A 54,883-nucleotide genomic window follows, 5' to 3' on the forward strand; every position below is an offset into this window, starting at 1 on the left:
GTAGGTGCCGCCGAAGAACGGCTCGCGGTCCGGCGTGAGCCACACGCTCATCGGCCAGCCGCCGGAGCCGGTGAGGAGCTGGACCGCGGTCATGTAGATCGCGTCCACGTCCGGCCGCTCCTCGCGGTCGACCTTGATGGCGACGTAGCGCTCGTTCAGGACGCGCGCGATCTCCTCGTCCTCGAAGGACTCGCGCTCCATCACGTGGCACCAGTGGCAGGTGGAGTAGCCGACCGACAGGAACACCGGGCGGCCGGTCCGCCGCGCCTCCTCGAACGCCTCGTCGCCCCAGGCCCACCAGCTCACCGGGTTGTGCGCGTGCTGGAGCAGGTACGGGCTCCGCTCCAGCGCCAGCCGGTTGGTGAAGCGCGGCGCGGCGCCGCCGTGGCCGGCCGCGGCGCCCGCGCGGACCGCGTCGGCGAGCCGGCGCGCGAGGTCGTCGGGGAACGGGGCGGCGCCGGGGAGGGGTTCGAGCATGCCCGGGGCTTAACCGGCGCGGGGGTGCGATTCACGCGCGCGGGCGCGCTCCGCCGTCAGGGCCAGGCCCGGCCCTTGCCGGCGATCGGCCCGCGCTGCGGGTTGACCACGCAGAAGCGCTGTCCGGTCGGCGCCTCCATCACCCACCAGCGATGCACGAACCCGATGCGCTTCGCGCCGAGCGCCTCGAGCCGCCTCACCTCGGCCTCGAGGTCGTCCGATTCGATGTCGAGGTGCACGCGGCTCGGGTGATCCACGCGCTGGACGAGCACGACCGGCTCGCCGCCGGCGTCCTCCAGCTCGCGGTAGCTCGGGCTGTCGGGGTCGGGCGGCCGGAGCGGCCGTCCCAGGGCGGCGCTCCAGAACGCCGCCGCGCGGTCCACGTCCCCGTCCTGGCAATCGATGACGATGCCCACCAACCGGCTCCGGTGCATTCGGGCGTCCCTCCGGCGGAGGGGTCTACGCGGGGAGCACGCTCCGCGAAAGGCGCCGCTCGGGGCTGCGCACCCTCAGAACAGCTCGTCCAGGGCCCGCGCGATGCGCTCCTCGATCTCGCGGCGCATCTGGCGCGCGGCCTGGACGGTCTCCTCGATGGCCGCCTGGAGGTCGCCCGCCGGGCCGCCCGGGATGACCCGCAGCGCCTCGCGGGACAGCCGCGGCGGGCCGTCCGGCTCCGCGCCGGCGCGCCCGCCCCGCAGCAGCTCGAGCCTCGGACGTGGTTGCCGGGGCGGATCGCCCGCGTCGCCCATGCTCCCAAGCTAGGCACGCGCGGCGGCCCGGCGAAGCGGGTCCGCCCGACGGTCCTCAGCCCTTGACCACCGCGAGCGGGTCGAGCCGCGCCACCAGCCGGGAGATGCCCGCCCCGTCCATCACGGCCACCACCTGGGCCACGTCCTTGTACGCCTCGCTCATCTCCTCGCCGAGGGTCTTGCGCCCCCGCGCGAGGACCTCGATGCCGCGATCGGCCAGCTCCCGCGCGATGGAGCGCCCCCGGGCGCGTCGCAGCGCCTCGCCGCGCGAGAGGAGGCGCCCCGCGCCGTGGCACGAGCTGCCGAACGTGTCGCGCATGGCCTTCTCGGTCCCGGCGAGGACGTAGGAGTACCGGCCCATGTCCCCGGGGATGAGCACCGGCTGGCCGACGTCGCGGTACGGCGCCGGGACGCGCGGATCGCCGGGGCCGAACGCGCGGGTGGCGCCCTTGCGGTGGACGAGCACCCGCCGCACGCCGCCGTCCACCAGGTGGTCCTCGAGCTTGGCCACGTTGTGGCAGACGTCGTACAGGAGCCGCGCGCCCAGCTCGCGGTCGGAGACGCCGAGCGTCTCGAGCAGCGCCCGCACCGCCAGGCCGGTCATCACCTGGCGGTTGGCCCAGGCGAAGTTCGCCGCCGCCTGCATGGCCGCGAGGTAGCGGCGCCCCTCCGGACTGCCGACGGGGGCGCAGGCGAGCTGCCGGTCGGGCAGGGCGGCGTAGTCCGGGCCGTAGGACGCCAGCCGCGGCGCCAGCTCCGCGAGCGCCTCGTCGCACACCTGGTAGCCGAGGCCGCGCGAGCCGGAGTGGATCTGGACGACGAGCTGCCCGGGGAACAGCCCGAACGCCTCGGCGGCGGCGTCGTCGTGGATCCGGGCGACCCGGTCCAGCTCGAGAAAGTGATTGCCGCTGCCGAGCGTGCCGAGCTGGTCGCTGCCGCGCTCGCGGGCCCGCGCGCTGACCGCGGCGGGATCCGCGCCGGCGAGCCGCCCGCCCTCCTCGCAGCGATCGGCGTCGTCCGCCGCGGCGCGGAAGCCGCGCGCCACCGCCCAGCGCGCCCCCTCCGCCAGCACCTCGTCCAGCTCCCGCGAGGTCAGCCTCGGGATCGCGGCGCTCGCGCCCACGCCGGTGGGGACGTCGCGGTAGATCCGGGCGGCGAGCGCGTGGAGCCGCGGCCGGAGCGCCTCCGCGTCGAGCCTGGTGGTGACCACGCGCACGCCGCAGTTGATGTCGTAGCCCACCCCGCCCGGCGACACGGCGCCGTGCTCCGCGTCCACCGCCGCCACGCCGCCGAGGGGGAACCCGTATCCCCAGTGGACGTCGGGCATGGCCAGCGACCAGCGCAGGATCCCCGGCAGGTGGGCCACGTTCGCCACCTGCTGCAGGGCCGGATCGTCCGGGGCCGGCGGCCCCGGGGAGTAGACGCGCCCGGGCACCTTCATCCCGCCGTGCCGCGGGATCTCCCAGAGGTCGCCCTCGATCCGCCGCAGCGGCACGTGCTCGCCCTGGCGCGCCGTCGTCATCGCGTCCCCCGCCCCATCCGTCAGATGTCCAGCACCGCCTGCGCCACCCAGCCGCCGCCCTCCGGCTCGAGCCGCGCCGCGTGCCAGGTGACCGCCTTCACGTCCGCGCCCTCGGCGTGCAGCGCCGGGTCCCAGCGCGCCCAGCCGACCACCGCCTCGGCGGCGTCCTCGGTGCAGGCCGTGACCTCGATCGCGGCCGGGATGCGCCGGGCCGTGGCGAAGCGCCAGAGCAGCTCGCGCAGCAGCGCCACCGCGGTCCCGGCCAGCCCGGGCCCGCCGCGCACCGCGAGCCGCTCCTCCGCGCCCTCGACCGGCGCCGGGCCGCCCCCCGCGAGCAGCGCGCCCAGCGCGAGCGCCAGCCGCGCGAGCGCCTCCTCCGCGGTGGCGCCGCGCGCCCGCACGCCCACGTCGGCGACGTGGCCGAGGTCCTCGTAGGGCTGGGGCAGCGCGAGCCGCATCGCCCCGCAGGATAGCAACGCGCGCCGGCCGGGGCGGGCGGGACGCCGGGGCGCCGCTACGCGGCGGCGCGCTCGGCGAGCGGCACGATGCCGCGCGCGGAGACCCGCAGGAACCTGCCGAGGAGCGCGATCGCGACCGCGGTGAGGCCGAAGCAGAAGCCGCCCCACAGCCCGACCACCCCGTGACCGAGGGTGAAGCCGAGCAGCAGCGTCGCGGGCAGCCCGATCAGCCAGTGGCCGGCGAGGTTCGCGGCGAACGTGAAGCGGGTCTCGCCCGCGCCGCGCAGCACGCCGGCCCCGACCGCCTGGAGCCCGTCGGAGAGCTGGAAGATCGCGGCCACGCGCAGCAGCGGGACCGCCAGCGCGAGCACGCCCGGATCGTCGGTCATGAGCCGGCCGATGACGCCGGGCGCGAAGGTGAAGGCGAGCGCGGGGACGAGCATGATCGACGCCCCGCCCGCGAACGCGCACAGCCCGGCGCGGCGGGCGCCGGCGCGATCGTGCGCGCCCACCGCGAGCCCCACCCGCACGCTGCCCGCGTCGCCGAGGCCCACCGCCATGGTGAACGTGAGGCTCGCCACCGACAGCGCGATCTGGTGCGCCCCGAGCGCCTCGGCGCCGAGCCGGCCGGCGAGGAAGCTCACCAGCGAGAAGAAGCCCACCTCGGCGAACATGTGCAGCCCGACCGGCCCGCCCACCCGCACCGCGGTCCCGAGCGCGGCGCGGTCCGGCCGCGCCAGCCCCGCCGGCCGCGGACCCGCGAGCGGCACGGCGCGCGTGGCGCGCACGAGGACCAGGGCCTGGAGCGCGATGCACAGGCTGGTGGCGATGGCGGCGCCGGCCGCGCCCAGCGCCGGCACCAGCCGGAGCGGCCCGGTCCACGCCGGCAGCGACGCGCCGCCGAACACGAGCAGCAGGTCGGCGGGCACGTTCAGGAGGTTCGCGCCCACCGTCGCCACGACCATGGGCCGGCCCAGGCCGTGCGCCTGCAGGTAGGCGCGCGCGCCGAAGTAATAGAGGAAGAAGAACAGGCCGGGGAGCCGCCACCAGATGTACGGCGCCGCCTGCGCCGCGACGTCGGGCGAGATGCCGAGCGGCACCAGCACCGCCGGGAGGAGCGCGATGGGGATGGTGAACGCGGCGGCGAGGAACGCCGCCAGCCACGCCGCCTGCCACAGCATGCGCCGGGCGCGCCGCTCGTCGCCCGCGCCGATGGCCTGCGAGATGAGCGGGTCGAGCCCGTGCATGATCCCCATGCCGAGCACCGCCACCGCGAAGAACAGCGAGGCGCCGAGGCCGGTGCCGGCGAGCGGCACCGCGCCCGCGCGTCCCACGATGGCGGCGTCCACCACGCCCATCAGCGCCTGGCCGCCGTGCGCGAGCGAGAGCGGCAGGGCGAGCCGGAGGAGCGCGCGGAGCTCCGTGCGAAGGACGTGCGGCGGCGGGGACATGGGGGCGCGCAACATACCCGAGGTGCGGGAGGGCTGCACGGGCGCCGCCGCCGGCCCGCCGTGCCGGTCTCCGGGCGCACGGCCGCGGCTCCGCGAGGTGCCCCGTTCGGGCGGGCCAGTCTGGGGCTGGTCGAATTCCAGCCTCCGTCTGCAGGGTTCGCCCTGCGAGCGGGTTTGGGGCTCGACGGCCGGGTTCCAATCTGCTTACTTCGCGCCCTCCTTTCCTCCGGATGTCCCAGATCCCCTCACCCAACGACCCCGCGTCAACCGGCGCCGCGCCCTCCTCCGCCGCCGTTCCGGCCGGCCCCAGCGCCACGCCCGCCCCGTCGCCCACCGCCGGCTTCTCGCTGCCCGGGCACCGCCCGCCCCCCAGCGGGAAGGCGCTCGCGGCGCTCGCGGTCGGCGCGCTCGGGGTCGTCTACGGGGACATCGGGACGAGCCCGCTCTACTCGCTGAAGGAGTGCTTCGGGGGGCCGCACGGGGTCCGGCCCACCGACGCGAACGTGCTCGGCGTCCTGTCGCTCGTGTTCTGGGCGATGACGTTCGTGGTGACGTTCAAGTACATGTCGTTCGTCATGCGCGCGGACAACCGCGGGGAGGGCGGGATCCTCGCGCTCATGGCGCTGGTGGGGAAGACCGAGACCACGCGCCTCGGCCGGCGCATGCTGCTCATGCTGGGCCTGTTCGGCGCCGCGCTGCTGTACGGCGACGGCATCATCACGCCCGCCATCTCGGTGCTGGGCGCGGTGGAGGGCGTCGCCGTCGCGGCGCCGGCCATGGAGCGGGCGGTGGTGCCGGCCACCGTGGTGATCCTGGTGTTCCTGTTCCTGTTCCAGAAGCAGGGCACCGCCAAGGTCGGCGCGGTGTTCGGCCCGGTCATGCTGGTCTGGTTCGCGACCATCGCGGTGCTGGGCGTGCGCGGCATCCTCCACGACCCCACCATCCTGCGCGCGCTCCTGCCCACCCACGGGCTCTCCTTCTTCGCGCGGAACGGCTGGCACGGCTTCCTGGTGCTGGGCGGCGTGGTGCTGGTCATCACCGGCGGCGAGGCGCTGTACGCGGACATGGGCCACTTCGGGAAGCGCCCCATCCGCGTGGCGTGGCTGGGCCTCGCCATGCCGGCGCTGCTCCTCAACTACCTGGGGCAGGGGGCGCTGCTGCTCCACGACCCCGGCGCCGCCCGCAACCCGTTCTACCTGCTCGCGCCGGAGTGGGCGCTCTACCCCACCATCGCCATCGCCACCGCCGCGGCCATCGTGGCGTCGCAGGCCCTCATCTCCGGCGCGTACTCGCTCACCCAGCAGGCCATCCAGCTCGGCTACTCGCCGCGCGTCACCATCCGCCACACCTCGCAGCGCGAGATCGGGCAGATCTACCTGCCCGAGGTGAACTGGATGCTCGGCACCGCCTGCCTGGCGCTGGTGCTCGGGTTCCAGACCTCCTCGCGCCTCGCCTCTGCGTACGGCATCGCCGTCACCGGGACGATGATCGTCACCACGCTCCTGTTCCACCGGGTGATGCGCGACCGGTGGGGCTGGGCGCGCTGGAAGGCCTGGCCGCTCACGGTCCTGTTCCTCACCGTGGACGCGGCGTTCTTCCTCGCGAACGTGGTCAAGTTCCGCGACGGCGGCTGGTTCCCCATCGCGGCGGCGGCGCTGGTGTTCACGCTCATGTCCACCTGGAAGCGCGGCCGCGACGCGCTCGCGCTCATGCTGAAGGACGCCGGGCTCCCGCTCGACCTGTTCATGGCCGACGTGGCGCGGCGCAAGGTCCAGCGCGTGGCCGGGACGGCGGTGTTCATGACCTCCAACCCCGGCGGCGTCCCGCCGGTGCTGCTCCACCACCTGAAGCACAACAAGGTGCTGCACGAGCGCGTGGTCCTGGTCTCCATCCTGGCGCACGAGATCCCGTTCGTGAACGAGCCGGAGCGGGTGAACGCGCGCGAGCTGGGCAGCGGCTTCTTCCAGGTGATCGCGCACTACGGCTTCATGGAGACGCCGGACGTGCCGGCGCTGCTCGACTCGCTCCCCCGCCGCGAGCTGGCCGGGCCGCGCCTCACCATCGTCCCCATGGAGACGACGTACTTCCTCGGGCGCGAGACGCTGCTCGCGAACGGCCCGTCGACCATCCCGACCTGGCGCAAGCGGCTGTTCATCGTGATGGCCCGCAACGCGCAGACCGCGAGCGCGTTCTTCGGCCTGCCACCCAACCGCGTGGTGGAGATGGGCGCGCAGATCCAGCTGTAGCGCTCGAGCCGCGATGCGCTGGCCGAACGCCCTCCGCTCGCTCCGCCAGCGCGACCTGCGGCTGTTCTTCGCCGGCCAGACCGTGTCGCTGGCCGGCAACTGGATGCAGTCCGTCGCCCAGGCGTGGCTGGTGTGGCGGCTCACCCGCTCGTCCCAGATGCTCGGCCTGGTCAACTTCCTCGGCCAGGTGCCGGTGTTCCTGTTCAGCGTCTGGGCGGGCTCGCTCGCCGACCGCTACCCGCGCCGGCGCATGGTGCTGCTCACCCAGAGCAACGCCATCGTGCAGTCGGTGCTGCTCGCGGCGCTCACGCTCGCCGGGGCGGTGCAGCCCTGGCACGTGATGGTGCTCGCCGCCATGCTGGGCCTCACCTACGCGTTCGAGATCCCGGCCCGCCAGGCGCTGCTCGCCGACATCGCCGGCAGGGACATGCCCAACGCGATCGCGCTCAACTCGTCGATCGTGAACGCCGCGCGCGCGGTGGGCCCGGCGCTGGCCGGCGTGCTGGTGGCGGCGCTCGGCGAGGGCGTGTGCTTCGGCCTGAACGCGCTCTCGTTCCTGGGGACCTACGCCGCGCTCTGGGTGATGCGGCCGCCGCCGCAGCCGCCGCCCGCGCTCGGGCACCGCGCCCACCTGCTCGAGGGGATCGCCTACGCCGGCCGGACCGCGCACGTGCGCGCGCTGCTCGCGCTGCTCGCGGTCTCGAGCTTCTTCGCCATGCCGTACCAGACGCTGCTGCCCGCCCTCGCCGCCGACGTGCTGCACGGCGGCGCCTCGCTGTACGGCGCGCTCCTCGCGGCCGCCGGCATCGGCGCGCTGGCGGGCGCGGTCCGGCTGCTGGTGCGCCGCAGCCTGCGCGGCCTCGGCCGGATCGTGGCGCTCGGCGCGACGCTGCTCGGCCTGGGCGTGCTGGGGCTGTCGCTGTCGCGCCACCCGGCGCTCAGCGCCATCGCGCTGCTCGTCACCGGCTTCGGCTTCGTCACCCAGACCGCCGGCACCATGACGCTGCTCCAGGGGCTCGCGCCGCCGGAGATGCGCGGGCGGGTCATGGGCGTGTTCTCGATGCTGTTCATCGGCGTGACGCCGTTCGGCGCGCTCGCGGCCGGGTTCGTGGCCCACCGGGCCGGCGTGCCGCGGACGCTCGGCGTCTCCGCCGTGGTCGTGCTCGCCGCCAGCGTCGCGTTCCACCTCGCGCTACCGCGGCTGCGCAAGGTGGTGCTCGCCGAGCACCCGACGATGTTCCCGCCCGCCGCGAGCTGAGCCGGGCGGTCGCGCGACCCGCGCGCCGGGCGCTGGACGCCGGTTCAGGCTGTGCTACGGTGCCCGCGTGATCGTGCTCGGCATCGACCCCGGCTCCCGCCGCTGCGGCTACGGGGTCGTCGCGCGGGAGGGGGCCAGGCTGACGGTGGTCGAGTCCGGGGTGCTCGTCCCGGGCGACCTGCCCATGGCCCAGCGGCTGGGGCGCATCCTCGACGGCCTCGACGCGCTCATCGCCCGGGCCCGCCCGCTGGAGGCGTCGGTCGAGTCGGTCTTCTCCGGCGCCTCGCCGCGCTCGGCGCTGGTGCTCGGGCAGGCGCGCGGCGTCGCGCTCGCCGCCGCCGCGCGCGCCGGGCTCCCCGTCTTCGAGTACGCGCCGTCCGAGGTGAAGCTCGCCTTCACCGGCAACGGGCGCGCCGGCAAGGACCAGATGCTCCGCACCGCCCGCATGCTCCTCGGCGCGGCGCCCGGCCTCTCCGACGAGGCCGACGCGCTCGCCATCGCCGTGTGCCACCTCGCCCGGCGCGCCTTCGCGGTGCCGGCGGCCGGCGCCGGCCGCGCCGCCGCGGCGCGCGCGGCCGCGGCCCGGCTCCGCCCCTCGCGCCGCGACCACCGGGGGACCCCGTGATCGCGCGCCTGGCCGGGCGGATCGCCGAGAAGCGCGACGACCACGCCATCGTGGACGTGGGCGGGGTCGGCTACCTCGTGCACCTCTCGCAGCTCTCGCTGGCCTCGCTCCCGCCGCCGGGCGAGCCCGCCGCGCTCCGCGTCTACACCCACGTCCGCGAGGACGCGCTCGACCTGTACGGCTTCGCGACCGAGGACGAGGAGGCGGTGTTCCGCGCCCTCATCGACGTGAAGGGGGTGGGGCCGCGCGCGGCGCAGAACATCCTCTCCGGCATCGAGGCGCGCGAGCTGGCGCAGGCGGTGGCGCAGGGCGACGTCGCCCGGCTCACCAAGGTCCAGGGCATCGGGAAGAAGACCGCCGAGCGGCTGGTGCTGGAGCTGAAGGAGAAGCTGGTCGCGCTGGCGCGCGCTGCCGGGCCCGCCCGCGCCGGCGCGGAGGCGGACGTGCTCGAGCAGCTCCGGACCGCGCTGCTCAACCTCGGCTACCGGCCGCCGCAGGCGGAGGGCGTGGCGGAGGCGCTGCGCGACTCGGCCGAGGGCCGGCCGCTCGACGAGCTGCTGCGCGAGGCGCTGAAGCTGCTGCGCGGGTAGGGAGCGACCATGACCGTGAAGCCGCTCCGCGACGTGACCCCGAAGCCGCTCGAGGGCGAGGAGCGCCTGGAGCAGTCGCTCCGCCCGGCCACCTTCGACGACTACGTCGGCCAGGTGAAGATCGTCGACAACGTGAAGGTGTACGCCGCCGCCGCCCGCCAGCGCGGCGAGTCGCTCGACCACGTGCTGCTCTCCGGCCCGCCCGGCCTGGGCAAGACCTCGCTCGCCCACATCCTGGCGCGCGAGCTGGGCGTCACCCTGCACGTGACGAGCGGCCCGGCGCTGGTGAAGAAGGGCGACCTGGCCGGCCTGCTCACCGCGCTCGCCCCGCGCGACATCCTCTTCATCGACGAGATCCACCGGCTCTCGCCGGCCGTGGAGGAGGCGCTCTACCCGGCCATGGAGGACTACCGCTTCGACGTGGTGCTCGGCGCAGGCCTCGGCGCCCAGACCATGGAGATGAAGCTGGAGCGATTCACGCTGGTCGGGGCCACCACCCGCACCGGCCTGCTCGCGAGCCCGCTCCGCGACCGCTTCCCCATCCAGGAGCGGCTCGAGTACTACGGCCCGGCCGAGCTGAAGGAGATCGCGGTGCGGGCCGCGCGCAAGCTGGGGCTGCCGGTGGACGAGGACGGCGCCGAGGAGCTGGCGCGCCGCGCCCGCGGCACCCCGCGCATCGCCATCCGCCTGCTGCAGCGCGCCCGCGACTTCGCGCAGGTGGAGGGGGATGGGCGGCTCACGCGCGAGGTGGTGGACCGCACGCTGCGCCGCCTGGAGGTGGACGCCCGCGGCCTCGACGCGATGGACCGCCGCATTCTGGCGGCGGTCATCGACACGTTCGGCGGCGGGCCGGTGGGCATCGACGCGGTGGCCGCCGCGGTGGGCGAGGAGTCGGGCACGCTCGAGGACGTGTACGAGCCGTTCCTGGTGCGCGAGGGGTACCTGGCGCGCACGCCGCGCGGGCGGGTGGCGCTGCCCGCCGCGTACGCGCACCTCGGGCGCGACCGCCCCGGTGGCAAGCAGGGCTCGCTGGTCTGATCGCGGCCCCCGCGGCTACCAGCTCACCCGGCGCGCGCGCCAGGTCGGGCGCCGCCCCATGAGCCGCACCAGCAGCCATCCCGCCACGAACCCGCCCACGTGCGCGAACAGCGCCACGCCGGTGTTGCCGCCGAAGAAGATGGAGAGGACCTGCAGCAGGAACCACAGGCCGATGAAGAACGCGGCCGGCACCGGGATGATCCGGATGAAGATCACGATGATGACGAGCGTGGTCACCCGGGCCCGGGGGAACAGCACCATGTAGGCGGCCAGCACGCCGGCGATGGCGCCGCTCGCGCCCACCATCGGGACCTCGAGATCGCCGGTGGCCGCCGAGGCGACCACCTGGACCACCGCGGCCACCACGCCGCACGCCAGGTAGAACAGCACGAAGCGCCCGCGTCCCAGCGCGTCCTCCACGTTGTTCCCGAAGATCCACAGGAACAGCATGTTGGAGCCGACGTGGACCAGCCCCCCGTGCAGGAACATGGCGGTGAGGACGGTGAGCGGCGGCGGCACGAGATCGCGCGGGTAGACGTCGGAGAACGTCAGGATCTCGAACGGCACCACCCCGCCGCGGAGCGCGGTGTCGCCCAGGCGCGCGCCCACGTACTCCATGAGGCGGCCGGAGGCGAGCGCGTCGGGCAGGGCGAGCACGTCCACCTGCCACAGGAACGCGAGCACGTTCGCCGCGATGAAGAGCAGGGTGACCGCCGGTGTGCGTTCGGTGGGGACGTCGTCGCTGAGCGGGATCACGTGGGCTCGCCTCGGCCGGCAATGCTATAAGGCCGCCCGCCCACCCGGTGACCCGATCGTCCGCTCTGACATCCGTGTCGTGGCGGTGTCGCCCGGAGGACGGGGTTCCGACACCCTCGCGGAGCGGACTGACCCGGCCGCGGGAGGGTGGGGCGAAAAGGCTCGGTAGGAACGAGGGGTTAGCGGCAGTGCCGCGGACCCATGAAGTGCCCGGAAATCGGGTTGATTGGCACGTCGATTGCTCGGAAGGGGGCCGCCCGGGCGACGCGCCCAGAACGGACTTGGACATGGCTTCCTGGAATCAGCGAACGGTCGCGAAGCGGGTCTCCTGCACGGGGGTGGGCCTCCACTCCGGCCGGCCCGCGACCCTGACGCTCGCGCCCGCCCCGGCCGACGCCGGCATCACGTTCGTCCGCATGGACCTCGGCGTCGAGATCCCCGCGCGCAACGAGCACGTGGTCGACACGATGCTCTCGACCTCGCTCGGCCGCGGCAGCGCCCGCGTGGCCACGGTCGAGCACGTCATGGCCGCGCTGCACGGCATGGGCATCGACAACTGCCGCGTCGAGGTGGACGGCCCGGAGATCCCGATCCTGGACGGCTCCGCCGCGCCGTTCACCTGCCTCGTGCAGGAGGCCGGCGTGAAGGTGCAGCCCGCCGGCAAGCGCTACCTGGTCGTCGACCAGGCCGTCGAGATCCGCGACGGCGACAAGCTGGCGCGCCTCGAGCCCGCGGAGGGCTTCTCGGTCTCCTTCACCGCGGACTTCGGCCACCCGCTCATCACCGACCAGTCGTTCCAGGTGAAGCTGGGCGAGCGCGCCTTCGAGCGCGAGGTGGCCCGCGCGCGCACGTTCTGCTTCCGGCGCGACATCGAGAAGATGCAGGCGATGGGGCTGGCCAGGGGCGGCAGCCTCGAGAACGCCATCGTGGTGGACGAGTTCTCGATCCTGAACCCCGAGGGGCTGCGCTTCCCGGACGAGTTCGCGCGGCACAAGGTGCTCGACGCGATCGGCGACCTGGCGCTGTTCGGGCTCCCGGTGGTGGGCGCGCTCGTCGCGGTGAAGAGCGGCCACGCCATGAACCAGGCGCTGGTGAAGAAGGTCCTGGCCGACCCCGCCTCGCATCGCGTGGTCCGGGTGACCGGCGAGGCCGACGCGCCGGCGCTCCGCGCGAAGGTGCCGGCCCTCGCGATCCACGAGGGCTCCGCGGCCTAGCGGCTGCGCCGCCCCGGCGCGCGCACGCGTTGGGGCGCGTCCGCCCGGGCCGCCCCGGCGCGCCGCGCCCGGCGGTACGCTCGCGGCGTGGACCTCGCGCCCCGCCCGCTCCCCGCCGCGCCGGCCGCCATCCTCGACGCCGCAGGGACGCCGTGCCTCGGCGCCTACCACGGCACCGTCGCCTCCGCGGCGCTGCGGCCGCTCGCGCCGCCCGGTCTCGCCGGCGCGGTCGCGCACCTGGCGCGCGCGAAGCGCTGGGTCTACGTGTTCGCGGCGGGTGAACGGGCCGCGCTCGGGCTGGCGGTGGTCGAGGCGGGGTGGTTCGCCGGCGCGTTCCTGTGGGTGCTGGACCGCACCGCCGGGCGGATGCTGGCGGAGCGGCGCGGCTCGGGCCTCCCCGGGGTGAACGCGCGGGTGGAGGAGCGCCCGTGGGGCGGCGCCACCTGGCGCGGGGGCGGCCTGGAGCTCCGCGTCACCGGCGCGCCCGGTGCGCTGCGGGTGGAGGGCGCCGGCCGCGGGGGGCTCGCGCTGGACCTCTCGCTCGACGCCGCCGGCGCGCCCGGTCCGCTCACCGTGATCGCGCCGGTGCCCGGCGCCGGGCCGCGGCTCACCGAGAAGCGGGCCGGGATGGCGGCGCGCGGCGCGGTGCGCCTGGGCGGCCGGAGCCTGCCGCTCGACGGCGGCGCCGGCGGCGCCGACTTCACGGCCGGGCTGCTCGCCCGCCGCACCGACTGGCGCTGGGCCTTCGGCACCGGCTTCGCCGCGGACGGCGCGGCGCTCGGCTTCAACCTGTGCGCCGGCTTCGGCCTGCCGCCCGGCGACGCCGCGGAGAACGCGCTGCTCGCCGGCGACGGGCCGCTGGCGCTGCCGGCGGTCGCGTTCGCGTTCGACCCGGCGCGACCGCTCGCGCCGTGGCGCGTGGAGAGCGCCGGCGGCGCCGTGCGCCTCGCGTTCCGGCCGGAGGCGGTCCACCGCGAGGACGTCGCGCGCGGCGTGGTGCGGACGCGCTTCGCGCAGGTGGCGGGGACGTTCGAGGGGGTGCTCCCCGCGCCCGGCGGCGGTGCGCTGGCCGTCGCCGGGCTGCCCGGGGTGGTGGAGGACCACCGCGCGGTCTGGTGATCAGCGCATGGGATCGTGGTGCGGCTCGCCGGGGCGGATCTCGCCGCGCCAGCCGCCGGACTCGACGCCCCGCTCCTCGATGTAGCGCTTGAAGCGCTCGAGGTCGCCCTCCACGCGCCGCGACACCACGCCGAGGATGTCCCCCGCCTTCTCCACGAAGCCCTGCGGGTCGTACTCGAGCGCGAGCGTCACGCGGCAGTGCCCGTCGTCGATGGGCGTGAACGTCACCACGCCGCGGTTCACCGCGCCGCGGGTGTGGCGCCAGGCGATCTGCTGGTCGGGCATCTGCTGCACGATCTCGGCCTCCCACTCCTCGCGCTTCCCGGCGATCTTCGCGACCCAGTGCAGCGTCCGCTCGTCGAGCTGGTGCACCGCCTCGACGCCCTCCATGAAGCGCGGGAACTCCTCGAACTGCGTCCACTGGTCGTAGACCGTCCGCACGGGGCGGTCGATCTCGATGCTCTTCTCCACGCGTGCCATGTCGTCCTCCTCGTACCCGCGAACCTAGGCATGGACCCCTGGTGCGTCCGGACGCCCGCGGTGGCGCGCGGCCGGAGGGCCCCGGTCCGTCCGCCGGGGCGTGCGCTCGCGGCGCGCGGGGCCGGCGCCCGGCCGGCGGGCGCGGGCGGGGCGGGCGCGCGAGGGCGGCGCGGCACCGGCGCCGGGCCGTGGCCATCCTCGTGGACGTGCTCGCGGCGCGTCAGATCGGGGGCGGGGAGGCGGGGCGCTCCTGGGAGCGCCCGCTCGCGCTGGGCCAGGGCGCGTTCTACGCGGCCACCGGCGCGTGGCCGCTCGTCCACATGCCGAGCTTCGTGGCGGTCACCGGGCCGAAGCTCGAGCCCTGGCTGGTCCGGACGGTGGGCGTGCTGATCGGCACGATCGGCGCGACGCTCCTCGCCGCCGGCGCACGGCGCCGGATCACGCCCGAGGTCCGGCTGCTCGCGCTCGCGAGCGCGGCGGGCATCGCGGCGGTCGAGCTCTGGTATGCGGGGAGGCGCCGCCGGATCGCGCCGGTGTACCTGCTGGACGGCGCGGGCGAGCTGGCGCTCGCGGCCGCGTGGGCGGCGGTAGGGGCCGGGCGGCGGCTCCGCCGCGGCGCCGGCCGAGGGTGGGCGGAGGCCGGGGCGACCGGCCGGGAGGAAGCGCGATGACGGGGAGCTGCGAGGTCTGCGGGAACGAGTACGACAAGGTGTTCGAGATCACGGCGAGCGGGAAGCGGCACGTGTTCGACAGCTTCGAGTGCGCCATCCAGGCGCTCGCGCCGCGCTGCGCGCACTGCGGGTGCAGGGTGATCGGGCACGGCACGGAGGCGGGGGGGCGGATGTTCTGCTGCGCGCACTGCGCCCACCACGCGGGCGCGCACGAGATCCAGGACCGGGTCCAGTGAGCAGCGCGGCGGCGCTCCCGTAGACGCGCCGCCGCGCCCGTGCGCCGCGGCCCCGCCTCAGCGGGCGCGGGCCGCGGCGGGCGCAGCGCGCGCCGGAGGCGGGCGCAGGTAGCGGTCCACCACCGCGCGGCGCACCAGCGCCACGGCCAGCGTGCTCGCCGCCGCGGCGGCCGCCTTGCGCAGCACGCTCGGCTCGGCGGCCACGCGGTGCGGGTGATCGAGCAGCCGCGCCAGCGCGCGCCGGGCGTCGCGGGCCCGCACCGCCGGGCGCCGCCGCTCCGAGCGGGCGCGCACCGCGAGCGCGATCAGGCCGCCGACCACCAGCGCCGCGGCGCTCGCCGCGATCGCCGCCGCCACCGGGTGGCGCCGCGCCTGCAGGCCGAGGTCGAACAGCTCGCTCCGGCGGCGGTCCAGCTCGCCGACCAGCATCCCCAGCTCCCCGCGCAGCGCGTCGATCTCCCCCGACACGCGGCGCACCTGCCCGTCGGCGTCCGGCGTCATGCCACCTGCTCCTTCGCCCAGCGGACGCCGTCCTGCAGCGACCGGCGGGTCGTGTCGAGCGGCTTGCGCACGCGGCGCCCCCAGCCCCACAGGCCGGCCGCGGTCCCGACGGCCAGCACCACCGCGGCGACCACCAGCGCCGCCGCCCAGCCCGGCAGCACGCCCGCCTCCATGAGCGCCAGCACCACCGCGGTGAGCAGGAGCTGCACGGTGAAGATCCCGCACAGGCCCGCCACGCCCAGCCCGCTCGCCATCTTCGCCTCGGCGCGCAGGTCGGCCCGGAGCTCCGCCTTGGCGAGCTCGACCTCCTTGCGGGCGAGCGCGCTGGCCTTGCGCGCCAGCTCCGTCACGAGATCGCGCGTCGGCAGCTGGCGCACCGCTTCGGTCGCGCCGCCCGGGTGCACGGGCGGGACATGCGTGGGCCGGCCGGGCCGGTGCTGCGCGGTCATGGCTCTCTCTCCCCCCGGCGCGGTGAGTGCGCGCGCCGAGGACAAGGTGCGACCGCGGCGCAGGGCGCGCCACGCGCCGCAGGCGTGCCGCCGCCGCGGCCGGGGCGCCCGCAGGCGCCGCCGATGGGGCTCACGCGCCGGCCGCCCGCTCGAGCTCCGCCGGGGCGGGCAGGCGCTGGCGCAGCGTCAGCACCGGGGCGAACAGGTCCCCCACGCGCTCGACCCGCCGGAGCACCGCGCCTGCCTCGAACACCAGCCCGCCCGCGTCGCGGGTCCGCACGGCCTTCTCCACCTCTGCCCAGCGGAGCGGGGTGGAGACGGTGGGGCGCGGCCGCGCCCGGAGCGAGTAGACGCAGACGGTGGTCTTGTGCGGGTCGTTCTGGCTCCAGTCCACCAGCACCTTGCCGCCGCGGAGCGCCTTCGCCATGCGCTCGACCACGAGCTGCGGGTGGCGGCGCTCCAGCACGCGGGCGACGGCGTGCGCGAACGGCTTCGTGTCCGCGTAGGTGGCGCCGGAGAGCGGCACGTACAGCTGCATGCCCTTCGAGCCGGAGCTCTTCGGGAACGCCTCCAGGCCCAGCGCGGCGAGCAGCCGCCGCAGCAGCAGCGCCACCTCGCAGCAGGCGAGCAGCTCGGCGGGCGGGCCCGGGTCGAGGTCGAACACGAGCGCGGTGGGCCGCTCCACGTCGTCCACCCGCGACAGCGAGGGGTGGAGCTCCAGGTCGGCGATGCTGGCGAGCCACACCAGCGAGGACAGGTCGTCCACCACGCAGTAGTCGATGTAGTCCTGGTTGCCCTCGCTCCAGATCGCCTCGGTCCGGAACCAGTCCGGGCGGTGGCGCGGACAGCGCTTCTCGTAGAAGTGCGGCCCGTCCACGCCCTCCGGGTAGCGCTTCAGCGTGAGCGGCCGATCCCGCAGGTGCGGCAGGAGCACGGGGGCGACGCGGCGGTAGTAGTCCACCACCTCACCCTTGGTGAAGCCGGCCTCGGGGTAGAAGACCTTGTCGAGGTTGCGCAGCTGGATCCGCCGCCCCTCCACCTCGACCTCCACGCCCTGCTGCGCGCGCGCCACGGATCACCCGCGCTTCTTGCGCGACGCGCGCGCGGCGCGGGGCCGGCCGGTGGTCCGGGCCGCGGCCGCGGGCGCGTGGCGTCGCTCGCCTCGCGCCGGCGCCTCGGGCTCGGCTCCCCGCCGGCGGGCCGCCGCGAGGCTGGCGGAGAGCGCGTCGGCGAGGCTCACCACCTCGGCGCCGGCCGGCTCGGCGGCGGGCGCCTCGATGGTCTGGCCCTCGGCCTTGCGCTCGATGAGCTCGAGGACGCGCTCGCGACGCAGGTCCGGGTAGCGCTCGGGCTCGAACGGCCCGGAGAGCGACGCGACGAGCTGCTCCGCCATCTGCAGCTCGCGCGAGGACGGCTCGCCCGCCTCCGGCAGCTCCAGCGAGCCCGGCGAGTCGATCTCGTCGGCGCGGTTCATGGTGGAGAGCGCCAGCGCGCCGCCGGCCGCCGGGCGCACGCAGCAGAGCGACTCGCGCGTGCGCAGCACCGCGGTGGCGATCGCGACCTTGCCCGCCTTGCGCATGGCGTCGCCGAGCAGCCGGTACGCCTTCGCCGCGCTGCGGTCGGGCACGAGGTAGTAGCTCGCCTCGAAGAACGCCGGGTCGATCTCGGAGAGCTCCACGAAGTCGTGGATCTCCACCGTGCGCGTGGCCTTCGGGTCGAACGCCTCCAGCTCCTCGCGCGTCACCGTCACGTAGCGGCCGGGCGACACCTCGTACCCCTTCACGATGTGCTCGTAGGGGACCTCCTTCTCCTCTGTCGAGCAGAAGCGGCGCAGCTGGATGCGGGCGCCGTCCGCGTCGTGCAGCATGTGGAACCGCACCTCCTTCTGGTGCACCGCGGTGTAGAGCTTCACCGGGATGTTCACCAGGCCGAAGGTCAGCGCGCCGCTCCAGATCGCCCTCGCCATCGGGATGCCTCCGGACGAACGTTCCATCCCCCGGCCGGCGGCGGCAACGCGCGCCGGCGAGGACGGGGTTCACCTCGGCTGGTGATAGCCCCAGCTTGCGGGGAGGGGAGGAACCATGAAGGGCGAGCCCAAGGATCAGCCACGCAAGGACCCGAGCAAGGCGCCGCGCACCGATCTCCCGCCGACGCGGGAGCCCTATGACGACGGCTACTTCGGCACGGGCGAGGAGGAGGGCGTCGAGCGCGAGCGCGAGGCCCCCGAGCCGGCGAAGGATCGGGAGCGCGGGCGGTAGGCGGGACGCCGGGTTGGCCGGAACCACGCGCTGCGGCATGCTGCGTCGCGATGAGGACGCGCGTCGACGTCACGGATCTGCGGGGATGGGGCCGGCTCGCGTTCGACGCGACGCTCGGGGTGACCGCCGTCGTCGAGGGCATGCACCACAACATCGCGCGCGGCCCGTGGTTCCTCGACGCGCCGCCGAGCGCGCGCACCCGCGGCCTCACCGGCCTGGTGTATGGCGCGGTCCGGGGCGTCACCCGGATCGTGGGGGAGGGCTACGACGCGGCGCTCTCGCGGGCCGCCGGCCGGACCGGGCAGGCCAGCTCGCCCCGGCGCGAGGCGGTCCTGGCGGCGCTGAACGGCGTGCTCGGCGATCACCTCGTCGCCTCCCGCAACCCGCTCGCGATCCCGATGCAGCTCCGGTCCGGCGGCCGGCCGGTCGCGCTCGAGCCGCGCGCGCTGCGCGAGGCGATCCCGGGTGCGACCGGGAAGGTGGTGGTGCTCGTCCACGGCCTGTGCACGAACCACCTGCGCTGGCGGCGCCGCGGCCACGATCACGGCGCCGCGCTCGCGCGCGATCTCGGCTACACGCCGCTGTACCTGCACTACAACAGCGGGCTGCACGTCTCGACCAGCGGGCGGGGGCTGGACGAGGTCCTGGAGGCGCTGGTGCGCGCCTGGCCGATGCCGCTCGAGGAGCTGAGCCTGCTCGGCCACAGCCTCGGCGGGCTCGTCGTGCGGAGCGCCTGGCACCAGGGGGCGGCCGCGGGGCACGCCTGGCCGCGGCGGCTGCGGAGCGCGGTGTTCCTCGGCACCCCGCACCACGGCGCCGCGCTGGAGCGCGGCGGCAACTGGATCGACGTCGTGCTGGGCGTCAGCCCGTACACCGCGCCGCTCGCGCGCCTCGGGCGGATCCGCAGCGCCGGGATCACCGACCTGCGCCACGGCAACGTGCTCGACGAGGACTGGCAGGGCCGGGACCGCTTCGCGCGATCGCCGGACCGGCGCCGGCCGGTGCCGCTGCCGCCCGGCGTCCGGTGCCTCGCGGTCGCAGGGACGACCGCGCGCGGGCGGGGCGCCGCGGCCGACCTCCTGGGCGACGGGCTGGTCCCGCTCGCCAGCGCGCTGGGCCGCCACCGGGATCCCCGGCGCACCCTCGCGTTCGGTCCGGCGGGCCGCGCCATCGCGCCCGGGGTGGGCCACCTCGACCTGCTCTGCGACCCGGGCGTCTACGCGCGCGTGCGCGAGTGGCTCGCCGGCTAGCGCGGCGCGGCGGCCCGGCTACCAGGATCCGAACCGGCGGCGCGCCTCGGCGGTGAGGACGTCGCGATGCTTCGGGTGCGCCACCGCGATGAGCGCGGCTGCGCGCTGGCGCAGGTTCTTGCCGAACAGGTCGGCGATGCCGTGCTCGGTGACCACGAAGTGGACGTGCGCGCGGGTGGTGACGACGCCCGCGCCCGGGCGCAGCACCGGGACGATGCGCGACTCGCCGGCCGCGTTCGTGGAGGGCAGCGCGATGATGGGCTTGCCGCCGTCGGAGAGCGCCGCGCCGCGGATGAAGTCCATCTGGCCGCCCACGCCGGACACCTGCCGCTCGCCCACCGAGTCGGCGCACACCTGGCCGGTGAGGTCCACCTCGATGGCGCTGTTGATGGCGGTGACCTTGGGGTTGCGGCGGATCACCGCGGTGTCGTTCACGTAGGCGATGTCGAGCATCGCGACGAGCGGGTTGTCGTCCAGGAAGTCGTAGAGCCGGCGGGTGCCGTGCGCGAAGCCGGCCACGATCTTGCCCGGGTGCACGCGCTTCAGCTCGCCGGTGATGACGCCCTTCTCCACCAGGTCCACCACGCCGTCGGAGATCATCTCGGTGTGGATGCCGAGCCGGTGGTGGTCGCCGAGCGACGCCAGGGTGGCCTGCGGGATCGCCCCGATGCCGAGCTGCAGGCAGGCGCCGTCGTCCACCAGCTCGGCGCAGTGCCGGCCGATGGCGCGCTCCACGTCGGTGAGCGCCCGCACCGGCGCCTCGTGGATGGGCTCGTCCACCTCGACCATGTAGTCGATCGCGTCCACGTGGATGAGGCCGTCGCCGTGGGTGCGCGGCATGCGCGGGTTCACCTGCGCGATCACGGTCCGGGCGGTCTGCACCGCGGCGCGGGTGACGTCCACCGACACGCCCAGCGAGCAGAAGCCGTGGCGGTCCGGCGGCGAGACGTGCACCAGCGCCACGTCGAGCGGCAGGATCCCGGAGCGGAAGAGCTGCGGCACCTCGGAGAGGAACACCGGCAGGTAGTCGCCGCGCCCCTCCTCGATCGCCTTGCGCACGTTCGGCCCGACGAACAGCGCGTTCACGCGGAAGTGCCGGGCCATCTCGGGCGCGGCGTACGGCGCGTCCCCCTCGGTGTGGATCGAGACGATCTCGACGACGCTCAGCTCGGGCGCCCGCGCGGTGAGCGCCTCGATGAGCCGGCGCGGCGCCGCGGCGACGCTGTGCAGGAACACCCGGTGGCCGGACTTGACGACGGAGACGGCCTCCTCGGCGGAGACGATGCGGCTCATCGGCAGGGCTCTCCTCTCGAGCAGGGCGGTGCGGCGCGCCAGTGTACCAGCGGGGGGCGCGCCTTTGCACCCGTGCCGGGCACCTCGCCGCCGGCCGCGCGGCCCAGGGCGCGGCGCGTCAGGACCGCATGTCCCACGCCAGCTTGACGGCCAGGGCGAGCGTCACCAGGACCGCGGTGCGCCGGACCAGCGCGTCGCCGCGCCGGACCGCGAGGTGCGCGCCGATCCACCCGCCGGCGAGCTGGGCGGCGGCCATGGGCACCGCGATGCGCCAGACCACCACGCCCTTGATCGAGAACAACGCCACCGCCGCCAGGTTGGACGCGAAGTTCACCACCTTCGCGCCCGCCGAGGCGCGCGCCAGCCCGTCGCCGAGCAGCGCCACGAACGCGACGATGAGGAACGTGCCGGTGCCCGGGCCGAAGAAGCCGTCGTAGGCGCCGATCGCGAGCGCGATCGCCCCGGCGACGAGCGGCGTCCCCTCTCGGCGCGCGCCCTCCGGGCGGGCGGGTGGCCCGCGGCGGAGCCCCACGAACAGCGCGGCGAACGCGAGCAGCGCCAGGACGACCGGCCGCAGCGTGGCCGGGGGCACGAGCAGCACCAGCCCGGCGCCGGCCAGCGAGCCGGCGAGGCCGAGCGGGAACGTGACCCGCGCGCGCCGCCCGTCCACCATCCCGGCGCGCGAGAACCGCACCAGCGCCGCGAAGGAGCCGAACACCGACTGGCCCTTGTTCGTCCCGAGCGCGAGGTGCGGCGGCAGCCCGGTCCAGAGCAGCGCCGGGAGCGTGAGCAGGCCGCCGCCCCCGGCGATCGCGTCCACCACGCCGGCGAGCAGGGCGACGGCGGTGAGCGGGGCGAGCTGGGCGAGGCCGACCTCGGGCATGGCGCGCGGTTCTACCACGCGCCGGCCCGGGCGCGCGGTTCACCGCGCGTTGCGCTCGACCGCGTCGATGAGCTCGCCCAGGCCGATGGGCTTGTAGAGGATCTCGCGGGCGGTGAGCGGCGCGCCGTCGAGCCCCCGGCTCGCGGTCATCACCACCACCGGGATGTCGCGGAGCCGGTCGTCGCGGAGCTGCGCCTCCCGGAACTGCCAGCCGTTCATCTCCGGCATCATGAGGTCGAGGAGGATCAGGCTCGGGTCGCCGCCGTGCCGCAGGTAGTCGAGCGCCTCGCGCCCGTTCTCGAACAGGCGCGGCTCGTAGCCCTCCTCCTCGAGCAGCTCGCCCAGCGTCTCGCGGAGGTCGGGGTCGTCGTCCACGACGACGATGGTTTCGTGGTCCGCCATGTGCGCTCGACTCGTATAGCCCCGGACGGCGGCCCGCAACCTCGCGCCCTGGCCGGTGCTGCCCCCCGCCTCTGAGGGTGGCCCCTGCTGGCGCGCCCGGCACGTCCATCGAGCGTGGGACGGGCCGGCAGACGGGCGCCTCCTGGTGGGTCGTCGGGTGGCCCCGCACGCGCACCGCCGGTTCGGTTAGGCTCCCCGCGTGGAGCCGCTCACCGCCCTGGCGCAGGCGCTCGGCCTCGCGTTCGCGTCGGGGATCAGCGCGTACGCGGCCGCCGCGTTCGTGGGGCTCGCGGGCCACCTCGGCTGGATCGGACCGCTGCCGGGCGCGCTCGGTCTGCTGACGGACCCGTGGGTGTTCGGGACGGCGGGCGCGCTCGCGCTCGTCGAGGCGCTCGCGATGCTCGTGCCCGGGATCGCCACCGCCTGGGAGGCGATCCACACCGCGATCCGGCCGTTCGCGGCCGCGGCGCTGGCGGTCCTCGCCACCTGGGGCGAGCCGCGCCTCGCGGTCGTCGCCGCGCTGCTCGGCGGCGCGCTCGGCCTCGCCACGCACGCGACCAAGCTCGGGCTCCGCGCCACCATCGACACGTCGCCCGAGCCGGTGACGAACGCGGCCGCGACCACCGGCGAGCTCGGGGTGGTGGCGGCGCTCGCCTGGGCGATCTGGGCGCACCCCTGGATCGCGCTCGCGGCGGCGCTCGTGCTGCTCACCGCGCTGCTCTATGTCGTGCGGGCGCTCTGGCGGACCGTGGCCCGCGCCATCGCGGCCCTGTTCTCGCCGCCCACCGCGCCGGGGTCCTGAGCGAGGCCGGTGGGCGCGCGGAGGGCGGCGCCGTCCAGCGCGGCGCGCTCGTGCGCCAGCAGCCAGCGCTTCCGGTCGAGGCCGCCGGCGTAGCCGGTCAGGCTCCCGTCCGCCCCGATGACGCGGTGGCAGGGGATGGCGATCGCGATCGGGTTCCGCCCGTTCGCGAGGCCCACCGCCCGCGCCGCGCCCGGCCGCCCCAGCGCGGCCGCGAGCGCGCCGTAGCTGCGGGTCTCGCCGGCCGGGATGCGGCGCAGCTCGGCCCAGACCTGCCGCTGGAACGGCGTGCCCCCCGGATCGAGCGGGAGCCCGTCCAGCGCGCCGAGGTCGCCCGCGAACCAGGCGCGCGCGCGGGACGCCAGGCCGAGCGGGTCGCGGCCCGCGCGCAGCGCGAGGTCGGGGCCGAAGCGCCGCGCCAGCGCCGGGCGCAGCAGCGGCGTGTCCCCCAGGTCGAGCGCGCAGAGCGCGCGCCCGTCCGAGACGAGGTGCACCGGGCCGATGGGCGACTCCACCACCACGTGCTCGAGCGTCATGACCGCCTCCCCTTCTTCCGTGCGCCGGGCGCCGCGCGTGCGCGGGGCCGCAGGCTCGTCCACAGGTGCAGCGCCGCGTACGCCCGCCACGGGCGCCAGCGCTCGGCGCGTCGCAGCAGCTCCCCGGGCGCCGCCCGCCCGCGGCCGCGCAGGCCGCCGAGCGCGGCGAGCAGGCCGAGGTCGCCCTCCGGGAACGCGTCCGGCTGGTGCAGCGCCCGCATCGCCACGTACTGCGCGGTCCAGCGCCCGATGCCGGGCAGCGCGTCGAGGCGCGCCACCGCGTCCTCCAGCTCGCCGCCCGGCGCGAGCAGGGACGGGTCGTCTCGCACCGCGGCGCCGATCGCGGCGAGCGTGGCGGCGCGGGCGCGGGTCAGCCCGAGCCCCTCCAGGTCGGCGCCGGCGAGCGCCTCCGGGCCGGGGAACAGCCGCGACAGCGCGGGGTCGCCGGAGTCCACCGGGGCGCCGAGCCGCGCCGCGAGGCGGCCCGCCAGCGTGCGGGCCGCGGCGACGCTCACCTGCTGCCCGAGCACCGCGCGCACCACCAGCTCGAACGGCTCCCACGCGCCCGGCACGCGCAGCCCGGGCCGCGCCGCGACGAGCGGCGCGAGCAGCGGATCGCCCGAGAGGTGCGCGCCGATCGCCCGGGCGTCCGCGTCGAGGTCGAGCAGCCGCCGCAGGCGCTCCACCGCGGGCGCGATCGCCGCCACCCCCGGCAGCCGCAACGTCGCGACCAGGCCGCGGCCCCGCGGATCGGGCCGGACCTCGACCGTGCCCGCGGCGCCGTCGAGCGCCACGGTGCGGCGGTACGCGCCGTCCGACACCTGCTCGACGCCCGGGATCGCGCGCGCGCCCAGGAACCCGAGCAGCGCCGGCCAGTCGTACGGCGCGGTGTGCGGCAGCGCGATCGCGATCGCGCCGTCCGGCGGCGGGGCGGACGCGCCGCGCCGCAGCGCGCCCGGCGGACGCCGGAACGTGCGCCGCACCGCCTCGTTGAAGCGACGCACGCTCCCGAAGCCCGCCGCGGAGGCCACGTCGGCGAGCGGCAGGGTGGTGTCGGCGAGCAGCCGCCGGGCCAGCAGCACGCGCTGCGCCTGCGCGATCCGGACCGGCGGCGCGCCCACGTGCCGGGCGAACAGGCGGCGGAGCTGCCGGCCGCCGACGCCGACGCGCTCGGCGAGCGCCTCCACGTCGTCGCGCTCGCCCCAGGCGCCCGCCGAGATGAGCGCGAGCGCGCGCGCCACCGTGTTCGCGGTGCCCCGCCAGCCGGCCACGCCGGGCGCGAGCTCCGGCCGGCAGCGCAGGCACGGCCGGAAACCGGCCGCCTGCGCGGCGGCGGCGCTCGGGTAGAACGCGCAGTGCTCCCGGCGCGGCGTGCGCGCCCGGCAGATCGGGCGGCAGAAGATCCCGGTGGAGAGCACCGCGGTGAAGAAGCGGCCGTCGAACCGCGCGTCGCGGGCGACGTGGGCGCGCCAGCAGGCGCCGGCGTCGAGGCCGGGGATCGCGGGCGGCGGGGCGGGGCGGGGCATGCGCGGCATCATGGCCGCGGTCCGGCCGCGGCGCTCGCCGTTTTCGGACCTCGATGCCGCGGCCCGTCCCGTCGCCGGGCGCGTCAGCCGTCGACGCGCTCGCCGTCGAACCAGGCGCCGCCCTCGGGCCGGGCGGTGAAGCCCGCCAGGTAGCGCCGCTCCTTCGGCCCGCCCGGCGCCGCGCCCGCGAACAGGCCCACCTTGCCGGAGTCGGGGTACACGGTGATGTCGGTGGGGAGCATCGTGGAGAGCGCGAGGTACTGCAGCGGCTCCGCGCCGTCGTTGCGGAGCTGGTGGGCGGCGCCCGGGCCCGCGGGCAGCGCGACGTAGTCGCCCGGGCCGACCCGCACCTCGGCGTCGCCGACGCGCAGCAGCCCGCTCCCGGCGATCACGAAGATCGCCTCCTCGTTCGCGCAGTGGAAGTGGTGCGCCCAGGCGGTCTTGCCCGGCGGCAGCTCCATGTGGCTGCAGCCGAGCTGCTCGCCGCCGCTCTCGGCGGACAGCTGGCGGCGCCGGAACGCGAACCGCGTGCCCTTCTCTGCGACGGTCTGGGGGATCTCGGCGACGTTCACAACGTGCGGGTGCCGGCGCGTGGAGCTCATGGCGTCTCCTGCCCGAAGGCGATGGGAAACCAGAACTCTACCGTCCGCCCGGGGCGGCGGGCTCGCCGGGCGCGGGCGCGCCCCGAGAAGGCGATCCCCTCGTCCCGGAGCAGGGGGGCTCCGGGACGAGGGGCGTCGCTCAGCGCCGGAGGCCCACGCCGGCCGGAGCTCGCGGCCGCCCGCGCGGCGGCGGCGAGCCCGGAGGGCGGACCTGGGCTCCTGCGCGTGAGGGCCGCGCAGCGGCCGCGCCGCTTGGGGAACGCGGGCGCGCTGCGCGGGCCGTCACCACTCTTCCTTCTGCTTCTCGACGAGCTGCTTGAAGTAGAGCTCCGGGTTCGTCAGCTTCTTCACCTCGGCGGGCGCGTACCCGAGCTCGCGGAAGTTCAGCACGCCGTTCACGCCGTGGCAGTTGACGCAGTTCAGCGCCTTCGACCGCGTCACCAGGTGGTTGCTGCCGAAGTAGATCGTCTGCCAGCCGGGCACCGCGGCCTTCGCCACCGCCGCCGGATCCTTCATCCCCAGCGTCCGCGCGGCCGACTCGACGCCGGCGCGGGTGTCGCCGTTCGCCATCGGCGGCGCGAAGTCCATGGAGAGCAGCTTCCCCGACTTCGCGTCGTAGAACGCCTTCCCCATGTAGATCTTGAACGGGTAGATCTTGCTCTTCCCGTCCTTGCGGCTGCCCTTCGGGCCGATGAAGTGCGGCTCGTTGCGGACCTTCTGGTCGTACCAGGCGTAGACCGGGACGGTCTCGTTCGCGTCCTTCTTCAGCGTGGTCGGCTCGTAGAAGCCGTCGCCGCCCTTCTCCCAGACCGTGAAGTCCTTCGCCACCGCGCCGCCGGTGCGCGGGATGTGGCAGGTCTGGCAGGCGATCCGCGCGGTGTGGCGGTTGTAGTCCGCGCTCTTGTGCGGCTTCTCGCCGTGGCAGCCGTCGCAGGAGAGGCGCAGGCCGTCGTTCGCCCAGTTGTTCGGGTCGAAGCCGGTCGGGATGCGGTGGTCCTTCGCCTGGTGGCAGTCCACGCACACCATGCCCTTCGCGGCGTGCGCGTCGGTGTCCTTCGTGAACGAGAAGCCGCGCTTCACCAGCACGCCGCCGCCCGCGGTCTCGTGGCAGGTCATGCAGTTCTTCACGGTGGGCTTGCCGATCGCGAGCGCGGCCTTCGTGCTGCGGTCCTGGCCCATCACCACGCGGCCCTGCTCGTCCTTGTACGGCTTGCGCTGGCGGAAGTCGTACTCGGTGGAGTGGCAGACCAGGCAGTCCACCGCCGCCTCCGCCTCGGGCCCGCTGCTGCCCACGTCGTTCAGGTGGTTGCCGGGGTGGCAGGTGTTGCAGCCCGTGAACTTGGACTTGCCGTCCGCGTTCTTCGGGATCTCCTTCAGGTTGTTCACGATGTCGTTGCCGTTGCACATCGTGTAGATGCGGTTCTTCATCCCGTATTCCTGCTTCGGGTCCAGGTTCTCGACGTTGTCCACCTTGGAGGCGTGCTTCCAGTGGACCGTGCCGAGGAACTCCTTGGCCTTGCCGGGATGGCACTCCTCGCAGGTGGACGGGCCCTTGTAGCCGTCCTTCTCGATCTGGCTCCGGCCCGGGTGCTCAGCGGCGAGCGCGCCGGGGGCCTGGAGCAGCGCGATCAGCGCGGACGCGACTGCCGCCGAACGTCTCATGGTCTGGTTCCTCGGTCGGGGGGACGTGGGAGGGGCGCCGCGATCAGCAGCCGGCCGTCTTGCGGAAGTAGGTCGACAGCTTCTTGCCGTCCTTGACCTCGTACTTGCACCGGATCTCGTCGCCCTCGACGATGCGGTGGTCCTTGAACTTGTCGAGCGTGAGGTCGTCCTGGATCACCACCTCGACCAGCTCCTCGGTCTTGACGTCCTTCAGGACGACCGTCGCGGTCTTCGCGTCCTTCCCCGCGAGCTCGATCTTCGTGATGACGCCCACCATCTTCGTCTCGTCGGCCCGGGCGACGCCGCTCAGCGCCACCACGCACATCGCCAGCTGGACGACCGCGACCACGACTGCGAGAGCCTTCTTCATTGGGATCTCCTTGGAACGGGTGCTGCTGCTGCGGGGGAGGGTTGGTGCCTGCTGCGGCGTGAGCCAGGTGCGGCGCGGGCGGGTTCGGCGTGCGACGAGAGGCCGCACGCGGCGAGGGACGGCCTCGTCCCCCGCCGCGCGCGCGTGGCCTAGAACCGCACCTCGAACGTGCCGTAGAAGTCCTGCGCGGACTTCATGGGCGGGAGCATCTGCGCGTTCATGGGGCTGGCCATCAGCTCCGAGATCTTCACCGGGGCGCCGATCCAGTTGTTGCTGCCGGTGTAGTCGAAGTCGTAGTACTGCCAGCCCACCTTGAAGAACGCCTTGCTGACGAACGAGGAGATCGCCGGCAGCGGCAGCTCCTGGATCAGGTACGCCTCGTAGACGTTGCCGCGGGTGCCGAGCTTGCTCGTCCACAGGTCGTCGGCGGCGGGGTCGAACGGCATCCAGTACTTCGAGCCGTGGTTGTACTCGCCGCCGATCTTGGTGCCGGCGGGCAGGTCGTAGCGGAGGCCCGCGTACGCGCCCCAGCCAGTGCGGTCGGAGTCGTCCGGGCCGCTGGTGAGCAGGCCGGCGCCGGAGTCCATCCCGCCGAGCAGCATGTGCTTCCCGTTCGGGTGGGTGATGCTGACGCCGCCGCTCGCGAACGAGGTGAGGCTGCCGGGGCCGATGCCCTTCAGCGTGCTGAGCACGCCCACGCCGTACCAGTCGATGTCGCCGAGCTCGACGCCCACGTTGTTCGGGTCGTCGAAGATGTTGAACCCGCGGTTCCACTGGAAGTCGACGCGGAGCGGATCCGTGTCCACCGGAACGACCTGGACGCCGACCATGTCGGTGTCCTTCAGGTCGTTGGTGTTGCTGTAGCCGGCCTCGAAGCCGCGGCCGTAGCAGAGCTTCGCGAACGCGCCGGGGAGCGCGTCGATCTCCGGCGCCCAGCCCAGCGTCATGCCGTCGAACGCGTAGTCCACCAGCAGGCCGGGCACGCCGCCGTTGCCGGGGCGCTCGCCGTTCTGCCGCACGTGGGTGGGCGAACCGCCCGTGGACGGGCGGCGGCCGACCGAGAACCACACCGGCTGGTCGAAGATGTTGCTCCAGGTGGCGAACACCTGGTCCACGCGGAGGACGTTGTCCGTCGGGATGTGGCCGATGGTGCCGTCCAGGACCGACATCCGGTCCGCGAAGAAGCCGGCGTTGGTCGCGTCGGCGGTCTGCATGCCGCTCGTCTTGTTCATGAGCAGGCGCGTCGTGACCGTGACGTTCCGCGTCGCCTTGGCCTTCAGGTTCAGGCCGAAGCGGTTCGTCATCAGCGTCCCGTTCTCCGGGTCGAAGCCGGGCATCGGCACCGGCATGGCCGCCGGCCCCATGTACTGGTAGTACGCGGGGACCTCGCCCTTCAGCGAGTCGAGGCGGAACCGGTAGTCGCCGCTCACGGTCAGCCACTTGCTGAGCGACTTCTCCTCGTCCTTCTTCACCTGCTGCTTCAGCGCCTCGAGCTCCTTCGCCAGCTCGTCGAGCTTCTTCTGCTGCGGATCGGGGTCGGCGGCGCGGCCGGCCAGCGGCAGCGTCAGGGCGGCCAGCGCCGCCCCCGTCACGATGATTCGGATCAGCTTGCGCACGCGGGATCTCCTGTTCAGTGGACGGCCGCACGGGCCTCGCTCATGCCCTTTGCGGGACGCGTGCCTGCGACCGAGTGCCCTGATTCCGAGCGGTTGCGACGGGCGCGCCGGTCGCGACGACACGGAACGTTTCAGCGCGACGAAACACCGCGTTTCGCGCTGCGACGCGACATGCCAGCCTGCGGCACATGAGCGCATCGGAGCAGGGCAGCGAGGTCGCCTTCGCCGCGGTGAACGCGGCCTTCGGATCCCTCGGGCGCGTGTGCATGGCGCTCGACGACCAGTTCCGGGTGCGGCACGTGTCGTCGCGCCTGGACGTGCTGCTCGGGGAAGGCGCCGCGGCGCGGACGGTCGGGACGCCGGTGGAGGCGCTGCTCGGCGCCGAGCTGTTCGGCGCGGACGGCCCCATCCGCCACGCGCTGCTGGCGGGCGAGAAGCGCGAGGGCTGGCGCGCGCTGCTCCGGGCCGGCGACGGTGCCTCGCACCTGCTCTCCGTCACCGCCGCGCCGCTCCAGCTCGATCCGCACGGCGTGTGCGCGCGGGACGCGCGCTACCTGGTGGTGCTCCGGCCCGCCGAGGAGGAGGCGGGCGACGCCGCCGCCGCGCTGGCCACCACCGGCATCATCAGCCGCTCGCGCGCCATGGGCCGGGTGGTGCGGCTGGTGGAGAGCCTGCAGTACAGCGAGGCCTCGGTGCTCGTCACCGGCGAGAGCGGCTCGGGCAAGGAGGTCCTGGCGCGGCTCATCCACGCGCACTCGCCGCGCCGGAGCGGGCCGTTCGTGGCGGTGAACGCCGCCGCGCTGCCGGGCGACCTGCTCGAGAGCGAGCTGTTCGGCCACGTGCGCGGCGCGTTCACCGGCGCCACCCGCGACCGGCCGGGCCGCTTCGCCGCGGCCGCCCAGGGCACGCTGTTCCTCGACGAGGTCGGCGACCTGCCGCTGCACCTGCAGGTCAAGTTGCTGCGCGTGCTGCAGGAGCACACCTACGAGCGCGTCGGCGAGAACCAGCCGCGCCGCGCCGACGCGCGCATCATCGCGGCCACGAACCGCGACCTGCGCCGCGCCGTGGCGGACGGGACGTTCCGCGAGGACCTGTACTACCGCCTGCGCGTGTTCCCGGTGGAGATCCCCCCGCTCCGTGAGCGGCGGGAGGACATCGAGCCGATGGCGCAGCTCCTCCTGTCCCGCGTCTGCGCGCGGGCCGGCCGGGCGGTGCGCTTCTCGCCGGACGCGCTCCGGGCGCTCATGTCGCACTCGTGGCCGGGCAACGTGCGCGAGCTCGAGAACGCGCTCGAGTTCGCCGTGACGGTGTGCCGGGGCCAGACGGTGCAGCCCGAGGACCTGCCGCCGGAGGTGCTCGGCGGCGGGGCGCCGGAGCACGCGCCGGTGCGCGCGTTCGAGCCGGCGGACGCGTACGAGCGCGCCGCCATCGAGGCCGCCCTGCAGGCGCACCGCTGGAGCCGCGCGGAGGCGGCGCGAGCGCTGGGGCTCTCGCGCAGCACGCTCTGGCGGCGCATGCGCTCGCTCAACATCGGGTGAGCCCGGGCGCGCCGCCCGGAGGCGGCTTGAGCGCCGCCGCCGGAGGGGCTACACCTCGGCTCCCCCCGATGCCACGCCTCACCCCCGCCACCGCCCGGCACCACGGGCGGCTCGCAGTGCTGCTCGCCGCGCTCTCGGCGCTCGGCCCGTTCTCCACCGACGCGTACCTCCCGTCGTTCCCGGAGATCGGGCGGGTCTTCGGCGCGCCGGCGGTGCTGGTGCAGCAGACGCTCACCGCGTACATGGTGCCGTTCTCGGTGATGACGCTCTGGCAGGGCGCCATCTCCGACGCGCTGGGCCGCCGGCGCGTGACGCTCGCGATGCTGGCGCTGTTCGCGCTCGCCTCCGTCGGCTGCATGCTCTCCTGGCGCATCGAGGCGCTCGTCGCGTTCCGGGCGCTGCAGGGCGCGACCGCCGGGGCGGGCATGGTGATCGGCCGCGCGGTGGTGCGCGACCTGCTCGACGGGGCCGAGGCCCGCCGGCTGATGAGCCGCATCGCGCTGGTGTTCGCGATCGCGCCGGCGCTCGGGCCGGTCGTGGGCGGCTGGCTGCACGTGTGGCTGGGCTGGCGCGCGGTGTTCGGCTTCCTGGCGCTGTTCTCCGCGGCCCTGTGCGCCTGGTGCTGGCGCGCGCTGCCCGAGACGCTGGCGCCGGCGCAGCGGCGGCCGCTCCAGGTCCGCTCCATGCTGCGCGGCTACCGCGAGGTGCTCTCGTCCCGCGCGTTCCTGGCGCTGGTGGCGGGCGTCACCTGCAGCTTCTCGGCGGTCTTCCTGTACATCGTGGCCGCGCCGGTGTTCCTGCTCCGCCACCTCGGGGTCGGCGAGACCGGCTTCCTCTGGCTGTTCGGCCCCATCAGCGGCGGCATGATGCTCGGCAACTGGGCGTCCGGCGCGCTCGCGGGACGGATGACGAACCAGCGCACCGTCGCCTGGGGCTTCGCCGCGATGGCGGTGGCCGCCCTCGCGAACGTGCTGTTCCACGCGCTGCACGCGCCCGCCCTGCCGTGGAGCGTGCTGCCGCTCGTCGGCTACGTGCTGGGCACGTCCCTCGCGATGCCCTCGCTGACCCTCATGGCGCTCGACCTGTTCCCGGAACGGCGCGGGATGGCCTCCTCCTGCCAGGCGTTCGTGCAGACGGCGGGCAACGCCCTGGTGGCGGCGGCGCTCGCGCCGCTGCTGTGGGGCTCGGCACGGACGCTCTCGCTCGGCATGGCGGGCGGCCTCGCGGTGGGCGCGCTCGCGTTCGCCGCGTACGCCGCGGTCCCGCCGTCCGAGCCCGCCAGCCGACCCGAGCGCCGCGCGGCCTGACCGGGCGAGCCCGGCCCGCCCTTCGCCGTGCTATCACCTCTGCCCGTGCGGGCGCTCCGGCGTCCGCGCCGCCCCGCCCGCGGCACGAGGGGCGGGGAGGCGTGCGATGGCGAGGAACCCGCGCGCGGTGGACCCGATGCGCGCCGCGATGGCGCGGTCGGGCCCGCTCGACTGGGGAAACCTGCTGTTCTTCCTCGAGCTGTCCCGCAGCGGCAGCCTCGCCCGCGCGGCGAAGCGGCTCGGGGTGGATCGCAACACCGTCGGGCGCCGCGTGGCCGCGCTGGAGGAGGAGCTCGGCCTGCCGCTGTTCGAGCGCGGCCCGCAGGGCTGGGCCTGCACCGCCGCGGGCGAGGAGCTGGCGGCGCTCGCCTCGCGCGTGGAGGAGGACGTCCTCGCCATCGCGCGGCACGCCGACGCGCGCGACCGGACGCCGGCCGGCACGGTGCCGTCGCTCCGCGCGCGGCATCCCCGCCTGCTCCTGGACGTGTCGGCCGACTTCCGGAACTACGACCTCACGCGCCGCGAGGCGGACCTGGCGCTCCGGCTGGGCCGCCCGAGCGACGCGGGCCTGGTCGCGCGGAAGCTCGCGTCGGTCGCCTACGGCATCTACGCCTCGCCCGCGTTCGCGGCGGAGCGGCGCGGCCGGATGGACCTGGCCCGCGACCCGGTGCTCGCCTACGAGGGCGCGACCTCGCCCCAGGAGCGCTGGATGGACGACCTCGCGCCGGCCCGGGCCGTGGCGTTCCGCTGCAACACCAGCCTGGCGCTCGCCGCGGCCGCGCGCACCGGGATCGGGGCCGCGGTGCTGCCGTGCTTCGTCGCCGACGGCGACCCGGCGCTCGTCCGGCTCGACGGCCCGGAGCCGCCCTCGTACGACCTGTGGCTCCTCGTGCACGGCGACCTGCGGCGCGTCCCGCGGGTGCGGGCGGTGATCGAGTGGGTAGACGGGGTGGTGGACGACGCGCGGGAGCTGCTCGCCGGCACGCGCTGACGCCTCGCCGCGGCCGGCGGGCGCTCGCCGCCCGGCCCGCCGCGGCGCCAACGGGGGGGGGAGGGGCTGGCCGCCGGACCGGCGGCAGCGTACAACTCCGTGGCAGCAACATCGCGCCGACCTCCGTTCGCGTCGAACGGTCGCCCTCGCGAAGAGGAGCGACCCATGGATGATCTGTCGACGGGCACGCTGGTCCGGCACGCGACCCTGGGCCTCGGGCGCGTGGTGGCGCTCGAGCCGAACGCGGTGCACGTGTTCTTCCCCGCGGCCGAGTCGCGCTTCGCTGCGAAGCTCCGCCTGCCGGACGCGCGGCGCCTGCTCCGCCGCGAGGCCGCCGGGAACGATCCCTGGCTGGAGGGGCTCACGCCGTTCTCGCTCGACGCCGAGACGCGACGCTACGCGCTGGCGGCGAGCTGGATCACGCACGATCAGGCGGTGGCGCAGTTCACGGCGGCGTACCCCGGCGGCTTCTCCGGCGAGGCGTACCTCGCGCCCGGCGGCCGCGCCGCTGCCTGGCGCGCCGCCGCCGCCGAGATGGAGGGCGCGTTCGGGGACGGCGCCGCCGCGGCGCTGCTCGCGGACGGCGATCACCGCGCGCTGGTCGAGCGCGCCCTGCGGGTGCTCGGGAAGGCCGCCGCCGCGGGCACCGTGGACCTCGACGAGGTAGAAGCGGCGCTCGCCGACGCGGAGACCGCGCTCCCGTTCTTCGAGGCGGTGCTCGCGGTGCTGTCGGTGCCCTCGCCCGCGCGGGCACGGTTCGAGCGCCTGTTCGCCGCCGCGGGCGCGCTCGGCGACTCGGCCGTGGCGTGGCCGCTCGCGACCGCGCTCCCGTTCGTCGCCTCGCCGGCGAAGCAGGTGTTCCTGTCGCCGCGGATCGCCTCGGCCGCCGCGGATCGCCTCGGGTTCGACCTGCGCCTCGACGCGGCGCCCGGGTGGAGCGCCTACGCGGCGCTGCGGACCTTCTCCGACGGGCTGCTCGAGCGCCTGCGGCCGCTCGGCGCGCGCGATCTCGTGGACGTGGAGGCGTTCCTGCACGCGATCGCGACGCGGCGCGCGGGGTCGACGGCCGGCCGGTCGAGGGCGACGCGCCCGTCCGCCGCCCGCTCGAAGCCGGCGCGCTGATCCCGTGCACAACGTCGAGGGGTGCGCCGGCTCCGGCACGCCGTCCTCGGCACCGATCCCGACCTGTCGGATCCGCGGGTGCTCGACCGGGTCACGGTCGGCGTCCTCGCCGCCTGGATCGCGATGGGCGGGGACCTCCTCGGCTCCTGCGTGTACGGCCCGGACGTGCTCGGCCGCGCCAGCGGCGGGCACCGCGGCGTGCTGGTGGTCGCGGGGCTGGCCACGCTGGCGACGCTCGCGGTCCTCGCGCTCGCCTACACGCGGATGGTGGTGCACTTCCCGCACGGCGGCGGCGGCTACACCGCCGCGCGGTACGCCGCGGGCGAGCGCGCGGCGCTGGTGTCGGGCGTGGCGCTGGTGCTCGACGCCGGCTTCAACGTCGCGGTGTCGGTGGTCACCTGCGTCGAGGCCGCCGCGGCCGTGCTCCCGGCCGGCTGGGCGGCGATGCGCCTCCCGGCGGCGCTGGCGCTCGTGGCGCTGCTCGCGATCGTGAACCTCCGGGGCGTGAAGGAGTCGGTCGCGCTCCTCGCCCCCATCCTGCTCGCGTTCGTCGGCTCGCACCTGCTGGTGCTCGGGGCGGCGCTCGCCCAGCGCGCCGGCGCCATCCCGGACGCGGTCGCGGCCGTGCCGGGCGACCTCTCGAGGCTCGCCGCCGATCGCGGCGCGGTCGGCGCGCTGGGCACGGTGGTGCGGGCGTACGCGATGGGTGGGGCCATCTACACCGGGCTCGAGGCGGTCTCGAACGGCGTGCCCATCCTGCGCGAGCCCAAGGTCCGCTCCGCGCGGCGCACCATGCTGCTCCTGGCGGGCGTTCCGGCGCTGCTCATCACCGTCATCCTGGCCGGCTACCTCGCGTACGACGTCCGCCCGTCGCCCGGGGTCCCCATGAACGCGGCGCTGTTCGAGCGCGCCGCCGCGCAGCTGGTGGGGGGCGGCTTGGCCGGGCGGCTGGCGGTCGCGGTCCCGCTGCTCGCCGAGGCGGCCCTCCTGGTGATGGCGGCGCAGACCGGGTTCGTGGACGGCCCGCGCATCCTCGGCGCGCTCGCCACCGACCGGTACCTGCCGCGCCGCCTGTCGCGGCTGAACGGGCGGCTCGCGCCCGCGGCCGGCATCCTGGTGGTCGCCACCGTCGCGCTCGCCGCGACCGCGCTCACCGGCGCCGCGCTGGAGCCGCTCATCGCGGTGTTCGTCACCAGCGTGTTCGTGACGTTCAGCATCAGCCAGTGGGCGATGCTGCGGCACGCGCTCCGCCGCCGGCTGCTGCACGCGCCCTGGCGCGCGGACGCCGCGCTCCACGCCCTGGCGCTCACGCTCTGCGCGGTGATCCTGGCTGGCACCGCCGCCCGCTGGCGCGCAGGGGCCGCGGTCACGCTCCTGCTCGTGGCCGCCGCCGTGGCGCTGGCCCTCGCGATCCGCCGCCGCTACGAGGCGGTGGCGCGCGCCGCGGAGGCGGCGGCGGGCCAGGCCTCCCCGCCGGTGGTGCCGGAGGAGCGCCAGGCCGAGGTGGTCGGCGCCGGGACGCTCATCGGGCGAGACGTCCCCATCGCCGTGCTGGTGCTGGGCGATCGCACCGCGCTCGCGCGCGTCGGCCTCGCGTGGCTGGCGCGGCTCACCGCCGGCCTGGGAGGGGTGATCCTGGCCGGCGCCACCCTGCTCGACGCCGAGGCGGTGCAGGGGGAGGAGCACCTGCGCGCGCGCGAGCGGCAGCGCCGCCGGCAGCTCGAGGCCCTCGCCGAGGAGGTCCGCCGGAGCGGGCTTCCGGTCGCCATCGCGCTGCGCCGGGGCGCCGACGCGCTCGAGACCACCGCGTCACTGATCGCCGACCTGATGCGCCGGCGGCCCGCGCCGAGCGTGGTGGTGGGCTTCCGCTCCACGCCCGAGGGCGCGGCCGTCGATCCGCTCCTGCGCGACGACGACCTGTCGGTTCGGCTCCAGACGCGCCTGCAGCGCGAGGGGATCCCGATGGTCGTCGTGTCGGTGCCGCTGGACGCGTGAGCCGGCGGCGCGGCGGCCGCCGGCTCCGGTCCGGCTCAGTCGAGCACGTCCGTGTACTCCTTCGCCGCCCAGCCGGCGACCGCCGTCCATGGTGCGGGGGAGGGGGCGCGGACGCGCTCGGCGATGGAGGTCCTCACGATCGCGCCTGCCGCGGTGCGGCTCTCCACGCGCCGCGGATACTCCCCGGCGACGTCCCACAGGACGCGGGTCGTGCCCTCGGCGGTGCGCCGCTCGTACCAGCGCGCGCCCGCCGGCGCGGGGCGCGCCGACGGGGTCATGGCCGCGAGCGCACGCGCCGGGATGAAGCGCGAGGACGTCTCCCAGTCGCCCTCGAAGCCCACCGCCGCGCGATCGGGCTCCGGGACCTCGAGCACCAGCTTCCGATCCGGCACCACCAGGCGCAGCCGGATGCCCTGGCCCGCGGGCGTGATCCAGCGCGCGGCGGTGGCGAGGTCCTCGTGGGCGTGTCCCTCGTGGCCCGCCGCGCCACCGGGCGCGGCGGCGTGCGCCTCGTGCGGAAGCACCCGCTCGATCCAGACGACGTCGGCCCGGCGGTGGACGCGCTCGCGGAACGCGGTGGTGCGCGTGACGCCGTCGGCGCCGTTCGAGACCACGGTGTGGCGGAGCTCGAGGTCCAGCGGCGGCGGGGAGGCGACGCCGGCCGCGGGCAGGGCCGCGGCCGAGGCCACCCCGATCGCGAGGGTGCAGGCGATCATCCGGCGCATCGCTACAGCCCCATCGCCGCGCGCACCAGGCCGAACACGCGCGTGTTGTCGATCGTCCCCTTGAACCCGGCGCTCCCGGCGCCCTTCGCGAACAGCATCACGTCGCCGCCGCCGTGCGTCTCGGAACCCGGGGTGCCGAGCTGGACGCCGACGTCCTGCAGGTAGCCGGGGGCGGTGGTGTCGACCAGGCTCGGGTCGGCCCGGTCGGCGTTCCGGGGCGTGCCGCCGTTGCCGAAGACGAGCGTCGTGTACGCCCGGCCGTCGGCGGCGAGCGCCGGGACGGGTGCGCCGGTCACCGCGGTCTGCTTGAGGTCGGTGGAGAGGCCGAGCACCGGATTGCCGCGGTGGGCATAGCCGTTGAACGCGAGGGTGTGGTCGTGGTCGGCGGTGACCACGATGAGCGTGTCGGCAGGGTCCACGAGCGCGAGCGCCCGCGCGATGGCGTCGTCGAACGCGACCGTGTCCTCGAGCGCGCGCCGCGCGTTCGTCCCGTGGAGCGCGTGGTCGATGCGGCCGCCCTCGACCATGAGGAAGAAGCCGTCGCCGTCCCTGGAGAGGATGCGGATGGCCTTCTCGGTCATGTCCGCGAGGCTGGGCTCGTCGGCGCCGTTCGCGACACGGTCCAGCTCGTACGACAGGTGATCGCGGTTGAACAGGCCCAGGAGGCGGGTGGTCGCGGCGGGGTCCACCGCCGCGAGCGCGCTGCCGCTGGTGACGTAGGTGTAGCCGGCCCCGGTGAACAGCGCGGTGAGGTCGGTCGCGTCGGACCGCTTGCTGCCGGTGGTGGTGCTGGGGACGAAGTGCCGCCAGCCGCCGCCGAGCAGCACGTCCACACCGGCGCCCAGGGCGGGGTTGAAGCCCGGATGCCCCGGGGTCACCTGCTCCGCGATGGTGTTCTCGCCGTCGCGGTGGCAGAGGTGCGAGTACGTCGCGGCCGGGGTGGCGTGGGTGACGCGGGTGGTGGTCACCGCGCCGACCGCCTTGCCGGCGGCCTTGGCGAGCTCGAGCAGCGTGGTCACCGGCGAGCCGTTGCCGGTCTCGGGGCAGGTGGAGTCCGCGCCGGAGACGTAAGGGGCCGGCGGGGTGACGGACAGGTCCGCCGCGGAGGTCTCCGCGGACATCGAGACCACCTCGTTGTTCATCTTCACGCCGGTCATGTACGCCGACATGGAGGGCGCGCTGTCGGTGGTCTGGGCGTTCGCGGAGTAGGTCTTGACCCGGGCCGTGCGGCCGAGGCCGTCCATGGCGAGGGCGCCGGCCTCGCCGTGCGCGAAGATGCGTGCGGCGGTCACGGTGGTGGGACCCATCCCGTCGCCGAGGAAGAAGATGACGTTCTTGGCCGGGCCGGCGGCGACGGCGTCGCCGGCGGAGAGCGCGAGCGCGAGCGCCGCGAGGGTGCGTGCGTGCATGGGAGTGTCTCCTGGGAGCGAGGGCTAGAGGCCCGCGGCCCGGCGGACCAGCGTGAAGACGGCGGTGTTGTCGATGACCCCGGTGAAGCGCTCCGCGCCGAGCCCGGCTGCGCCGATGAACACGTCGGTGCCGCCGTGGGTCTCGCCGCCGGCCGGCATGGGGACGGCGGCCTCCTGGTGGTAGGTGCTCGCGGAGACGGTCGCGTCGTCGAGCGCGGTGCGCGTGGCCGGGCGGCTCTCGCCGTTCCCGAAGCCGATCACCGTGTACGGGAGCCCGCCCACGTCCGGGTCGGGCGCGCCGGTGAGCACGTTGCGGACGAGGCCGAGGACACCTGGGGCGGCCGCGGTGGTCGGGCCCGTCCGCCGCGCGTAGCCGTTCAGGACGAGCGTGTGGTCGTGGTCGGCGGTGACCACCACGAGCGTGTTCTTCAGGCCGGGGTCGACCTGCTGCATGCGCGCGAGCGCGGTCGCGATGGCGTGGTCGAACGCCACGGTGTCCTGGAGCGCCTTCTTCGCGGTGGTCTCGTGGAGGGCGTGGTCGATGCGCCCGCCCTCGACCATCAAGAAGAAGCCCTTCGGGTTGCGCGTGAGCACGTCGAGCGCCTTCCCGGTCATCTCGGCCAGGCTGGGCTGCGCGGCCGGGTCGCGGTCGAGGTCGTAGGCCATGTGGCTTCCCGTGAACAGGCCGAGGAGCCGGCCGCCGGCCGGCGCGGCGTCCAGCTCCGCCTCGGTGGAGGCGTAGGCCCAGCCCGCCGCCTTCAGCTCGGCGACGAGGTCGCGCCCGTCGGTGCGGGCGCCGCCCTTGGCGGCGGGGAGGAAGTGCCGGCGGCCGCCGCCCAGCACCACGTCGACCCCCGAGCCGAGCGCCGCGTTGAAGCCGGCGCCCGGGACGAGCTGCGCGGCGATCGTGTTCTCGGCGTCGCGGTGGCAGACGTGGGCGTAGGTCGCGGCCGGCGTGGCGTGGGTGACGCGGGTGGTGGTCACGACGCCGGTGGCGCGGCCGGCCGCCTTCGCGAGCTCGAGCAGCGTGGTCACGGGCGCGCCGTTGCCGCTGGGCGGGCAGGCGCTGTCCGCGCCGGAGAGGTAGTCGACGCCGGCGGCGTCGAACGCGCGCGTGTCGGGGGACATCGAGATGACCTCGTTGTTCGCCTTCACGCCGGTCATGTACGCGGCCATGGACGGCGCGCTGTCGGTGACCTGGGCGTCGTTCGAGTAGGTCTTGACGAAGCCGGTCTCGGGCAGCGCGTCGATGGTGAGCGCGCCGTCCTCGCCGACCGAGTAGATGCGCGCGGCGGTGAGCGTGGTCATGCCCATGCCGTCGCCCAGGAAGAAGAGGACGTTGCGCGGCGGGGCCGGGGGCGGGCTCGACGAGGAGTCGGACGAGCAGCCGCCGAGCGCGAGGGCGCCCGCGGCGAGCGCCGCGAGCGCGCGGTGGGAGAAGGAGCCGGGTGAAGATCGCATGCGAAGGACCGTCCTTTGCGTGGAGTGGGAGGAGCCGGGTATAGGCGCCGCCGCGTGGCGAGCCGGTGCCGAGCGCGTGAGCTTCTCGCGCAGCGCCCAGCCGGGACGATCAGGGGGAGGCGGGCGCCGAGCGCACCGCGTCCCCGCGCGAGAGCGCGGCGAGCGCGAGCCCCTCGTCGAGCGCGTGGCGGAGCGGCGTGCCGTGGTGGAACGGCTCGCCCCAGGTCTCCGGGCCGGAGGTGTCGAGGTGCGCGTCCACGTGCACCACCGCCACCGGTCCGTGGCGCGCGGCGACCGCCCGCAGCGCCGGCAGCGCGATCGAGTGGTCGCCGCCCACCAGGAACGGCACGGCCCCGCCCTCCAGCACCGCAGCGACGGCAGCCTGCACGGCCGCGCGCATGGCCGCGGGATCGAACGGCGGGAACGCGACGTTGCCGCCGTCCACCGCGGGGAGCGCGTCGAAACACCTGGAGCCCGTGCCCCTGGCTGGGCTGGCCCAACGCGGCCGAGCTGGCCCGCGGGCAGGAGCTGCTCGGGCTGCTCCGCGGGCGCTGCGATCTCGTCGCGCACGGCCACCGTCACGCGGCCAGCGCGCACGTGATCGCCGACGCGTACCGGCCGCTCCACGTCCTCAACGCGGGGAGCACGCCCGAGCTCGGCTGGGCGCGCGTCCTCGTCCACGCGGGCGGTCGCATCGTGCCCGAGCGGCGCCTGGCGCTCGGCGCGGCGGAGGCGCGCCGGGACGTGGTCCGGGCCACGGCCGGGCTGCGCACGGCGGCCTGATTCGGCACGGCCGGGCGGCCACGCGGCGGTGACCCGGAATCGTCACGCGCGCGCCGCAGGACGGCCACGGCCGGTGCCCAGCATGCCGTTCCGCGGCGCCCCGCCGCATCGAGGAGCCGCCGTGCACGGCAACGCCCACCCTCTCCCGGCCACCGCGCCGGAACGTCGAGCTGGGCCGCGCGACGGCGTCTGCGAGGCGCGCCTCGCGGACGTCCTCACCGGCGACGCCCAGGTGTCGCCGGAGGAGCAGGTCGAGCGCGTGGCGGAGCGGTTCTTCGCGGACCCCGCGCTCGACGCGATGGTGCTGGTCGAGCCGGAGAGCGGCCGCCCTGTGGGGCTGCTCACGCGCGGACGGCTCCTCGTGAAGCTCGCCCGCAACTTCGGCCACGAGCTGTACGCGCGGAAGCCCGTGACCCGGATCGCCGACCTGTCGCCGCTGGTGCTGCCTCACGACCTTCCGCTGCCGCTGGCGGTCGAGCGGGCGCTGGCGCGCGAGGCGGCGTCCGTCTACGACGAGGTGATCGCGGTGGACGCGGCGGGGCGGTACATGGGCCACGCCGCGGTCCGCGAGCTGGCGCGCGAGCAGGGCGCTGCGCTGGAGCGGAGCGACGCCGCGCGGGAGGCCGCCCTGGCACGCGCCAGGGACCTCGAGGAGGTGGATCGCCTTCGGGCGCGATTCCTGGCCCACGCCACCCACGAGCTGCGCTCGCCGGTGAACGCCATCGTGGCGCTGGCGGAGCTCCTGCGCATGGCGTGCGCCCGCAGGAGCCTCGCCGACGTGGAGGCGAAGATCCCCGTGCTCGCGCGCTCGGCGGCCGAGCTGCGCGGGACCGTCAACGAGCTGCTCGACCTCAGCAAGCTCGAGGCCGGCCGGATGGAGGTCTCGATCGCGCCGGCGGACCTGGGCGCGCTCGTGTCCGAGGTCGCCGCGACCGTCCGGCTCCTCGTCGGCGACGCGCCCGTCGAGGTTCGCGCCGACGCGGCACCTGGGCTCCTGCTCGAGACCGACGGGCCCAAGGTCCGGAGGATCCTGCTCAACCTGGGCGCGAACGCCGCGAAGTTCACCAGGGCCGGCTCCGTCCGCCTCGCGGGCGCGCCGGACGGCCGCGGCGGCGTGCTGCTGACCGTGGCGGACACCGGCTGCGGCATCGACGAGGCCGACCTGCCGCGGCTGTTCGTGCCGTTCAGCCAGCTCGAGGACGCTGCCACGCGCACGCGCGAAGGCACCGGCCTCGGCCTCGCCATCACCCGCTCGCTCGCAACGCTGCTCGGCGGCACGGTCTCCGTCGAGAGCCGCCGCGGTGCGGGCACCACCTTCACGGTCCGGCTTCCGGCCCGGCCCCCCACGAGAGAGAACGCATGAGCACGGCCCCGAGGATCCTGGTCATCGACGACGACGCCACCCACCTGCTCCTGACCCGCGAGCTGCTCGAGGCGGAGGGGTACGACGTGCAGGTCCACGAAACCGCGTTCGGCGCCACCGAGCGGATCATCCAGCAAGCGCCCGATCTCGTGCTGGTGGACGTGAACATGCCGGCGCTCTCCGGGGAGGGGCTGGTGAGCGTGCTCCGCCGCCGCGAGCGGACCCGCGGCGTCCGGGTGTTCCTGCACTCGTCGAACGACGAGCACGCGCTGCGAGAGGCCGCGGCGCGGCTCGGCATCGAGGGCTACGTGCCCAAGGGCGACCCCGAGCTGCTCCGCCGGCGCGTCGCCGCGGCGCTCCGCGAGCGCCCGCCCGCCTCGCCGCCGCACCGCGACGAGGGCGCGGTGCGGTGACTACCGTGTACGCCGCGAGGCGTGCAGGCGGCGGCCTCGCGGAGGGGAACCGCCATGCGGCGCGTCATCGCCGTGCGGCCACGGCGCAGCGCGAGGGCCGCCTGGGCGGCGCTGGCCCTCGCCGCGGCCTGCGCCCGCAACCCGGCCACCGGCGAGCGGCAGCTCTCGCTCGTCTCGAAGGACCAGGAGATCGCGCTCGGCAAGCAGGCCGCCGAGCAGGTGCGCGAGACCATGGGCCGGTACGACGATCCGGAGCTCCAGGCCTACGTGGAGCGGGTCGGGATGCGCATCGCGAAGGGGTCCGAGCGGCCGGAGCTCCCCTGGAGCTTCACCGTCGTCGACGACCCGGCGGTCAACGCGTTCGCGCTGCCGGGCGGGCCGGTGTTCGTGACCCGCGGCCTGCTCACGTACCTGACCTCGGAGGCGGAGCTGGCCGCGGTGCTCGGCCACGAGATCGGGCACATCACGGCGCGCCACTCGGTCGAGCAGCTCTCGAAGGCACAGCTGGCGCAGGTGGGCCTGGGCGTGGGGATGGTGGTCAGCGAGGACGTGCGCCGGTACGGCCAGGTCGCCGGGGCCGGGATGCAGCTCCTGTTCCTCAAGTTCGGGCGCGACGACGAGCGGCAGGCCGACGCGCTCGGCTTCCGCTACATGGTCGAGCAGCGGTACGACCCGCGACAGATGGCGGCGGTCTTCCGCACTTTGGAGGCGGTGTCCGCGCGCGAGGGCGGCGGGCGGGTGCCGGGCTGGCTCTCCACGCACCCGGATCCGGGCGACCGCGCCGAGACCGCGGCGAGGCGGGCCGCGAAGGTCGAGGCCCCCGACCGGATGGAGGTGGACCGCGAGCAGTACCTGGCGAAGGTGGACGACGTGGTGTTCGGCGAGGATCCGCGGCAGGGCTACCTGAAGGGCAGCACCTTCGTCCACCCGCAGCTCGGGTTCCAGCTCACGCTGCCCCAGGGGTGGAAGGCGCAGAACACGGCCGCCGCGCTCGTCGCGGTCAGCCCGCAGCAGGACGCCGCGCTCCAGCTCACCGGGGCCGGGAAGGCCTCGCCGGAGGAGGCGGTCCAGAAGTTCTTCGCGCAGCAGGGCGTCCGCGCGGTGCAGGCGCCGGCCCCGGCCGTCCCGCACGGCGGCGCGGCGCGCTGGTTCGAGGCCACGACCGAGCAGGGGAACGTGGGCGGCGTGGTCGCGTTCGTCCCGGCCGGCGGCACCACGCTGCAGATCGTCGAGTACGCGCCGGCGGAGCGGCTCCAGGGCGCGGCGGACACGTTCCAGCGCGTGCTCGCGAGCTTCGGGCCGGTGACCGATCCGGCCGCGCGCGCGGTGCAGCCGGCCCGCATCGACGTCGTGAGGGTGCCGCGCGACATGTCGCTCGCCGACTTCGCGCGCGAGTTCCCCTCGACCGCGCCGCCCGACGTGCTGGCGGCCCTGAACGGCGTCGCGCCGGGCGGGGCGCTGCGAGCGGGCCAGGCGGCGAAGCGGGTGGTCGGGGGCAACCCGGAGCTGGTCTCGGGGCGGTGAGGAGCGCGGGACGGGAGGGGAGCGGGCCATGTGCGAGCACCTGGAGAAGGTGGAGAGCCGGCGGGCGGCGGTGCGACCGCGGACGCAGGGCTGCGAGGAGTGCCTGGCGTCCGGTGATCGCTGGGTCCAGCTCCGGCTCTGCCTCACCTGCGGCCACGTCGGCTGCTGCGACAGCTCGCCGAACCGGCACGCCACCCGGCACTTCCACGAGACCGATCACCCGGTGGTGCGCTCGTTCGAGCCGGGGGCGGACTGGGCGTGGTGCTACGTGGACGAGGAGATGGCCCACGGCGTGCGCGGGTTCCCGGCGGAGTCGCCGGGCGAGCACGCCTGAGCGCGAGCGCGCGCGGAAGGAGACGGCGGATGCCGGAGAAGGCGACGGAGCGGCGGGCCAAGGCGGCCCTGCGCAACGGGAAGAAGCCCACCACCGCGGCGGGCGAGTTCGTGCGCGAGGAGATCGAGCACGTGCGCCGCGGCAAGCACGGGGCGCGGTCCACGAAGCAGGCCATCGCGATCGGGCTCTCGAAGGCGCGGCGCGCCGGCATCCCGCTGAAGCCGCCGAAGCAGGGCCAGGCGTCGCGCCGGACCCGCCGCTCGGCCGAGGCGGCCTACGAGGTCGGTCAGCGCAAGCGCAAGCCGCGCGCCCCCTCGCGCCGGCGGAGCGCCGCCTCGGAGCGCGCGCTGAAGCGCGAGGGCAAGGCCGCCGCGTCCCGGCGCGCGCTCTCGTCGCAGGCGCGGCGCGCGGCGGCGCGGCGCCGGTCGCGGCGGTGATCGCTGGCACGAAAACGAAGAAGCCCGGCCGAAGGGCCGGGCTTCTCGCGTCGACGGAGCGACGGATCGCGCGGTTAGATCGCGCGGACGTTCGCCGCCTGCAGGCCCTTCGGGCCACGCGTCACGTCGAACTCGACCTTCTGCCCCTCGGCGAGCGTGCGGAAGCCGTCGGCCTGGATGGCAGTGTGGTGGCAGAACACGTCGTCCCCGCCGCCGTCCTGCGTGATGAAGCCGAAGCCCTTCGCATCGTTGAACCACTTCACGGTACCGGTAGCCATTACTGTGTAGACTCGTTTCTTCTCATTGTTCGCGGGCGATGAAAAACCGCCCGGTCCCCGCCTGGAGTTGGGGATGGGGAGCCGCGTGAATACACTTTATCCTGGGTAAAGTCGAGCCCCCTCTTTCGCGCGCCACGCCTGGGCCCCCGTGCAGGGGGGGCGCCGCGCGGCGACCCGCACATTCCGTCGCATCCCCCTACCGAGCTCAGGCGTTTCCCTCCACCCCCGCTGGAAGCGGGCGGCGCGCCGAGGGACGCTGGTGGCGGTGCTCCGGATCGCCCACCTCTCCGACCTGCACGTGCGCTCGCCCCGCGGGGCCGAGTGGCGGCGCATCCTGTTCAACAAGCGCATCACCGGGTACGCCAACCTGATCCGGCAGCGCGGTCGCGTGTACCGGCGCGAGTACCTCGCGGCGGTGCTCGCGGCGGCCGCGGCGCGCGCCGATCACGTGGTGGTGACCGGCGACGTCACCAACCTCGCCCTGGAGCGCGAGCTGGAGGAGGCGCGCTCGCTCCTGGACGCGATGGCGCGCCGGGTCGAGGTGACGGTCGTGCCGGGGAACCACGACGTCTACCTCGCGTCCATCCAGGACGGTCGCCGCTTCCCGCACCACTTCGGCGCGTTCCTGCGCGGCGATCTCCCGGACCTCGCCCTCGACCTCGCGGCCGGCCCCTTCCCCTGCGTGAAGCTGCGCGGTCCGGCGGCCATCATCGGGCTCTCGAGCGCGGTGCCGCGCCCGCCGTTCGTGGCGAGCGGCCGCCTGGGCGAGGCGCAGCTCGAGGCGCTGGAGGCGGTGCTCGCCCACCCCGAGGTGGCCAGGCGCACGCCGGTGGTGCTGCTGCACCACCCGCCGGTGGACGGCCGGATCCGGGCGCTCCAGCTCCGCGACGGGCTGGTGGACGCGGACCGGCTGCGGGCGGTGCTCTGCCGCCTCGGCCGCGGGCTGGTGCTGTTCGGCCACCTGCACGCGCGCGTGCGCTGGCGGCTGCCCACCGCCGCCGGCGCGCTCCAGGTGATCGGCGCGAGCGGCGCCGCGCTCGACCACCCGCACCCGCGCGTCCGGGCCGGCTTCAACAGCTACGATCTCAGGGACGACGGGAGCCTGGCCGCCGTCGAGGCGCACGTGGTCGCGCCCGACGGGCGCTCCGTGGAGCGCGTGGCGCTGCCGGAGGCGGAGGCCGTCGCATGAGGTACCGCCGCGTGCTCGCGTTGGTGGAGCAGGGCGCCGACGCCGGCCCGGCCTTCGGCGCCGTGCGCGCGCTCGCGCCGGACGCGGAGTCGCTGGGCGTGGTGGCCTGCCCGCCGCCGCGGCCGCACGCCTGGCTCCCAGGGGTGGCCGCGCCGGCGCCGGCCGGCGGCGCGGGGACTGGGTGGCTCGACCGGCTGCGCGAGGAGGCTGTCCCGCTGGCGGGGCGGGTGGCGGTGGGCGCGGTGCCGGACCTGGATCCCGAGGCGCTCGCGGCGCTCGCCGGGGACCGCGAGGTGGACCTGGTCGTCGCGGGGCCGCTCCCGGCGGCGGCCGGCGAGGCGGTCTCCGAGCTGCGCCGCCTCCGGCCACTCGCGGTCGCGTGGGTGGCCGCCGCCGCGGCGGCGGCGACCGCGCGCCTCCGTGAGCCGGCGCGGGAGCTGCTCTGCGTCGCGCCGGGCGACCGCGCCCGCGCGGCGCTGGCCGGCTTCCTGCGCGATCACGGGGATCCCTCCCAGCGCGTCACGCTCCTGGCGCTCGCGTCGCCCTCGCGCGACGCGCTCGCCGCCGCGCTGGAGGTGGCCGGCATCCGCGCCCGGGTCGAGCTGGCCGGCGGCTTCGGCTCCGGGACGTGGCGGACGCTGGAGACGGTCGCCCGGGAGCGACGGCTCGACCTGGTCGTTCTGTCGCGGCTGCCCGGGGCGCTGCTGCGCAGCGCACCCTGGCCGGCGCCGCTGCTGGTGCTGCCGCCGGCGGCGCCGAGCCGGACCGGCCTGCGGCGCCCGCTCGACGTGCCGGACCTCGTGGACGCCGGCGGCCCCCTCCGGCTGCGCGCCGGCTACGGTTACGGCGTCGGCCGCAACCCGCCGGTCGAGGACCAGGAGCTGGCGCTCGTGTCGGACGGCCGCGTCGTGGCCCGCGTGCGCACGCGCGGCGGCGAGGCGGAGCTGCCGGCGGGGCTCGCCGCCGGCTCGCTGGGCGTGTTCCGCGCGCGCGACGCCGAGGGCCTCGACCCGGTCGTCGCGGTGGAGCGGCAGGTCGCGGTGATCCGCCCGGGCGTGCTGCCGCTCCTGCCGTTCGACGCCGAGCTGGCCCCGGAGGACCTCGCCGCCCTCGCCCGCGTGGACGGCGCCGAGCCGCTCGCGGTGCGCCTGCGCCCGGCGCGGAGCTGCCACCTGCTGCGCGAGCGGCTGCGCGGCGCCGGGCTCGCCGCGCGCGTGGTGGACGCGAGCGCGGTGCTGGACGAGGGCGAGGCGGCCGACGTGAGCGAGGCGCACGACGCCGTGCGCCTGGCGCGGGTGGGCGGCCGCCTGCGCGCGGCCGGGTTCCCGGTCGCGGCGATCGTGCATCGCGGACCGCACCCTCCCGCCGCGATCGGGTTCGAGGCGCTGGAGGCGCGCCAGCTCGCCGGGCGGGCCTGGCGAGCGCCACCGCTCGCGCCCCGTCCCGACACGCTCGACGCGCGGCTCGACGCGGCCACGGCCGCGCCCGCGATCGAGGGAAACCGCGTCGAGCTGGAGCTCGACAACGTCACCGCCCGCGGCTGGCTGCTCGAGGCGATCCGCGGCGCGCGCCGGACGCTCCACCTCCAGGTCTACCTGGCCACCGACGACGACGCCGGCCGGCGCGTCGAGGCCGCGCTCGCCGGCGCCGGGCGCCGCGGCGTGAAGGTGCGGGTGCTGGTGGACTCCCTGCACGGCCTGCACGGCTCCTTCGGCCTGGAGAACCCGCTCCTCGCGCGCCTCGCGACGCGGCCCGGGGTCGAGGTGCGGGTCTCGCGGCCGGTGGCGGCGGTCCCGAGCGTGGAGGACCTGAAGCGGCGCGACCACCGCAAGCTGGTGGTGGCCGACGGAGCGGTGGCGCTGGTGGGCGGACGGAACCTCGCGCACGAGTACTACACCGGGTTCGACGAGGTCCGGGTCGGGCCGCGGACGCCGTGGCGCGAGGTGCCCTGGCTGGACGGCGGGGCGCGGGTGCGCGGGCCGGCGGTGGCCGCGGTGGAGCGCGCCTTCCTGGAGGCGTGGACCGGCGCGGGCGGCGCGCCGTTCGAGGTGGCGGCGCCCGGCGTGGCCGGGGCGGAGCGGGTGCGGGTGGTGGTGCACCAGGGCCTGCGGGACGCGAGCACGCTCGAGGCCTACCTGGCGCTCGTCGAGAGCGCGCGCCACCGGCTGGTCGCGGTGAACGGGTTCCCGCTGCTGCTCGAGCTGGAGCACGCGCTCTCTCGCGCGCTGCGCCGCGGCGTGCGGGTGCAGGTGCTCCTCGGCGAGGTCACGCCCACGCACGGCGGCGAGCCGTTCGAGGGGCCCTGGGCCAGCGCGCGCACCGCGGCCACCTGGCTGGTGCACTCGCGCATCGACGCGCTGGTGGCGGCCGGGGCCGAGGCCAGGCTGCTCGGCGTGCGCGACGTGCCGGGCTGGTCGCCCGAGCTCGGCCTGGTGCACCCGCACGTGCACGCGAAGGCGATGATCGCCGATGGGCGCGCCTGCGCGGTGGGCAGCGCCAACCTGGACGTCACCGCGAGCTACTGGGAGGACGAGCTGCTGCTCGTCGTCGAGGACGAGGCGGTCGCCGGCGCGTTCGAGGCGCGGGTGCAGGCGCTCCTGGCCGGCTCGACGCGCGTGGATCGCGCCGACCCGGCCTGGCAGCGGCGCGTGCGCGCGCGGGACTGGGCGCGCCACTGGCCGGGGATCCTGTCGATCTGAGGCAGGGCTGCGGGCGCCCGGTGGCAGCGGCCGCGCCGCGGCTATCGAAGCGCCGGCTTCAGGTCCACCACCGGCGTGCCGTCGATCGCCTCGATGGGACCGATGCGCAGCCGGTGGCGTTCCACGGACCGGACCGTCACCGGGTGCAGGCCGAGCGGGTTGGGGCGATCCGGCGATCGGGTGGCGAACACGCCCGTGAGCGGGATGCGTGCATCGCCGCGCGGGTGGACGCGGAGCACCGAGCGATCGCCGAGGTGCAGCCAGGTGACGACCAAGAGCGCATCGCCGGCGGCGATCCCGTCCAGGCCGTCGGCGGCCCACGGGTACACCTCCAGCCACGCGTCCGGCGCGCCCTCCGACCCCTGCTTCGGCGCGTCGCCGCGGGCGCCGAGGACGGAGCGGATGACGCCGATCGGCCGGAGCAGCGGCGCTTCGGGGCGGGGTTCCGGCGGGGTGACGGTCACGAGCGACCTCCGGGGGCACGCGGCCCGTCGCCGGCGGCGTGCGCTCGATGACGGGGCGCCGAGGAAAGCACGCACGGTGCGGGCGCGCAACGGCGTCCCCCCGCTGCCCCCGCCGAGGGACGCCGAGGGTCGGCCCCCGCGCCGCCTGCCCCCGCGGAGGCGAGCCACCCTGCGCCGGGGTCTGGTATGGGCCTTGGGCCGCACGCCGCGGACGCACTCAGGGGGATCGCATTCCATGCAACGGAGCTCGTGGATGGTGCTGCTCGCCGCGCTGGCCTGCGCCGGCTCGGGCGGCTCGTCGGAATCGTCTCCGCAGGTGCAGCAGGCGGGGATGCCCGCCTTCTCGCCACCCGGCGGGACCTACGCCTCCGCGCAGCACGTGACGGTGGCGAGCGCCACGCCGGGCGCCGCCGTGCGCTGCACCGTGGACGGCAGCGCGCCCACGGCGGCGTCGCCGGCGTGCACGTCGCTGGAGGTGGCGGAGACCACCACGGTGCGCGCGGTCGCCATCGCGCCCGGGTACACGGACAGCGCGGTCGCGAGCGCGACGTACACGATCGAGGCGGCGGTGCCGGCGGCGTCGGCGCCCACGTTCTCTCCGCCCGGCGGGACGTACGCCTCGGCGCAGCAGGTGACGGTGTCCAGCGCCACCCCGGGCGCCACGGTGCGCTGCACGCTGGACGGGACGCCGCCGACCGCGGCGACGCCGGCGTGCGCCAGCCCGGTCGCGATCCCGGCCACGGCCACCCTCCGCGCGATCGCCGTCGCGCCCGGGTACGCGAACAGCGCGGTCGCGAGCTCGACGTACACGATCGAGACGCCGGCGCCGGTGGAGGCCATGCCGCCGACGTTCTCGCCGCCCGGAGGCACCTACGCCTCGGCGCAGCAGGTGACGGTGTCCAGCGCCACCGCGGGCGCCACCGTGCGCTGCACGCTGGACGGGACGCTGCCGACGGCGGCGACCCCTGCGTGCGCCAGCCCCGTGACGATCCAGGCGACCGCCACCCTCCGGGCCATCGCCACCGCGGACGGTTTCGCTCCCAGCGCGGTGCGCGCAGCCACCTACACGATCCAGGCGCCCCCGCCGACGGATCCCACGCTGGCGCAGAAGCTCCAGGCGCTCGCGTCGAAGCGGCAGCTCCTCGCGCACCAGAGCGTCGGCAACAACATCCTGTACGGGAACGGGGCCGGCGGGCTCGACGGGCTCCTGGACGCCAACCCGGGCAGCGGGGTCACGATCGCGTATCACCCTGCCAGCGCGGCAGCGGTACCGGTGGGCGCCGTGGCCGACACCGCGATCGGCGTGAACGGGCAGCCGGTCGGGAAGGTCCTGGACTTCGACGCGCAGGTCCGCACGCGCTTCGGCGGCGCCCTGGACTACTTCGGCTTCAAGTTCTGCTTCACCGACATCTGGACGGCGCAGGACGTCTCCGACACATGGGCCCAGTACCAGGCCACCATGGATGCCCTCGAGGCCGCATATCCGGGGAAGATCATCTACTGGACCGTGCCGCTCATGCCCGACGTGACCGACGTCGACGGCAACACGCAGCGTGAGGCGCTGAGCAACCTCATCCGCGAGAAGTACCGAGGCACCGGGCGGGTGTTCGACCTCGCGTACCACGAGTCGCATGACGCGCAGGGCAACCCGTTCACGCTGGGAGGCGTGCCCGCGCTGGCCCACGACTGGAGCGCCGACGGCGGGCATGACGCCCATCTCAATGCCGTGGGCGCCACGATGGTCGCGACCCGGTGGGTCGAGTTCATGTACCGGGTGGCCACCGGCGCAGCGCCGTGAGCGCGCTGCCGGCGCCCGGCCGGTCCGCCGGCTGATCCCGGCTGCCCGCGCGAGCGATCCCATCGGGAGCAGCCGCGGGGCGCTTCCAGGATCTGCACGCCGGCCATGGCGAGCGATGTGAGGACCGCCGGCGGGCGACCTCGAGCTCCCTCGAGCTCGAGCCACGCGACCGGTCGCGTCGCGGCGTGCTTCGGGAGGAGCGCGGTCGCCGCGTCCTCTCCCCCGCGTCCACCACCGCGCCGGCGAGCGTCCCGCGAGCGGGTCCTCGCGATCGGTCCGCCCTGCGACGACGGGGCCCCCGCGCGCCAGGCGGCGGCGCCGCACGGTGCCCCTGTCACGGACGCCCGGTCGAGCCCTCCCAACGGAGGGGAGCACAGAGGACCCGTCTTGAAGCCGAACGCCGTCGCCATCACCTGCCTGCTCGCCGCCTCGGCCGCCGCCGCGGCGCCGGAGAACGCGCCGACCGGGGACGCCGTCGTGGCGGCGCGGACCCCGCGGCCCATCTCCCTGGACGGCCGCCTCGACGAGGAGGAGTGGGCCGCCGCGCCGGCGTACTCGCGGTTCGTGGAGAGCTTCCCGAACCCCGGGCTGCCCGCGAGCTTCCGCACCGAGGTCCGGGTCCTGTACGACGACGCCATGCTGTACGTCGGCGTGGTCTGCTTCGACCCGCAGCCCCGCGCCATCGTGCGTCAGCTCGCCCGCCGCGACACCGACACCACGGCGGACCGGGTGGAGGTCGCGATCGACTCGGGAGGGGGCGGGCGCACCGCCTACGTCTTCACCGTGAACGCCGCGGGCGTGCTCCGCGACCAGCTCGTCTACGCGGACGTGAACACCACCGACAGCTGGGATGCGGTCTGGGACGCGGCGGTCGCCGGCGACGCGCGCGGCTGGTCGGTCGAGCTCGCCATCCCGCTCCGGCAGCTCCGCTTCTCCTCGGCGCCCGAGCAGCAGTGGGGGTTCGTGGTGCGCCGGCACGTGCCGCGGACGCACCAGGTGTTCGGCTCGGTGCTGGTGCCCCGGGAGGCGAACCCGCTCAACCCGGGCAACCTGGTGGTCTCGCGGTTCGGGCGCCTGGAGGGGCTCTCGGAGCTGGACCCGCCGCGCGGCCTCGAGCTCCTGCCGTACGTCGCGGCGCGCGCCACCGTCCGGCCGCAGTACTCCGACCCGGCCCGGCCCGAGCCGCGGCTGGTGGACCCCCTGGTGGACGTCGGGCTCGACCTGAAGTCGCCGCTCGGCTCGGGGCTGACGCTCACCGGCGCGATCAACCCCGACTTCGGCCAGGTCGAGAGCGACCAGATCATCCAGAACCTCCAGAACTCGGAGCCGTTCTTCCCGGAGAAGCGGCCGTTCTTCATGGAGGGGCTCGACGTGTTCGAGCCGGTGGGCAGCGAGTACGGCGTGCAGCAGCAGCTGTTCTACTCGCGCCGCATCGGCCTCGACGCCCCCATCCTCGGCGCCGTCAAGGTCACCGGCAGCGCGCGCCGCGGGCTCGAGCTGGGCGTGCTCGACTCGGTGGTGATGGGCGCCGGGAACGCGGCGCTCGTGCCGCTCGGCTACGGGAACCCGGATCCCGCCGCGCTCGCGCCGGTCGAGCAGGATCCGGACCGCAGCTGGCGCTTCCGCCTGCGGCAGCCGTTCCGGTTCGGCCCGGAGAACGCGCTGCCGTCCGCGCACCCGGTCAGCACCAACTACTTCGCCGCGGTGGGCCGGCAGCGGCTCGGGGGCGGAGCGACCGCGGGCGCCATGTTCACCGCCGCGACGCCGCTCGAGCCGCGCTGCCGGCGCCACGAGTTCGCGAACGACGCGGACTACCGTGCGGCCGGGTGCGACTCGCGCGGCTCGAACGCGCTCGGGCTGGACCTCTCCGTGCCCGGCGAGTGGGGCGGCTTCGCGCAGGTGGAGGTCTCGCAGGCGGTCGGCGGACCCGACGGCGGGCGCAGGCTTCGCGACGGCACGGTGCTGCGGGCGGGAGACCTCGGGTTCGGCGGCCACATGCGCTGGGGCAAGCTCGGCGGCGAGCCGTGGCGCTTCGAGGTGCAGTACCTCTACGAGGACGCGAAGCTCGATCTCAACGACGTCGGGTACCAGCCGCTGTCCGACTTCCAGTGGGTGGACCTGGTCGGCCGCTACGTCCGGCCCAACGGGTTCGGCCCGTTCCACTCGTTCAAGGCGGACACCACGCTCGACGTGAACTGGGACGCCGACGGGAAGATGGCGCGGAGCCTCAACTGGTGGACCTCGTCGAAGCTCCAGCTCCCCGGCTACCAGGAGCTGCAGGTGCGCCTCAACGTGGAGCACCCGCAGTGGGACACGCGCGAGATCGCGCGATCGGGCATCGCGTTCGAGCGCACCGGCCACTGGTACGTCACCGCGAGCCTGGCCTCGGATCCGCACCGCGAGCTGCAGGGCAAGCTCGACGTCGTCTACTTCCGCACCATGGACGAGGGCCCGTTCGGCCCCGCGAGCGGCTGGTCCAGCTCGCTCACCGGGAGCTGGCGGCCGCACCCGCGCCTCGAGACGAAGCTCGAGGCGGGGTACGAGCACAAGCCGCAGGGGCCGCGCTGGCTGGAGACGCTCCCCGACGGCACCGCGGTGTTCGGCGTGCAGGATCCGCGGTTCGTGTCGGTGACGCTCCGCCAGCAGCTCGTCTTCACCCCGCGGCTCAGCGCCCAGCTGTACGCGCAGGCGTTCAGCTCCGCCATCCGCTGGGGCGACACGTTCTACGGCGCCTCGGTGAACGGCCGCCGCCGCCTGTCCTGGGCCGACCTCGCGCCGGTCGCCTACGCGGGCAATCCCGCCTCGCACGACGCGACGGTGAACCTGAACGCGGTGGTCCGGTGGGAATACCGGCTCGGCTCGACGCTGTACGCCGTCTACACGCGCTCGCAGAGCGAGCTGCCCGCGCGCGACGGCGACGTGCCGAGCGGCCTGGGCTCGCCCGATCTGTTCCGCGGCCGGGCGGTGGACACGTTCCTGGTGAAGTGGAGCTGGTGGCGGGGCGGGTGAGCGTCCGGCGCGAACGGGTGGGCGGCATCCGGCTGCAACCCTTCGCAGGCGTGGACAGGGGCGGAACCCGGACACACCGTCGAGGCGTGTCTCCCGCCGCGGGAGGACCCGCGGGCGAGCGCCCTGGCCGGCGTCCCTTCCCCCCGGGTCCGCCGGCCTTCTTGCGTCCGCCGGCGGGCGCGGCGCGCTGGCTCAGGGCACCACGCGCACCGGGACCAGGGCGCTCACGGTCCCATCGCCCAGCTGGCCGAACGCGGACTGGCCGAACGACCAGAGCGTGCCGTCGGCCTTCACGATCAGCGTGTGCGACCCGCCGGCCGCGACCTGCGCGGCGCCGGCCCCGACCTGCGCCGGCGCGCTGCGCCAGCCGAAGCCCCCGTCGGCCAGCTCGCCCCGGATCCCGGAGCCCCAGGACCAGACGGTCCCGTCCGCCTTGATCGCGACGGTGTGGGTCTCCCCCGCGGAGACCGCGGCGAAGCCGCCCCCGAGGCCGACCAGGACCTCGCGCGACGTGGTGGTCCCGTCGCCGAGCTGCCCGGCTCCGTTCTCGCCGCAGGCCCACAGGGTCCCGTCGGCCTTCATCGCCATCGTATGGTAGGCGCCCGCCGAGACGTGCGTGAAGCCGGTGCCCACCTGCACCGGGGCGACCCGTTGATCGAGCGTCCCGTCGCAGAGCTGGCCGAAGAGGTTGTTCCCCCAGGTCCAGAGCGTTCCGTCCTCCGCGAGCGCCACGGTGTGCTCGTGGCCGGCGGCGACCTCGACGAACCCGCTTCCCACCTGCACCGGCGTGTCGAAGCTCCCGGAGACGTCGCCGCCCCAGAGCCAGAGCGTGCCGTCGGTCTTCACGCCCGCCGAGTGCCACCTTCCCGCCGCGGCGTGGGCGAACCCGGAGCCGATCTGCCCGGGCGTGGACCGGAACGCGATGGACGGGACGCCGAGCTGCCCCGAGAAGTTGCTACCCCAGCTCCACAGCGTCCCGTCGGCCGCGACGGCGAGCGAATGCTGGT

Annotated in this window: 54 protein-coding genes and 2 pseudogenes (2 of these 56 cut by a window edge); 28 read left to right on the forward strand and 28 right to left on the reverse strand. The window is 75.6% G+C overall.

Translation table 11 applies throughout. The features are described 5' to 3' along the window. The 6 genes from A2CP1_RS04985 to A2CP1_RS05010 all read right to left on the reverse strand — a co-directional run. On the reverse strand, window positions 1–477 hold the 5' portion of the coding sequence (locus A2CP1_RS04985) for a thioredoxin domain-containing protein (RefSeq protein WP_012632350.1). Its footprint begins 1,680 nt before the window's first position; only the first 477 of its 2,157 coding nucleotides appear in the window; it begins with the start codon at window positions 475–477; the stop codon falls past the left edge of the window. Between the two features lie 56 nt (window positions 478–533). Next, window positions 534–911 (reverse strand): VOC family protein, encoded by a 378-nt coding sequence (locus tag A2CP1_RS04990; RefSeq protein WP_012632351.1) that lies wholly within the window; start codon window positions 909–911, stop codon window positions 534–536. A gap of 75 nt (window positions 912–986) precedes the next feature. Further along, window positions 987–1,226, reverse strand: coding sequence for a hypothetical protein (locus A2CP1_RS04995; RefSeq protein WP_012525068.1), 240 nt, complete (start codon window positions 1,224–1,226; stop codon window positions 987–989). Window positions 1,227–1,281: 55 nt separating this feature from the next. Continuing rightward, the gene (locus A2CP1_RS05000; protein ID WP_012632352.1) at window positions 1,282–2,748 is read right to left on the reverse strand and encodes an RtcB family protein; all 1,467 of its coding nucleotides are present in this window, start codon (window positions 2,746–2,748) and stop codon (window positions 1,282–1,284) included. A gap of 20 nt (window positions 2,749–2,768) precedes the next feature. Then, window positions 2,769–3,206 (reverse strand): archease, encoded by a 438-nt coding sequence (locus A2CP1_RS05005; RefSeq protein ID WP_012632353.1) that lies wholly within the window; start codon window positions 3,204–3,206, stop codon window positions 2,769–2,771. A 56-nt stretch (window positions 3,207–3,262) separates the two neighbouring features. Next, window positions 3,263–4,657 carry an MATE family efflux transporter gene (locus A2CP1_RS05010; RefSeq protein ID WP_041450433.1) on the reverse strand — a complete coding sequence of 465 codons (1,395 nt, stop codon included), beginning with the start codon at window positions 4,655–4,657 and terminating at the stop codon, window positions 3,263–3,265. 230 nt (window positions 4,658–4,887) lie between these two features. Here A2CP1_RS05010 and A2CP1_RS05015 point away from each other — a divergent pair, with 230 nt between their 5' ends. From A2CP1_RS05015 to ruvB, 5 genes are all read left to right on the forward strand, one after another. Next, window positions 4,888–6,903, forward strand: coding sequence for a potassium transporter Kup (locus tag A2CP1_RS05015; protein ID WP_012632355.1), 2,016 nt, complete (start codon window positions 4,888–4,890; stop codon window positions 6,901–6,903). 13 nt (window positions 6,904–6,916) lie between these two features. Beyond that, the gene (locus A2CP1_RS05020) at window positions 6,917–8,161 is read left to right on the forward strand and encodes an MFS transporter (protein ID WP_012632356.1); all 1,245 of its coding nucleotides are present in this window, start codon (window positions 6,917–6,919) and stop codon (window positions 8,159–8,161) included. A gap of 67 nt (window positions 8,162–8,228) precedes the next feature. Next, window positions 8,229–8,786, forward strand: coding sequence for a crossover junction endodeoxyribonuclease RuvC (gene ruvC, locus A2CP1_RS05025; protein ID WP_012632357.1), 558 nt, complete (start codon window positions 8,229–8,231; stop codon window positions 8,784–8,786). Beyond that, entirely contained in the window at window positions 8,783–9,376 is a 594-nt protein-coding gene (gene ruvA, locus A2CP1_RS05030; RefSeq protein ID WP_012632358.1) for a Holliday junction branch migration protein RuvA, read from the forward strand. Before ruvC ends, ruvA begins: the two co-directional genes overlap by 4 nt. A gap of 9 nt (window positions 9,377–9,385) precedes the next feature. Further along, window positions 9,386–10,414, forward strand: a complete 1,029-nt coding sequence (gene ruvB, locus A2CP1_RS05035) for a Holliday junction branch migration DNA helicase RuvB (RefSeq protein ID WP_012525076.1) — start codon at window positions 9,386–9,388, stop codon at window positions 10,412–10,414. Window positions 10,415–10,429: 15 nt separating this feature from the next. Here ruvB and A2CP1_RS05040 read toward each other — a convergent pair whose 3' ends face one another. Next, window positions 10,430–11,170, reverse strand: a complete 741-nt coding sequence (locus A2CP1_RS05040; RefSeq protein ID WP_012632359.1) for a rhomboid family intramembrane serine protease — start codon at window positions 11,168–11,170, stop codon at window positions 10,430–10,432. Window positions 11,171–11,457: 287 nt separating this feature from the next. Here A2CP1_RS05040 and lpxC point away from each other — a divergent pair, with 287 nt between their 5' ends. Further along, window positions 11,458–12,384, forward strand: a complete 927-nt coding sequence (gene lpxC / locus A2CP1_RS05045) for a UDP-3-O-acyl-N-acetylglucosamine deacetylase (RefSeq protein WP_012632360.1) — start codon at window positions 11,458–11,460, stop codon at window positions 12,382–12,384. 87 nt (window positions 12,385–12,471) lie between these two features. Further along, window positions 12,472–13,503 (forward strand): DUF2804 domain-containing protein, encoded by a 1,032-nt coding sequence (locus tag A2CP1_RS05050; RefSeq protein WP_012632361.1) that lies wholly within the window; start codon window positions 12,472–12,474, stop codon window positions 13,501–13,503. Here the strand turns inward: A2CP1_RS05050 and A2CP1_RS05055 are convergent, their stop codons facing one another. Beyond that, window positions 13,504–13,983 carry an SRPBCC family protein gene (locus tag A2CP1_RS05055; protein ID WP_012632362.1) on the reverse strand — a complete coding sequence of 160 codons (480 nt, stop codon included), beginning with the start codon at window positions 13,981–13,983 and terminating at the stop codon, window positions 13,504–13,506. A 188-nt stretch (window positions 13,984–14,171) separates the two neighbouring features. On the opposite strand from A2CP1_RS05055, the gene A2CP1_RS05060 reads away from it, so the two are divergent. Beyond that, entirely contained in the window at window positions 14,172–14,654 is a 483-nt protein-coding gene (locus A2CP1_RS05060) for a hypothetical protein (RefSeq protein ID WP_012632363.1), read from the forward strand. Then, window positions 14,651–14,890, forward strand: coding sequence for a hypothetical protein (locus A2CP1_RS05065; protein ID WP_012525082.1), 240 nt, complete (start codon window positions 14,651–14,653; stop codon window positions 14,888–14,890). The genes A2CP1_RS05060 and A2CP1_RS05065 overlap by 4 nt, the downstream gene beginning before the upstream one ends. Window positions 14,891–14,947: 57 nt before the next feature. Here the strand turns inward: A2CP1_RS05065 and A2CP1_RS05070 are convergent, their stop codons facing one another. The 4 genes from A2CP1_RS05070 to ku all read right to left on the reverse strand — a co-directional run bounded on the left by A2CP1_RS05070 (window position 14,948) and on the right by ku (window position 17,806). Further along, the gene (locus A2CP1_RS05070; protein WP_012632364.1) at window positions 14,948–15,391 is read right to left on the reverse strand and encodes a hypothetical protein; all 444 of its coding nucleotides are present in this window, start codon (window positions 15,389–15,391) and stop codon (window positions 14,948–14,950) included. Further along, window positions 15,388–15,840 carry a phage holin family protein gene (locus A2CP1_RS05075; protein ID WP_012632365.1) on the reverse strand — a complete coding sequence of 151 codons (453 nt, stop codon included), beginning with the start codon at window positions 15,838–15,840 and terminating at the stop codon, window positions 15,388–15,390. The genes A2CP1_RS05070 and A2CP1_RS05075 overlap by 4 nt, the downstream gene beginning before the upstream one ends. A gap of 130 nt (window positions 15,841–15,970) precedes the next feature. After that, window positions 15,971–16,912: a non-homologous end-joining DNA ligase gene (gene ligD, locus A2CP1_RS05080; protein WP_012632366.1), complete on the reverse strand. Its 942-nt coding sequence runs from the start codon at window positions 16,910–16,912 to the stop codon at window positions 15,971–15,973. A 3-nt stretch (window positions 16,913–16,915) separates the two neighbouring features. After that, window positions 16,916–17,806: a non-homologous end joining protein Ku gene (gene ku, locus A2CP1_RS05085; RefSeq protein WP_012632367.1), complete on the reverse strand. Its 891-nt coding sequence runs from the start codon at window positions 17,804–17,806 to the stop codon at window positions 16,916–16,918. A gap of 115 nt (window positions 17,807–17,921) precedes the next feature. Between ku and A2CP1_RS23400 the strand changes: the two genes are divergently transcribed. Continuing rightward, window positions 17,922–18,098: a hypothetical protein gene (locus A2CP1_RS23400; RefSeq protein WP_012632368.1), complete on the forward strand. Its 177-nt coding sequence runs from the start codon at window positions 17,922–17,924 to the stop codon at window positions 18,096–18,098. Window positions 18,099–18,148: 50 nt separating this feature from the next. Beyond that, window positions 18,149–19,348, forward strand: a complete 1,200-nt coding sequence (locus A2CP1_RS05090; RefSeq protein WP_012632369.1) for an esterase/lipase family protein — start codon at window positions 18,149–18,151, stop codon at window positions 19,346–19,348. Between the two features lie 18 nt (window positions 19,349–19,366). Here A2CP1_RS05090 and A2CP1_RS05095 read toward each other — a convergent pair whose 3' ends face one another. The 3 genes from A2CP1_RS05095 to A2CP1_RS05105 all read right to left on the reverse strand — a co-directional run bounded on the left by A2CP1_RS05095 (window position 19,367) and on the right by A2CP1_RS05105 (window position 21,926). Next, window positions 19,367–20,641, reverse strand: a complete 1,275-nt coding sequence (locus A2CP1_RS05095; protein WP_012632370.1) for an acetyl-CoA hydrolase/transferase family protein — start codon at window positions 20,639–20,641, stop codon at window positions 19,367–19,369. 118 nt (window positions 20,642–20,759) lie between these two features. After that, entirely contained in the window at window positions 20,760–21,524 is a 765-nt protein-coding gene (locus A2CP1_RS05100) for a TSUP family transporter (RefSeq protein ID WP_012632371.1), read from the reverse strand. A 39-nt stretch (window positions 21,525–21,563) separates the two neighbouring features. Next, entirely contained in the window at window positions 21,564–21,926 is a 363-nt protein-coding gene (locus A2CP1_RS05105) for a response regulator (RefSeq protein ID WP_012525091.1), read from the reverse strand. 199 nt (window positions 21,927–22,125) lie between these two features. Between A2CP1_RS05105 and A2CP1_RS05110 the strand changes: the two genes are divergently transcribed. After that, window positions 22,126–22,728, forward strand: a complete 603-nt coding sequence (locus tag A2CP1_RS05110; RefSeq protein WP_012632372.1) for a DUF4126 domain-containing protein — start codon at window positions 22,126–22,128, stop codon at window positions 22,726–22,728. Here A2CP1_RS05110 and A2CP1_RS05115 read toward each other — a convergent pair. From A2CP1_RS05115 to A2CP1_RS05140, 6 genes are all read right to left on the reverse strand, one after another. Continuing rightward, complete coding sequence (locus tag A2CP1_RS05115; protein WP_012632373.1) at window positions 22,647–23,261, reverse strand: methylated-DNA--[protein]-cysteine S-methyltransferase; 615 nt, start codon at window positions 23,259–23,261, stop codon at window positions 22,647–22,649. The two genes, A2CP1_RS05110 and A2CP1_RS05115, sit on opposite strands and share 82 nt — an antisense overlap. Beyond that, complete coding sequence (locus tag A2CP1_RS05120; RefSeq protein WP_012632374.1) at window positions 23,258–24,799, reverse strand: AlkA N-terminal domain-containing protein; 1,542 nt, start codon at window positions 24,797–24,799, stop codon at window positions 23,258–23,260. Before A2CP1_RS05120 ends, A2CP1_RS05115 begins: the two co-directional genes overlap by 4 nt. Before the next feature lie 71 nt (window positions 24,800–24,870). Further along, window positions 24,871–25,389, reverse strand: coding sequence for a cupin domain-containing protein (locus A2CP1_RS05125; protein ID WP_012632375.1), 519 nt, complete (start codon window positions 25,387–25,389; stop codon window positions 24,871–24,873). 282 nt (window positions 25,390–25,671) lie between these two features. After that, the gene (locus A2CP1_RS05130) at window positions 25,672–27,051 is read right to left on the reverse strand and encodes a multiheme c-type cytochrome (protein WP_012632376.1); all 1,380 of its coding nucleotides are present in this window, start codon (window positions 27,049–27,051) and stop codon (window positions 25,672–25,674) included. 43 nt (window positions 27,052–27,094) lie between these two features. Continuing rightward, on the reverse strand, window positions 27,095–27,421 hold the full coding sequence (locus A2CP1_RS05135; RefSeq protein ID WP_012632377.1) for a hypothetical protein: 327 nt from the start codon (window positions 27,419–27,421) through the stop codon (window positions 27,095–27,097). A 149-nt stretch (window positions 27,422–27,570) separates the two neighbouring features. Beyond that, on the reverse strand, window positions 27,571–29,037 hold the full coding sequence (locus A2CP1_RS05140; protein ID WP_012632378.1) for a DUF3373 domain-containing protein: 1,467 nt from the start codon (window positions 29,035–29,037) through the stop codon (window positions 27,571–27,573). Window positions 29,038–29,225: 188 nt separating this feature from the next. On the opposite strand from A2CP1_RS05140, the gene A2CP1_RS05145 reads away from it, so the two are divergent. The 5 genes from A2CP1_RS05145 to A2CP1_RS05165 all read left to right on the forward strand — a co-directional run bounded on the left by A2CP1_RS05145 (window position 29,226) and on the right by A2CP1_RS05165 (window position 35,990). Next, a complete protein-coding gene (locus A2CP1_RS05145; protein ID WP_012632379.1) occupies window positions 29,226–30,575 on the forward strand; it encodes a sigma-54 interaction domain-containing protein in 1,350 nt (449 codons plus the stop codon). A 68-nt stretch (window positions 30,576–30,643) separates the two neighbouring features. Continuing rightward, window positions 30,644–31,882, forward strand: a complete 1,239-nt coding sequence (locus A2CP1_RS05150; RefSeq protein ID WP_012632380.1) for a multidrug effflux MFS transporter — start codon at window positions 30,644–30,646, stop codon at window positions 31,880–31,882. A 106-nt stretch (window positions 31,883–31,988) separates the two neighbouring features. Next, the gene (locus tag A2CP1_RS05155; protein WP_012632381.1) at window positions 31,989–32,873 is read left to right on the forward strand and encodes a LysR family transcriptional regulator; all 885 of its coding nucleotides are present in this window, start codon (window positions 31,989–31,991) and stop codon (window positions 32,871–32,873) included. A gap of 165 nt (window positions 32,874–33,038) precedes the next feature. Next, on the forward strand, window positions 33,039–33,995 hold the full coding sequence (locus A2CP1_RS05160; protein WP_012632382.1) for a hypothetical protein: 957 nt from the start codon (window positions 33,039–33,041) through the stop codon (window positions 33,993–33,995). A 21-nt stretch (window positions 33,996–34,016) separates the two neighbouring features. Beyond that, window positions 34,017–35,990, forward strand: coding sequence for an APC family permease (locus A2CP1_RS05165; protein WP_012632383.1), 1,974 nt, complete (start codon window positions 34,017–34,019; stop codon window positions 35,988–35,990). Between the two features lie 35 nt (window positions 35,991–36,025). On the opposite strand, the gene A2CP1_RS05170 is transcribed toward A2CP1_RS05165, so the two are convergent. The 4 genes and pseudogenes from A2CP1_RS05170 to A2CP1_RS05185 form a co-directional block, all read right to left on the reverse strand. Continuing rightward, window positions 36,026–36,706, reverse strand: coding sequence for a hypothetical protein (locus A2CP1_RS05170; protein ID WP_245529985.1), 681 nt, complete (start codon window positions 36,704–36,706; stop codon window positions 36,026–36,028). Between the two features lie 11 nt (window positions 36,707–36,717). Continuing rightward, the gene (locus A2CP1_RS05175; protein ID WP_012632385.1) at window positions 36,718–38,124 is read right to left on the reverse strand and encodes an alkaline phosphatase; all 1,407 of its coding nucleotides are present in this window, start codon (window positions 38,122–38,124) and stop codon (window positions 36,718–36,720) included. Window positions 38,125–38,148: 24 nt separating this feature from the next. Beyond that, complete coding sequence (locus A2CP1_RS05180) at window positions 38,149–39,585, reverse strand: alkaline phosphatase (RefSeq protein ID WP_012632386.1); 1,437 nt, start codon at window positions 39,583–39,585, stop codon at window positions 38,149–38,151. A 109-nt stretch (window positions 39,586–39,694) separates the two neighbouring features. Further along, window positions 39,695–40,099: pseudogene (locus tag A2CP1_RS05185) on the reverse strand (arginase family protein); the annotation flags it as partial. Window positions 40,100–40,182: 83 nt separating this feature from the next. On the opposite strand from A2CP1_RS05185, the gene A2CP1_RS05190 reads away from it, so the two are divergent. The 6 genes from A2CP1_RS05190 (at window position 40,183) to A2CP1_RS05215 (ending at window position 44,439) form a co-directional block, all read left to right on the forward strand. Further along, a complete protein-coding gene (locus A2CP1_RS05190) occupies window positions 40,183–40,368 on the forward strand; it encodes a hypothetical protein (RefSeq protein ID WP_012632388.1) in 186 nt (61 codons plus the stop codon). A 121-nt stretch (window positions 40,369–40,489) separates the two neighbouring features. Further along, window positions 40,490–41,731 (forward strand): sensor histidine kinase, encoded by a 1,242-nt coding sequence (locus A2CP1_RS05195; protein WP_012632389.1) that lies wholly within the window; start codon window positions 40,490–40,492, stop codon window positions 41,729–41,731. After that, complete coding sequence (locus A2CP1_RS05200) at window positions 41,728–42,144, forward strand: response regulator (RefSeq protein WP_012632390.1); 417 nt, start codon at window positions 41,728–41,730, stop codon at window positions 42,142–42,144. The genes A2CP1_RS05195 and A2CP1_RS05200 overlap by 4 nt, the downstream gene beginning before the upstream one ends. A gap of 54 nt (window positions 42,145–42,198) precedes the next feature. Further along, window positions 42,199–43,668, forward strand: coding sequence for a M48 family metalloprotease (locus tag A2CP1_RS05205; protein WP_012632391.1), 1,470 nt, complete (start codon window positions 42,199–42,201; stop codon window positions 43,666–43,668). 28 nt (window positions 43,669–43,696) lie between these two features. After that, window positions 43,697–44,002: a ubiquitin carboxyl-terminal hydrolase 14 gene (locus A2CP1_RS05210; protein WP_012632392.1), complete on the forward strand. Its 306-nt coding sequence runs from the start codon at window positions 43,697–43,699 to the stop codon at window positions 44,000–44,002. Between the two features lie 29 nt (window positions 44,003–44,031). Continuing rightward, a complete protein-coding gene (locus A2CP1_RS05215; protein ID WP_012632393.1) occupies window positions 44,032–44,439 on the forward strand; it encodes a hypothetical protein in 408 nt (135 codons plus the stop codon). Window positions 44,440–44,513: 74 nt separating this feature from the next. On the opposite strand, the gene A2CP1_RS05220 is transcribed toward A2CP1_RS05215, so the two are convergent. After that, window positions 44,514–44,717, reverse strand: coding sequence for a cold-shock protein (locus tag A2CP1_RS05220; RefSeq protein WP_011420046.1), 204 nt, complete (start codon window positions 44,715–44,717; stop codon window positions 44,514–44,516). Window positions 44,718–44,976: 259 nt separating this feature from the next. Between A2CP1_RS05220 and A2CP1_RS05225 the strand changes: the two genes are divergently transcribed. Together A2CP1_RS05225 and A2CP1_RS05230 are read left to right on the forward strand one after the other, a co-directional pair. Next, window positions 44,977–45,906, forward strand: a complete 930-nt coding sequence (locus tag A2CP1_RS05225; protein WP_012632394.1) for a metallophosphoesterase family protein — start codon at window positions 44,977–44,979, stop codon at window positions 45,904–45,906. Continuing rightward, on the forward strand, window positions 45,903–48,605 hold the full coding sequence (locus A2CP1_RS05230) for a phospholipase D-like domain-containing protein (protein ID WP_012632395.1): 2,703 nt from the start codon (window positions 45,903–45,905) through the stop codon (window positions 48,603–48,605). The genes A2CP1_RS05225 and A2CP1_RS05230 overlap by 4 nt, the downstream gene beginning before the upstream one ends. Before the next feature lie 41 nt (window positions 48,606–48,646). Here A2CP1_RS05230 and tsaA read toward each other — a convergent pair whose 3' ends face one another. Continuing rightward, complete coding sequence (gene tsaA / locus A2CP1_RS05235) at window positions 48,647–49,069, reverse strand: tRNA (N6-threonylcarbamoyladenosine(37)-N6)-methyltransferase TrmO (RefSeq protein WP_012632396.1); 423 nt, start codon at window positions 49,067–49,069, stop codon at window positions 48,647–48,649. Window positions 49,070–49,400: 331 nt separating this feature from the next. Here tsaA and A2CP1_RS23690 point away from each other — a divergent pair. From A2CP1_RS23690 to A2CP1_RS05245, 3 genes and pseudogenes are all read left to right on the forward strand, one after another. Continuing rightward, window positions 49,401–49,817: pseudogene (locus A2CP1_RS23690) on the forward strand (chitobiase/beta-hexosaminidase C-terminal domain-containing protein); the annotation flags it as partial. A 90-nt stretch (window positions 49,818–49,907) separates the two neighbouring features. Then, window positions 49,908–50,867, forward strand: coding sequence for a chitobiase/beta-hexosaminidase C-terminal domain-containing protein (locus A2CP1_RS23695; protein ID WP_245530044.1), 960 nt, complete (start codon window positions 49,908–49,910; stop codon window positions 50,865–50,867). A gap of 387 nt (window positions 50,868–51,254) precedes the next feature. Further along, window positions 51,255–53,876 carry a carbohydrate binding family 9 domain-containing protein gene (locus A2CP1_RS05245; protein ID WP_012632398.1) on the forward strand — a complete coding sequence of 874 codons (2,622 nt, stop codon included), beginning with the start codon at window positions 51,255–51,257 and terminating at the stop codon, window positions 53,874–53,876. A gap of 192 nt (window positions 53,877–54,068) precedes the next feature. Here the strand turns inward: A2CP1_RS05245 and A2CP1_RS05250 are convergent, their stop codons facing one another. After that, window positions 54,069–54,883, reverse strand: partial view of an RCC1 domain-containing protein gene (locus A2CP1_RS05250; RefSeq protein WP_012632399.1) — the 3' end only. 1,339 nt of this gene lie beyond the right edge of the window; the window shows 815 of its 2,154 coding nt (coding positions 1,340–2,154); its start codon lies off the right edge, out of view — the gene reads right to left on this strand; the stop codon is at window positions 54,069–54,071.

This window comes from Anaeromyxobacter dehalogenans 2CP-1, assembly GCF_000022145.1.
In the GTDB taxonomy this organism is placed as follows: domain Bacteria; phylum Myxococcota; class Myxococcia; order Myxococcales; family Anaeromyxobacteraceae; genus Anaeromyxobacter; species Anaeromyxobacter dehalogenans.

Bases quoted from the DNA above. Each gene is read 5' to 3' on its own strand.
- A2CP1_RS04990 (WP_012632351.1), bottom strand. From the start codon at position 911: ATGCACCGGAGCCGGTTGGTGGGCATCGTCATCGATTGCCAGGACGGG.
- A2CP1_RS04995 (WP_012525068.1), bottom strand. From the start codon at position 1,226: ATGGGCGACGCGGGCGATCCGCCCCGGCAACCACGTCCGAGGCTCGAG.
- A2CP1_RS05000 (WP_012632352.1), bottom strand. From the start codon at position 2,748: ATGACGACGGCGCGCCAGGGCGAGCACGTGCCGCTGCGGCGGATCGAG.
- A2CP1_RS05005 (WP_012632353.1), bottom strand. From the start codon at position 3,206: ATGCGGCTCGCGCTGCCCCAGCCCTACGAGGACCTCGGCCACGTCGCC.
- A2CP1_RS05010 (WP_041450433.1), bottom strand. From the start codon at position 4,657: ATGTCCCCGCCGCCGCACGTCCTTCGCACGGAGCTCCGCGCGCTCCTC.
- A2CP1_RS05015 (WP_012632355.1), top strand. From the start codon at position 4,888: ATGTCCCAGATCCCCTCACCCAACGACCCCGCGTCAACCGGCGCCGCG.
- A2CP1_RS05020 (WP_012632356.1), top strand. From the start codon at position 6,917: ATGCGCTGGCCGAACGCCCTCCGCTCGCTCCGCCAGCGCGACCTGCGG.
- ruvB (WP_012525076.1), top strand. From the start codon at position 9,386: ATGACCGTGAAGCCGCTCCGCGACGTGACCCCGAAGCCGCTCGAGGGC.
- lpxC (WP_012632360.1), top strand. From the start codon at position 11,458: ATGGCTTCCTGGAATCAGCGAACGGTCGCGAAGCGGGTCTCCTGCACG.
- A2CP1_RS05055 (WP_012632362.1), bottom strand. From the start codon at position 13,983: ATGGCACGCGTGGAGAAGAGCATCGAGATCGACCGCCCCGTGCGGACG.
- A2CP1_RS05065 (WP_012525082.1), top strand. From the start codon at position 14,651: ATGACGGGGAGCTGCGAGGTCTGCGGGAACGAGTACGACAAGGTGTTC.
- A2CP1_RS05070 (WP_012632364.1), bottom strand. From the start codon at position 15,391: ATGACGCCGGACGCCGACGGGCAGGTGCGCCGCGTGTCGGGGGAGATC.
- A2CP1_RS05075 (WP_012632365.1), bottom strand. From the start codon at position 15,840: ATGACCGCGCAGCACCGGCCCGGCCGGCCCACGCATGTCCCGCCCGTG.
- ku (WP_012632367.1), bottom strand. From the start codon at position 17,806: ATGGCGAGGGCGATCTGGAGCGGCGCGCTGACCTTCGGCCTGGTGAAC.
- A2CP1_RS23400 (WP_012632368.1), top strand. From the start codon at position 17,922: ATGAAGGGCGAGCCCAAGGATCAGCCACGCAAGGACCCGAGCAAGGCG.
- A2CP1_RS05090 (WP_012632369.1), top strand. From the start codon at position 18,149: ATGAGGACGCGCGTCGACGTCACGGATCTGCGGGGATGGGGCCGGCTC.
- A2CP1_RS05095 (WP_012632370.1), bottom strand. From the start codon at position 20,641: ATGAGCCGCATCGTCTCCGCCGAGGAGGCCGTCTCCGTCGTCAAGTCC.
- A2CP1_RS05100 (WP_012632371.1), bottom strand. From the start codon at position 21,524: ATGCCCGAGGTCGGCCTCGCCCAGCTCGCCCCGCTCACCGCCGTCGCC.
- A2CP1_RS05105 (WP_012525091.1), bottom strand. From the start codon at position 21,926: ATGGCGGACCACGAAACCATCGTCGTCGTGGACGACGACCCCGACCTC.
- A2CP1_RS05115 (WP_012632373.1), bottom strand. From the start codon at position 23,261: ATGACGCTCGAGCACGTGGTGGTGGAGTCGCCCATCGGCCCGGTGCAC.
- A2CP1_RS05120 (WP_012632374.1), bottom strand. From the start codon at position 24,799: ATGATGCCGCGCATGCCCCGCCCCGCCCCGCCGCCCGCGATCCCCGGC.
- A2CP1_RS05125 (WP_012632375.1), bottom strand. From the start codon at position 25,389: ATGAGCTCCACGCGCCGGCACCCGCACGTTGTGAACGTCGCCGAGATC.
- A2CP1_RS05130 (WP_012632376.1), bottom strand. From the start codon at position 27,051: ATGAGACGTTCGGCGGCAGTCGCGTCCGCGCTGATCGCGCTGCTCCAG.
- A2CP1_RS05135 (WP_012632377.1), bottom strand. From the start codon at position 27,421: ATGAAGAAGGCTCTCGCAGTCGTGGTCGCGGTCGTCCAGCTGGCGATG.
- A2CP1_RS05145 (WP_012632379.1), top strand. From the start codon at position 29,226: ATGAGCGCATCGGAGCAGGGCAGCGAGGTCGCCTTCGCCGCGGTGAAC.
- A2CP1_RS05150 (WP_012632380.1), top strand. From the start codon at position 30,644: ATGCCACGCCTCACCCCCGCCACCGCCCGGCACCACGGGCGGCTCGCA.
- A2CP1_RS05155 (WP_012632381.1), top strand. From the start codon at position 31,989: ATGGCGAGGAACCCGCGCGCGGTGGACCCGATGCGCGCCGCGATGGCG.
- A2CP1_RS05160 (WP_012632382.1), top strand. From the start codon at position 33,039: ATGGATGATCTGTCGACGGGCACGCTGGTCCGGCACGCGACCCTGGGC.
- A2CP1_RS05170 (WP_245529985.1), bottom strand. From the start codon at position 36,706: ATGATCGCCTGCACCCTCGCGATCGGGGTGGCCTCGGCCGCGGCCCTG.
- A2CP1_RS05175 (WP_012632385.1), bottom strand. From the start codon at position 38,124: ATGCACGCACGCACCCTCGCGGCGCTCGCGCTCGCGCTCTCCGCCGGC.
- A2CP1_RS05180 (WP_012632386.1), bottom strand. From the start codon at position 39,585: ATGCGATCTTCACCCGGCTCCTTCTCCCACCGCGCGCTCGCGGCGCTC.
- A2CP1_RS05200 (WP_012632390.1), top strand. From the start codon at position 41,728: ATGAGCACGGCCCCGAGGATCCTGGTCATCGACGACGACGCCACCCAC.
- A2CP1_RS05205 (WP_012632391.1), top strand. From the start codon at position 42,199: ATGCGGCGCGTCATCGCCGTGCGGCCACGGCGCAGCGCGAGGGCCGCC.
- A2CP1_RS05210 (WP_012632392.1), top strand. From the start codon at position 43,697: ATGTGCGAGCACCTGGAGAAGGTGGAGAGCCGGCGGGCGGCGGTGCGA.
- A2CP1_RS05215 (WP_012632393.1), top strand. From the start codon at position 44,032: ATGCCGGAGAAGGCGACGGAGCGGCGGGCCAAGGCGGCCCTGCGCAAC.
- A2CP1_RS05220 (WP_011420046.1), bottom strand. From the start codon at position 44,717: ATGGCTACCGGTACCGTGAAGTGGTTCAACGATGCGAAGGGCTTCGGC.
- A2CP1_RS05230 (WP_012632395.1), top strand. From the start codon at position 45,903: ATGAGGTACCGCCGCGTGCTCGCGTTGGTGGAGCAGGGCGCCGACGCC.
- A2CP1_RS23695 (WP_245530044.1), top strand. From the start codon at position 49,908: ATGCCGCCGACGTTCTCGCCGCCCGGAGGCACCTACGCCTCGGCGCAG.